At 63.7% G+C, this 41,729-nt stretch carries 38 protein-coding genes and 1 tRNA gene (1 of these 39 running past the window's edge); 23 read left to right on the top strand and 16 right to left on the bottom strand.

What is annotated here, in order from left to right; genetic code table 11:
• Positions 1-376 precede the first annotated feature (376 nt).
• The 3 genes from ABIE35_RS02795 (at position 377) to ABIE35_RS02785 (ending at position 3,595) form a co-directional block, all read left to right on the top strand.
• Positions 377-1,942 (top strand): NCS1 family nucleobase:cation symporter-1, encoded by a 1,566-nt coding sequence (locus tag ABIE35_RS02795; RefSeq protein WP_354512332.1) that lies wholly within the window; start codon positions 377-379, stop codon positions 1,940-1,942.
• Between the two features lie 84 nt (positions 1,943-2,026).
• Positions 2,027-2,794, top strand: coding sequence for an aspartate/glutamate racemase family protein (locus tag ABIE35_RS02790; RefSeq protein ID WP_354512331.1), 768 nt, complete (start codon positions 2,027-2,029; stop codon positions 2,792-2,794).
• A gap of 33 nt (positions 2,795-2,827) precedes the next feature.
• Positions 2,828-3,595 (top strand): SDR family oxidoreductase, encoded by a 768-nt coding sequence (locus ABIE35_RS02785; protein ID WP_354512330.1) that lies wholly within the window; start codon positions 2,828-2,830, stop codon positions 3,593-3,595.
• Between the two features lie 233 nt (positions 3,596-3,828).
• On the opposite strand, the gene ABIE35_RS02780 is transcribed toward ABIE35_RS02785, so the two are convergent.
• Positions 3,829-4,056 carry a hypothetical protein gene (locus ABIE35_RS02780; protein WP_354512329.1) on the bottom strand — a complete coding sequence of 76 codons (228 nt, stop codon included), beginning with the start codon at positions 4,054-4,056 and terminating at the stop codon, positions 3,829-3,831.
• Positions 4,057-4,233: 177 nt separating this feature from the next.
• On the opposite strand from ABIE35_RS02780, the gene ABIE35_RS02775 reads away from it, so the two are divergent.
• Both ABIE35_RS02775 and ABIE35_RS02770 read left to right on the top strand, forming a co-directional pair.
• A complete protein-coding gene (locus ABIE35_RS02775) occupies positions 4,234-4,734 on the top strand; it encodes an endonuclease domain-containing protein (protein WP_354512328.1) in 501 nt (166 codons plus the stop codon).
• Between the two features lie 180 nt (positions 4,735-4,914).
• Positions 4,915-6,402: a cation:dicarboxylate symporter family transporter gene (locus ABIE35_RS02770; protein WP_354512327.1), complete on the top strand. Its 1,488-nt coding sequence runs from the start codon at positions 4,915-4,917 to the stop codon at positions 6,400-6,402.
• A 79-nt stretch (positions 6,403-6,481) separates the two neighbouring features.
• On the opposite strand, the gene ABIE35_RS02765 is transcribed toward ABIE35_RS02770, so the two are convergent.
• Complete coding sequence (locus ABIE35_RS02765; RefSeq protein ID WP_354512326.1) at positions 6,482-6,886, bottom strand: sterol carrier family protein; 405 nt, start codon at positions 6,884-6,886, stop codon at positions 6,482-6,484.
• Between the two features lie 20 nt (positions 6,887-6,906).
• On the bottom strand, positions 6,907-7,923 hold the full coding sequence (locus ABIE35_RS02760; RefSeq protein WP_354512325.1) for an asparaginase: 1,017 nt from the start codon (positions 7,921-7,923) through the stop codon (positions 6,907-6,909).
• A 33-nt stretch (positions 7,924-7,956) separates the two neighbouring features.
• On the opposite strand from ABIE35_RS02760, the gene purD reads away from it, so the two are divergent.
• Both purD and ABIE35_RS02750 read left to right on the top strand, forming a co-directional pair.
• Complete coding sequence (gene purD / locus ABIE35_RS02755; RefSeq protein ID WP_354512324.1) at positions 7,957-9,315, top strand: phosphoribosylamine--glycine ligase; 1,359 nt, start codon at positions 7,957-7,959, stop codon at positions 9,313-9,315.
• Between the two features lie 2 nt (positions 9,316-9,317).
• Entirely contained in the window at positions 9,318-10,256 is a 939-nt protein-coding gene (locus ABIE35_RS02750; protein WP_354512323.1) for a phosphoribosylaminoimidazolesuccinocarboxamide synthase, read from the top strand.
• A 55-nt stretch (positions 10,257-10,311) separates the two neighbouring features.
• Here ABIE35_RS02750 and ABIE35_RS02745 read toward each other — a convergent pair whose 3' ends face one another.
• On the bottom strand, positions 10,312-11,577 hold the full coding sequence (locus ABIE35_RS02745) for a helix-turn-helix domain-containing protein (RefSeq protein WP_354512322.1): 1,266 nt from the start codon (positions 11,575-11,577) through the stop codon (positions 10,312-10,314).
• A gap of 127 nt (positions 11,578-11,704) precedes the next feature.
• On the opposite strand from ABIE35_RS02745, the gene ABIE35_RS02740 reads away from it, so the two are divergent.
• Complete coding sequence (locus tag ABIE35_RS02740) at positions 11,705-11,920, top strand: hypothetical protein (protein ID WP_354512321.1); 216 nt, start codon at positions 11,705-11,707, stop codon at positions 11,918-11,920.
• Positions 11,921-12,045: 125 nt separating this feature from the next.
• On the opposite strand, the gene ABIE35_RS02735 is transcribed toward ABIE35_RS02740, so the two are convergent.
• From ABIE35_RS02735 to ABIE35_RS02715, 5 genes are all read right to left on the bottom strand, one after another.
• Positions 12,046-12,122: transfer RNA gene (locus ABIE35_RS02735), tRNA-Pro, on the bottom strand.
• Positions 12,123-12,221: 99 nt separating this feature from the next.
• The gene (locus ABIE35_RS02730; RefSeq protein ID WP_354512320.1) at positions 12,222-14,054 is read right to left on the bottom strand and encodes an ABC transporter ATP-binding protein; all 1,833 of its coding nucleotides are present in this window, start codon (positions 14,052-14,054) and stop codon (positions 12,222-12,224) included.
• Complete coding sequence (locus ABIE35_RS02725) at positions 14,051-15,850, bottom strand: ABC transporter ATP-binding protein (protein WP_354512319.1); 1,800 nt, start codon at positions 15,848-15,850, stop codon at positions 14,051-14,053. Before ABIE35_RS02725 ends, ABIE35_RS02730 begins: the two co-directional genes overlap by 4 nt.
• 151 nt (positions 15,851-16,001) lie before the next feature.
• On the bottom strand, positions 16,002-16,949 hold the full coding sequence (locus tag ABIE35_RS02720; protein WP_354512318.1) for a metallophosphoesterase: 948 nt from the start codon (positions 16,947-16,949) through the stop codon (positions 16,002-16,004).
• A gap of 2 nt (positions 16,950-16,951) precedes the next feature.
• On the bottom strand, positions 16,952-19,255 hold the full coding sequence (locus ABIE35_RS02715; protein WP_354512317.1) for a transglycosylase domain-containing protein: 2,304 nt from the start codon (positions 19,253-19,255) through the stop codon (positions 16,952-16,954).
• A gap of 37 nt (positions 19,256-19,292) precedes the next feature.
• Here ABIE35_RS02715 and sp36 point away from each other — a divergent pair, with 37 nt between their 5' ends.
• Genes sp36 through ABIE35_RS02700 form a run of 3 tightly spaced genes read left to right on the top strand, consistent with a single transcriptional unit; the run spans position 19,293 to position 20,916 of the window.
• On the top strand, positions 19,293-19,448 hold the full coding sequence (sp36, locus tag ABIE35_RS02710) for a Sp36 family protein (protein WP_011775990.1): 156 nt from the start codon (positions 19,293-19,295) through the stop codon (positions 19,446-19,448).
• 2 nt (positions 19,449-19,450) lie between these two features.
• Complete coding sequence (locus ABIE35_RS02705; protein WP_354512316.1) at positions 19,451-19,987, top strand: RidA family protein; 537 nt, start codon at positions 19,451-19,453, stop codon at positions 19,985-19,987.
• A 17-nt stretch (positions 19,988-20,004) separates the two neighbouring features.
• Positions 20,005-20,916 (top strand): NUDIX hydrolase, encoded by a 912-nt coding sequence (locus ABIE35_RS02700; RefSeq protein WP_354512315.1) that lies wholly within the window; start codon positions 20,005-20,007, stop codon positions 20,914-20,916.
• Between the two features lie 176 nt (positions 20,917-21,092).
• Here the strand turns inward: ABIE35_RS02700 and ABIE35_RS02695 are convergent, their stop codons facing one another.
• Entirely contained in the window at positions 21,093-21,770 is a 678-nt protein-coding gene (locus ABIE35_RS02695; protein ID WP_011775987.1) for a Crp/Fnr family transcriptional regulator, read from the bottom strand.
• Positions 21,771-22,005: 235 nt separating this feature from the next.
• On the opposite strand from ABIE35_RS02695, the gene ABIE35_RS02690 reads away from it, so the two are divergent.
• From ABIE35_RS02690 to ABIE35_RS02675, 4 genes are all read left to right on the top strand, one after another.
• On the top strand, positions 22,006-23,190 hold the full coding sequence (locus ABIE35_RS02690) for a MarP family serine protease (RefSeq protein WP_354512314.1): 1,185 nt from the start codon (positions 22,006-22,008) through the stop codon (positions 23,188-23,190).
• Between the two features lie 95 nt (positions 23,191-23,285).
• On the top strand, positions 23,286-23,750 hold the full coding sequence (gene aroQ / locus ABIE35_RS02685; protein WP_091549676.1) for a type II 3-dehydroquinate dehydratase: 465 nt from the start codon (positions 23,286-23,288) through the stop codon (positions 23,748-23,750).
• A gap of 430 nt (positions 23,751-24,180) precedes the next feature.
• The gene (locus ABIE35_RS02680; RefSeq protein ID WP_354512313.1) at positions 24,181-25,380 is read left to right on the top strand and encodes a Gfo/Idh/MocA family protein; all 1,200 of its coding nucleotides are present in this window, start codon (positions 24,181-24,183) and stop codon (positions 25,378-25,380) included.
• A 13-nt stretch (positions 25,381-25,393) separates the two neighbouring features.
• Positions 25,394-26,413: a LacI family DNA-binding transcriptional regulator gene (locus tag ABIE35_RS02675; protein ID WP_354512312.1), complete on the top strand. Its 1,020-nt coding sequence runs from the start codon at positions 25,394-25,396 to the stop codon at positions 26,411-26,413.
• Positions 26,414-26,443: 30 nt separating this feature from the next.
• On the opposite strand, the gene ABIE35_RS02670 is transcribed toward ABIE35_RS02675, so the two are convergent.
• The 4 genes from ABIE35_RS02670 to acs all read right to left on the bottom strand — a co-directional run bounded on the left by ABIE35_RS02670 (position 26,444) and on the right by acs (position 31,642).
• Positions 26,444-27,814, bottom strand: a complete 1,371-nt coding sequence (locus ABIE35_RS02670; protein ID WP_354512311.1) for an FtsX-like permease family protein — start codon at positions 27,812-27,814, stop codon at positions 26,444-26,446.
• Positions 27,807-28,547, bottom strand: a complete 741-nt coding sequence (locus tag ABIE35_RS02665; RefSeq protein WP_354512310.1) for an ABC transporter ATP-binding protein — start codon at positions 28,545-28,547, stop codon at positions 27,807-27,809. The genes ABIE35_RS02670 and ABIE35_RS02665 overlap by 8 nt, the downstream gene beginning before the upstream one ends.
• A 99-nt stretch (positions 28,548-28,646) precedes the next feature.
• Entirely contained in the window at positions 28,647-29,435 is a 789-nt protein-coding gene (locus ABIE35_RS02660) for a DeoR/GlpR family DNA-binding transcription regulator (protein WP_354512309.1), read from the bottom strand.
• 167 nt (positions 29,436-29,602) lie between these two features.
• The gene (gene acs / locus ABIE35_RS02655) at positions 29,603-31,642 is read right to left on the bottom strand and encodes an acetate--CoA ligase (RefSeq protein WP_354512358.1); all 2,040 of its coding nucleotides are present in this window, start codon (positions 31,640-31,642) and stop codon (positions 29,603-29,605) included.
• Between the two features lie 496 nt (positions 31,643-32,138).
• Here acs and ABIE35_RS02650 point away from each other — a divergent pair, with 496 nt between their 5' ends.
• From ABIE35_RS02650 to ABIE35_RS02640, 3 genes are read left to right on the top strand one after another with little or no spacing between them, the layout of a single operon-like run.
• Complete coding sequence (locus tag ABIE35_RS02650) at positions 32,139-33,638, top strand: hypothetical protein (RefSeq protein ID WP_354512308.1); 1,500 nt, start codon at positions 32,139-32,141, stop codon at positions 33,636-33,638.
• 11 nt (positions 33,639-33,649) lie between these two features.
• The gene (gene nth, locus ABIE35_RS02645) at positions 33,650-34,444 is read left to right on the top strand and encodes an endonuclease III (protein ID WP_354512307.1); all 795 of its coding nucleotides are present in this window, start codon (positions 33,650-33,652) and stop codon (positions 34,442-34,444) included.
• Positions 34,441-35,118, top strand: a complete 678-nt coding sequence (locus ABIE35_RS02640) for an NUDIX hydrolase (RefSeq protein WP_354512306.1) — start codon at positions 34,441-34,443, stop codon at positions 35,116-35,118. Before nth ends, ABIE35_RS02640 begins: the two co-directional genes overlap by 4 nt.
• Before the next feature lie 50 nt (positions 35,119-35,168).
• Here the strand turns inward: ABIE35_RS02640 and ABIE35_RS02635 are convergent, their stop codons facing one another.
• Together ABIE35_RS02635 and ABIE35_RS02630 are read right to left on the bottom strand one after the other, a co-directional pair.
• Positions 35,169-35,369, bottom strand: a complete 201-nt coding sequence (locus tag ABIE35_RS02635) for a YegP family protein (RefSeq protein WP_354512305.1) — start codon at positions 35,367-35,369, stop codon at positions 35,169-35,171.
• A gap of 171 nt (positions 35,370-35,540) precedes the next feature.
• On the bottom strand, positions 35,541-37,232 hold the full coding sequence (locus ABIE35_RS02630) for a bifunctional 3'-5' exonuclease/DNA polymerase (RefSeq protein WP_354512304.1): 1,692 nt from the start codon (positions 37,230-37,232) through the stop codon (positions 35,541-35,543).
• Positions 37,233-37,374: 142 nt separating this feature from the next.
• On the opposite strand from ABIE35_RS02630, the gene ssd reads away from it, so the two are divergent.
• The 5 genes from ssd to ABIE35_RS02605 form a co-directional block, all read left to right on the top strand.
• Complete coding sequence (ssd, locus tag ABIE35_RS02625; protein WP_354512303.1) at positions 37,375-38,493, top strand: septum site-determining protein Ssd; 1,119 nt, start codon at positions 37,375-37,377, stop codon at positions 38,491-38,493.
• Positions 38,490-39,842, top strand: coding sequence for a TadA family conjugal transfer-associated ATPase (locus ABIE35_RS02620; RefSeq protein ID WP_354512302.1), 1,353 nt, complete (start codon positions 38,490-38,492; stop codon positions 39,840-39,842). The genes ssd and ABIE35_RS02620 overlap by 4 nt, the downstream gene beginning before the upstream one ends.
• A gap of 188 nt (positions 39,843-40,030) precedes the next feature.
• On the top strand, positions 40,031-40,639 hold the full coding sequence (locus ABIE35_RS02615; protein WP_354512357.1) for a type II secretion system F family protein: 609 nt from the start codon (positions 40,031-40,033) through the stop codon (positions 40,637-40,639).
• Positions 40,639-41,322 carry a type II secretion system F family protein gene (locus ABIE35_RS02610; RefSeq protein ID WP_354512301.1) on the top strand — a complete coding sequence of 228 codons (684 nt, stop codon included), beginning with the start codon at positions 40,639-40,641 and terminating at the stop codon, positions 41,320-41,322. The genes ABIE35_RS02615 and ABIE35_RS02610 overlap by 1 nt, the downstream gene beginning before the upstream one ends.
• Positions 41,323-41,605: 283 nt before the next feature.
• Positions 41,606-41,729: the start of a DUF4244 domain-containing protein gene (locus tag ABIE35_RS02605; protein WP_354512300.1), read on the top strand. 266 nt of this gene lie beyond the right edge of the window; the window shows 124 of its 390 coding nt (coding positions 1-124); the start codon lies at positions 41,606-41,608; its stop codon lies beyond the right edge, outside the window.

Genomic DNA, 41,729 nt, shown 5'->3' with positions numbered 1-41,729 from the left:
CACTCCGCGGTCTCTTCCGGATCACGATCAGGCAGCTGGGCAGTCAACCCGCTGAGGATGTGTGAGGTCTCTTCTCCTGCAGCCACGTCCAACCTCTCTTCATTGAATGTCTGGGCGCTTGCTCTGTGGGGGCGCTCAAGGAATTTCGTATTGTGAGAATAAAATTCTGCAATTCGAGATTACGTCTGCTGATGGGCAGCGTCAACACGGATTGCGTATCCGAATCAGTCAACTGGGAAACCTTTGCCCAAGCAACCGAATGTGACCCTGCATACACCCGCAACCCTTGACGTTACGTGACCTGAGTCATAGAGTGCTTTCACTATTCAATAACTAGATTCCGCATTGTGGAATCAGTACGAAGTGGAGATCCACGATGCAGACGACTTCATCAGTCGGCGTCACTGAGACTCCGGGAGACAAGGACGCAGGTGGCCCCAACCACCCGGTCGTGGGCAACACTGACCTCTGCGCCATTGCTTCCGAAGCATCAGGCCGTACCATCAGCCCCAGTCTTTACAACATCGACCTCGCTCCCACCAAGGCCAAGGGCCGCAAGTGGACCAGCTACAGCATCTTTACCCTCTGGGCCAATGACGTCCACAGCCTGGGTAACTACGCCTTCGCCATCGGCCTGTTCTCCCTTGGTTTGGGCGGTTGGCAGATTCTGGTGGCCCTCGGAATCGGTGCCATCCTCCTCTTCGCCCTCCTGAACTTCTCGGGGTTCATGGGCGAGAAGACCGGCGTTCCCTTCCCGGTCATGAGCCGCATCAGCTTCGGCATCCGCGGAGCACAGATTGCCAGCCTGGTCCGCGGCGCCGTTGCCGTGGCGTGGTTCGGCATCCAGACCTACCTGGCTTCGGTGGTCCTCCGCGTCATGCTGGTGGCCATGGCCCCCGGACTGAAGGACCTGGACAGCAACTCCATCCTCGGCCTCTCCACCCTGGGCTGGTTCTCCTTCGTGGCACTGTGGATTGTGCAGTTGGTCATCGTTAGCTTCGGCATGGAAATGATCCGTAAGTACGAGGCCTTTGCCGGACCCATCATCCTGGTGACCATGGCTGCGATCGCGGTGTGGGTGTTCATTGAAGCAGGCGGAGCCATCCAGTGGAGCGGCATCAAGGGCCTGGAAGGCACCGAAATGTGGCTCACCATTTTTGCCGGTGGTGCACTGTGGGTTTCCATCTACGGAACGTTCGTCCTGAACTTCTGCGACTTCACGCGTTCTTCGGCTTCCAAGAAGTCGATCGTCAAGGGCAACTTCTGGGGCATCCCGATCAACATGCTCCTCTTCGGCGCAATCGTTGTGGTGATGGCCGGCGGTCAGTACAAGATCAACGGCACTGTCATTGAGAGTCCCTCGGACATTGTGGAGAGCATCCCCAATACGCTTCTGTTGGTCCTGGCTTGCCTTGCCCTGCTGATCCTGACCATCGCGGTGAACCTGATGGCCAACTTCGTGGCTCCGGTCTACGCACTGACCAACCTCTTCCCGCGCCACCTGAACTTCCGCAAGGCGGCGTGGGTCAGCGGCACCATCGGCCTGGTCATCCTGCCGTGGAACCTCTATAACAACCCGATCGTGATCGTGTACTTCCTGGGTGGCCTTGGGGCCTTGCTCGGCCCGTTGTTCGGTGTGGTCATGGCCGATTACTGGCTGGTCCGCCGCGGGAAGGTCAACGTCCCTGAGCTTTACACCGAGGATCCCAAGGGTGCCTATTTCTACAAGCGCGGTGTGAATCCGAAAGCGATCATTGCCATGCTCCCGGCAGCCGGCCTCGCCATTGCGATCGCCTTCATTCCCGGGCTGGCAGCAGCTGCACCGTTCGCCTGGTTCATCGGAGCCGGCGTCGCCGCACTGACGTACTTCGCAGTCGCGGACAGGAAGCAGGTCCACGAGGACGTCTCCGGCGAGCCGATCGCCGTCGCCAGCACCCACTGACTCACCAAACGTCAAGGCCTCGCCCGTCCTCCCGGATCCAGATCAGCCGGCAGGGGACGGGCGTTGCCATTGAGAGGAAACCCCATGCGCATCCTTGTCGCAAACGTCAACACCACCCAGTCCATGACAGACTCCATCGCAGCCCAGGCCCGCGCGGCAGCCGCTCCCGGCACCGAGATCATCGGCATCACCCCACGTTTCGGCGCCGACTCCTGCGAGGGAAACTTTGAGAGCTATCTCGCCGCGATCGCCGTCATGGATGCCGTGGTCAACTACCCCGAGCCTTTCGACGCCGTGATCCAGGCCGGCTATGGCGAGCACGGCAGAGAAGGCCTTCAGGAACTCCTGGATGTCCCGGTGGTCGATATCACCGAGGCCGCAGCCAGCACCGCGATGTTCCTGGGCCACAAGTATTCGGTGGTCACCACGCTGGACCGCGCGGTTCCGCTCATCGAGGATCGCCTCAAGCTCGCCGGCCTGGATGCGCGCTGCGCTTCTGTGAGGGCCAGTGGCATGGCCGTGCTGGAACTCGAGGAATCCCCGGAGCGTGCTGTGGAGGCGATCGTTGGCCAGGCCGAGCAGGCAGTCCAGGCCGACAAAGCCGAGGTGATCGTCCTTGGCTGTGGCGGCATGGCCGGACTCGACGAGGAGATCCGCCAGCGCACCGGCGTCCCCGTAGTGGACGGTGTGGCGGCGGCGGTCACCATTGCCGAGTCCCTGGTCCGCCTTGGCCTGTCCACGTCCAAGGTCAGGACATATGCCACGCCGCGTCCGAAGACTGTCATAGGCTGGCCGATAACCTCAGCCCAACCGACCTCAACACAGCCGGCAGCAACCCAAGCCGCGCGCTGACGCTGCCACCCGCATTTCCCGAAAGGCAACCATATGACTGACTCCAGCCCGCCCACCAACCCGAGGGTCGCCGTCGTGACCGGGGCAGGTTCGGGTATCGGTCGGGCAGTTGCCCGGCAGATGCTCGCCGAGGGCTACCGCGTTGCGCTGGCCGGGCGTCGTGAGGCGCAACTGCTGGAGACCGCGGGCGACCATCCGGAGGCGCTTGCGGTTCCTTGCGACGTGACAGCACCCGACGACGTCGCGCGTCTTTTCGCGGAGGTCCGCCAGCGCTGGGGCCGGGTTGATGTGCTGTTTAACAACGCAGGGATCTTTGGGCCCGCCGGAGACGTTGGCGAGATCAGTGTGGATGACTGGAATGCGACCCTGCAGGTCAACGTGACCGGGTCCATGCTGTGTGCCGCCGAAGCCGTGCGGACCATGAAATCCCAGGAACCGCAGGGTGGCCGGATCATCAATAACGGCTCCATCTCAGCGCATTCACCGAGGCCCAGGTCCGTGGCCTATACCGTGACCAAGCACGCGATGACGGGCCTGACCAAGAGCATCGAGCTCGACGGCAGGGAGTTCGGCATCACCTGCGGGCAGATCGACATCGGCAATACCCGCACCGAAATCATGGACACCATCGGCGTTGGATCCGGGGCGCTGCAGGCCGACGGCAGCCGCAAGGTGGAGCCCATGTTCCCCGTGGACGACGCCGCCCGGGCCGTGCTGATGATGGCCAACATGCCGGCGTCGGCCAGTGTTGGTTCCGTGGTGGTGACGGCTGCCGGCATGCCGTTCGTGGGCCGCGGCTAGCGAGTTTTTGTACACATAACGCCCTCAAAACCGCCCTTTCCGGGCATTAGCTGTACAAAACATCCGGACTGGGGGAGCTGGCTTGTGGATAACTCTTTCTCGCCTCAGCCGTTGTGACTCAATGGGGCATGCGCCCGTTGTCCTCCCTCCCCCCGGCTCTTTCTGACCAATCCTTTACTCTGGCTGCGGCTGCGGAATTTGGAGTTGCCCCAAAGAGGCTGCGGGCATCGGACCTAATGGTGCCCAGCCGGGGACTCCGCGTGCCGCAGCGGACGCAGACGTTGCTGGAGGTTGCCCGGCCCCACCTTGATCTTCATCAGGGTGACTTCTTGAGCCACATCAGTGCCGCTGAGGTGCTGGGATTGCCGCTGCCCTCTTGGGCGCAGTTCAGTCCCGACGACGGCGGGCCGGTGACCGCCGTCGTCGAACCAATTCCCTGGGGACCAAAGAGCGGTCCTCATTTTCGGGAGCCGGGACGATTTATCCATCTCTCGCGGCCAAGGGATGGATCGTTGCCTCGGCGGAGGGGAGTGGCTGGCCATCGGTTGACCTTGAGGGACGGTGATCTCACAGAACTGGACGGGGTTGTCCTCACGTCTGTGGCACGAACCTGGGTGGATTTGGCCACGATGTTGCCGATGGACGACTTGATCGTGGTCGGGGACGCCATCATCAGCGAGCACAGCCGCACCTTCGGCCCTCCCAAGGTGGCGCTTGTTTCCCTTCAAGCCCTCAAGAGTTTCGTTGAGACAGCCAAAGGAGTTCATGGGGTTCGCAAGGCTCGCGTCGCGTTGGAGTCGCTTCGTGTGGGCGTTGATTCTCCGCCGGAAACCAAGCTCCGGCTCTGCCTTGAAGACGCCGGGCTTCCTGCATTCGTTCCAAACTGCCGGGTGGACGATGCGCTTGGAAAACCGGTGTGGACTGACTTGGGGTGTCCGGAGTATCGGATCTGCCTCGAGTACGAGGGCCCTCATCATCTATTGCCAGAGCAGCAGGCACTGGATGCCTATCGGGATCAGCGCGTGTCAGAGGCTGGCTGGCGGCAGATAAAAATCAACAAGATCGACATGAGGCATGGCAGGAAGTGGGTGGCGGCCCGGGTATCCCAAGGGCTCCGCAAACAGGGATGGACTGGCTGAGATTTTGTACAGCTGATGCCCCCATGGTTCGTCCTTAGGGTCATCACCTGTACAAGAAACCAAATGTGACTTCCACAATATGGAAACTCATTTCCCCCTTGCGGAATGATGTGAGCAGGATTACATTGAAAATATCCCCCCAAAATGTGGGGCTGTTCCCAAACTGATTGGTTCAGATCAATGAAGATCCCAGACCCCGCGGCGCTGAAGGCGAGTTCGGCCCCGCAGAAGAAAAAGCGGCTGTACCAGTCGCTCTTTTTTCAAATCCTGATCGCCGTCGTCGCAGGTGTACTCATCGGTCATTTTTGGCCGACCATTGGGTCCGCCCTTCGGCCACTGGGTGATGGATTCATTCAACTCATCAAAATGATCATTGCCCCGCTGATTTTCCTCGTGATCGTTACGGGCATCTCGGCAGTGGGCGACGTCAAGGCGGTCGGAAGGGTCGGGGTCAAAGCCCTCCTCTACTTCACTGGCGCCACACTCTTTGCCCTGGTCTTCGGACTCATTGTTGGCAACATCGTTCAGCCGGGTGCCGGACTGAACATCGATCCCGCCACGCTGTCCCAGGACGCCCTCAACGCCAAAACCGGGAACGCGCCGCCCAAGGATGCCGCGGCGTTCCTGCTGGACGTCATTCCGGTCAGCGTGATTGGTGCGTTCGCCAACAACAGCCTGCTTCAGGTCTTGTTCTTCTCGGTCTTCTTTGGCGCCGCAATTGTGGTCATCGGCCGTGAAAGGTGCATGCCGGTCATCAGCCTTATGGACACCGTCCTGGAACTGATTTTCAAGATCATGTCCTGGATCATGAAAGTGGCCCCCATTGGTGCCTTCGGTGCCATGGCATTCATCATCGGCCAGTACGGACTGGGCACGCTCAGCACCTACGGACTCCTGATAGCTGCGTGCTACGGCGCAGCCATCATCTTCATCGGCTTGCTGTTCCTGGTGGCGTGGGGCTTCGCCCGCGTACCGCTCTGGTCCTTCCTCAAGTACACCCGTGAAGAGTTCCTGCTGGCGCTCGGTACGGCTTCCACCGAAGCCGTGATGCCGCGCATCATGACCAAGCTGACCAATGCGGGTTGCTCGCGTGCCACTACCGGCCTGGTAGTTCCCACGGGCTACTCCTTCAACCTCGATGGCGCCGCGATCTACCTCTCCATATCGCTGCTGTTCCTGGCCCAGGCGTTCGGCCACAACCTTGACCTCGGCCAGCAGTTGGCTGCCCTCGGCGTGCTGCTCCTGACCTCCAAGGGCATGGCGGGCGTCCCGGGCTCATCCTTCCTGGCCCTCTCTGCAACAGCTGCGGCCCTCGGCATCTTCCCGGTAGCCGGCGTCGCACTCCTCCTCGGAGCCGACCGCCTCATGGACTCAATGCGTGTTGTGGTCAACCTGCTGGGCAACTGCGTGGCAACGTTCGTGGTAGCCAAGTGGGAAGGCCAGTTTGATCGCAGCGTCATGCTCCGCGCCTTCAATGGCGAAATCACCAACCATGATTCGGCCATCATGCTCGGCAAGGAAGAAGTGTTCGAGGAACAGGAACTGGAGCGCATCAGCGACGGCCGCGATCCCTCGCCCAAGTTCGGCGGCGGACCGACGGAGGACAAGATCCCTCAGTTCGAGATGAGCAAACCCGGCAAGACAACAACCCCGGTCTGCCCGGACTAACCTGAGTAAACCGGATAGTTTTTGTACAGCCAATGCCCCTAAGACACGGTCTTAGGGGCATTGGCTGTACAAAAACTCCCTAGAGGGGAAGCATCTCGGAGAGGTCCGCGCGCAAGCCGGACGCGGTCACCCGGTGGGTTGAAACAGCGTCCGCCCACGAAAGGCTGCCGGTCACCAACGAAAGCCAAGTGGCGGCGTCGCACTCGATCACGTTCGGGGGAGTGCCGCGCGTGTGCCGCGGACCCTCCACGCATTGGGTGACGCCGAACGGCGGCACCCGGACCTCCACCGAATTGCCGGGCGCGCGGGCGGTGACTTCCTCCAGGGAGTAGCGGACCGCCGTCGCAATTAACGAGCGCGACGGCGGTGCCCCGGCGGCGGCACCCGGCGAACCAGCGGTGCCGGAAGGTTCGACGGCGGCCCGCCAGGCTCCCAGCGCGGCGCGGCCTTCCTCAATGTTGACGCGGCGTCGTGCAACGGCCATGCGTTTTCTCCTCAGAAGTACTAGTCGAGCAGGGCCGAGACGGCGTGGCCCAGCCGGATTTTGCCCACGGTGCGTCCGCCTCCGAGGATGGGCTCCACTACTCGTTCAAGGACGTTGGAGACGGCCGGGATGTCCACGGCGCCGCTCACGGCCAGCAGGGTGAGCCCCACCAGGGACGTGGCGCGGAGGTTCCCGTCCAGCATCTTCACTGCCACCGTTGCGCCGGTGGACGTGGCCAGGACCAAAATGCCCTCGGCGCCGATTTTGGCCAGGACCTCAAGTTCTTCCATGACGATGGTGTTGGACTCGCCCGTTCCTTGGACGGCCCAGGGGTAGTCCAGCATGGAGGTGGCGATGGTGGCGGCCCGGGCGTTGGAGGAGGAATCGCCGGGCGATTTGGCCAAGCGGGAGTAGGCGCGGGCAAGGCCGGTCAGCGAGATGGCGGCGACGGGGGCGCCGCACCCGTCGATCCCCAGATGGGAGATGGTTTCGCCGCTGTATTCCTCAATGACGGACCGGACCCTCTGTTGGAGCGGGTGGTTCGGCTCAAGGTAGCTACGGAGGTCCCAGCCGTTTTCGGTGCAGGCCCACAGGAAAGCGGCGTGCTTGCCGGAGCAGTTGAAGGCCAGCTTGGACTGGCCCCGCTCCGACCGGACCAGCCAGTTTCGGGCAGTCTCGTCCTGCGGCCAGGCGGTGGGGCACTGGAGGTTCTCTTCTTTCACTCCCGCCGCTTTGAGCATTCCCTCCACAACGTCCATGTGATCCAGGGACCCGGTGTGGCTGCCGCAGGCAACAGCAACCTGTGCGCCACGCAGGGGCACGCCGGACTGCATGGAGGCCAGGGCCTGGAAGGGCTTGAGAGTGGAGCGGGCGAGGATGGGGGCATCGATGTCACCGAGACGGGTGACCACCGAGCCGTCGCCGGCGAGAACAACGGCCGCGCCGATGTGCCGGGACTCTATAAAGCCACTTCGTTCGATCACTGCCAGTTCCACCGCGGACTCAACGCTGAACGTTTCATGCGAACTCATGGGCATAAGCCAAGTCTAGGGCGCAGCAAGGTCCGGTGAATGACACAGCTTAGGCCGCGCGCCCTTCACAAAGTACCCTTGAGGACTGTGAAGGTACTCGTCATTGGCCCAGGCGGCCGCGAACACGCCATTGTCCGCTCTCTGCTTGAAGATCCCAACGTTTCCGAGGTCCACGCGGCCCCGGGCAACGCGGGCATCAGCAAACTCGTTCCCACTCATGCGATTGATGGGAACAACCCGGAAGCCGTGTCTGCCCTCGCCACCAAGCTGGGCGTGGACCTGGTTGTCGTAGGACCCGAGGCGCCGCTGGCTGCCGGTGTGTCCGACGCCGTCCGCGAAGCCGGCATTCCGGTGTTCGGTCCCAGCAAGGAAGCTGCCCAGTTGGAGGCTTCCAAGGCTTTCGCCAAGCAGATCATGGCCGAAGCCAACGTCCCCACGGCCATGGCCCGCGTGGCCACCAACGCCGAGGAAGCTGCTGACGCCTTGGACACGTTCGGCGCGCCGCACGTAGTTAAGGACGACGGCCTGGCCGCCGGCAAGGGCGTGGTGGTCACCAAGGACCGCGCCGAAGCCCTGGCACACGCCCAAGCGTGCTTCGACGCCGGTGGAACCGTGGTCATCGAGGAATTCCTTGACGGCCCCGAGGTTTCCCTGTTCGTCCTCTGCGACGGCCGCACCACCGTTCCGTTGTCCCCGGCGCAGGACTTCAAGCGCATCTTCGATAACGACGAAGGCCCCAACACGGGCGGCATGGGCGCGTACACCCCGCTTGAGTGGGCTCCCGCAGGGTTGGTCCAGGAAGTCATCGACCGCGTGGCGCAGCCCACCGTGGACGAGATGGCCCGCCGTGGCACCCCCTTCGTCGGCGTGCTGTACTGCGGACTCGCCCTGACCTCGCGCGGCACGCGCGTCATCGAGTTCAACGTCCGCTTCGGCGATCCCGAGACGCAGGCTGTCCTGGCCCGCCTCAAGACGCCGCTCGGTGCGCTGCTGCTGGCAGCTGCCAAGGGCGAACTGGACACCGCCGAGGAGCTGCGCTGGTCCAAGGACACGGCAGTCGCCGTCGTCGTGGCCGCCGAAAACTATCCTGACGCGCCCCGTACCGGCGACCGTATCCGCGGCCTGAAGAAGGTTGACGAGTTGGACGGCGTGCACGTGGTCCACGCCGGCACCAAGCTGGATGATGAAGGCAAGGTGGTCTCCGCAGGCGGCCGCGTCCTTGCGGTTGTCGCGCTTGGTTCCGATCTGGTGGAAGCGCGCGAAAAAGCGTACGACGGCGTGGAGCTGGTTCAGCTTGAAGGCTCACAGTTCCGCACGGACATCGGTGGCAAGGCCGCCCGCGGCGAAATCCGCGTGCCGCACACGGCCACTGGAACCATCCCGAAAGTGCAGGCCTGAGCATGACTGATTTTCTTCCGGAGGGCGGCTTCGAAACCGAAACGCTGGAACTTCCGGGCTGGACGCACGTCTACTCCGGCAAGGTGCGCGATCTTTATGTCCCGGCCGACGAAGCCATCACGGAAAAGATCGGCCAGGAATGCGTCCTGGTTGTGGCCAGCGACCGCATCAGCGCCTACGACCATGTCCTGAGCAGCGAGATCCCGGATAAGGGTCGCGTCCTGACGCAGCTGAGCCTGTGGTGGTTCGACCAGTTGGACGTTGAGCACCACGTGTTGGCGTCCACGGTTGAGGGTGGCGTTCCTGCCGCCGTCGAGGGCCGGGCCATGATCTGCAAGAAGCTGGATATGTTCCCGGTGGAGTGCATTGCCCGCGGCTACCTCACTGGCTCCGGCCTGGTGGAGTACAAGGAACACGGCACGGTCTGCGAGATCCCGTTGCCTGAAGGCTTGGTGGACGGTTCACGCCTGGACAAGGCACTGTTCACGCCGTCGGCCAAGGCCGAGGTGGGCGAACACGACGTCAACATCACCTACGACGACGTCGTGGCCATGGTGGGCGACGACATCGCAGCCCGCCTCAGTGAACTGACCCTGAAGATCTACACCCGCGCCGAGGAAATCGCCCGCGAACGTGGCATCATCCTGGCCGACACCAAGGTGGAGTTCGGCATTGATGCAGCTACTGGCATCATCACGCTGGGCGACGAAGTCCTCACCCCGGATTCTTCGCGGTTCTGGGACGCGTCCACCTACGCGCCGGGCAAGTCGCAGCCCTCCTATGACAAGCAGTACGTCCGCGACTGGCTGACGTCCGCCGAGTCAGGCTGGGACAAGTCCTCCGACACACCGCCACCGGCCCTGCCTGCCGAGGTCATAGAGCGCACCCGTGCCCGCTATGTGGAGGCTTACGAGAAGCTCACAGGCCGCACGTTCGCCTAGGTTAACGCAAACTGCCCCGGACCGTCTGGTGCGGGGCAGTTTTGCGTTGGGCTGGTTATGCTCCCGAGTGTTCCTTGGCGGCACGGCGCTCGGCCAGTCGGATCTCCAGAACTGCGTCCATGGCCTGTTGGACCCTGTCTGAGGCTCCGGCAGCGCTGAAGTCGTGCTGGGCCTCTTCCAGGAATAGGAGCGCCTCTGCGGCTTCGCCTGCTGCTTTCAGCGACTTGCCGAGCAACAGCGAGACTTCGCCGGCCGTGTGCCTGGCCAGGACCTTACGGTCTGCGTGGATTTCGCGGAGTTTGTCGACGGCGGCCGGAATGTCACCGGTCAAGTACAGCCAGCGGGCTCGGATGAAGGCGACCTCCAACTGATCGGTCTTGTTTCCGCCCACAATGGACAACGCGAGTTCCGCACGCTCGATGGCGGAGAGGGTTTCCGGTTCCACGATCCCCGATGACAGACGGACCGCTGCGGAGGCCTTGTTGAACCGGGCCCACAATTCAATGTCGTTGGCGGGGGAGAGGAGCTTGGCTGCGCGCTCGTGGTGCTTGATGCCCTCCACATAGTCATGGCGCATGAAGGCCACGTTGCCCACCACCCAGGCCACCTCGCCTGCGAGTTGGGACATGGAGTGCTCGTCCATGTGCTCGATCATGGCCAGGCAGTACTCCCAGGCCTCATCCAGCTTGCCGCTCTCGGCAAGGGCACCGATCAGCGCGCGGTGCGCGCCGATGATGAGCGTGGACCCTTTGGGCAGCTGCTCGCTGAGCTTGACTGCTTGCTTTGCATGCTCGACGGCGGTGGCCAGCTGGCCTTGCCCGTGACACACCGCGGCAAGCATCTGCCAGGCGCGGACTCCCAGGCCGGCGGATTCCGTGGCCATGGGGTGTTCCAGGAGGTGCTCAACGATTTGCTGGCATTCCTTCAGCTGGCCTTGTTTCATCACGCACTCGGCCTGCATGTACGTCATGTTCCACCAGGCGCTGTTGTTTTTGGCCTCGAGGGCGATTTGCGCGGCTGTGGCGGCGTGGCTGGCGGCGAGTTGGTAGTCGCGGAGGTCCCAGGCTTGGCGGGCATACAGACCGGCGAGGACGTATTCGGCGTCGCTGACGGAAACGGGTTGGCTCCACGCTTCCAGGGCTTTGGGCGCGAGCTCAAGCCGGCGTGCCAGTTCTTCGATGACCTCAGCCGTTGGTTCGCGGCGGCCGGTCTCGAGCAGCGAAATGTAGCTGGGTGAATACAGGTTTTTGCCGAGCTCAGCCTGCGTTAACCCACGTTCGAGCCGTTCGGCACGTAGCTTCTCGCCGAATCCGTTTCCCACGGGTCCCTCCTACAGGTGTCTTTTGACCAAAACCTTGACAGTCTCTGTGGAAAACATTTTACAATGTATGTCAACAGGGACCGTGCAATTTCCGTAACGAATCCGACTCGCATTGGGGTACTACATCATGTTCAAGAAAATCATTGCTTCAGTGGCCGTGGCGGGCGCACTGACGTTCGCAGTCGCGGCTCCCGGTGTGGTCTCTGCTGCTCCCGCAGTAGATTCCAGCACTGTCAGTGCTATCGGCAACTGGCCCGATCCTATGCGCGTAGCGGCGCCGACCAAGTCAACGGACACCACGTACACACCGATGTCCATCGGCAACTGGCCGGACCCGATGTAAATCAATTGTAGTAAAAGAAAACCCCGGAGCGTGACGAGCGATGCTCCGGGGTTTTCTTTTGCACCTTTCGCAGGGGCAGCGGGAACACAAAAGAGGGCCTTCCAACTGGAAGACCCTCTTTGTTTTGGTCGGGATGACAGGATTTGAACCTGCGACCTCTTCGTCCCGAACGAAGCGCGCTACCAAGCTGCGCTACATCCCGATCCGCTGCGAAAGCAACTGTTCAAGAATAGCCGAAACGTCCCGTGATGCGAAATCGAGGAACGGGTGTCGCTCCTCACAGCTGCCGTCCAAAAAGAAGCTACACCAGGGAGTCCCGCCAGGCCCCGTGCAGCTGGGCAAACCGGCCGCCTCCACTGATCAACTCGGCGGGCGTTCCGTCCTCCACGATGCGGCCATCGTGGACCACCAGAACTCTGTCGGCTGTCTCCACTGTGGAGAGGCGGTGGGCGATGATGATCGCTGTGCGGGCGGAGTTCCCGCCGGCTACGCCTTCCAGGAGCTGGGCGAGCCCCTGCTGGACCATCCGCTCGGATGGAATGTCCAGGGAGGACGTTGCTTCGTCAAGGATCAGTACGGCCGGTGCGGCCAGGAAGGCCCGGGCGAAACCAATGAGCTGGCGCTGGCCTGAGGACACACGCCCACCGCGCTTGTTGACGTCCGTGTCGTAGCCCTCGGGCAGGCTGGTGATGAACTCGTGGGCTCCCACAGCGGCCGCAGCGGCCTCGATCTCGGCCCGCGAAGCCTCAGGCCGGCCCAACGCGATGTTGTCCGCCACGGAGCCGCTGAAGAGGAACGCTTCCTGGGTCACCATCACCACGGCGCGTCGGAGGTCGGTGGTGGACAAGTCCCTGAGATCCACCCCATCCAGAGTGATCGAGCCGGACGTGACGTCGTAGAAACGTGCCACGAGCTTGGCCAACGTCGACTTGCCGGCGCCTGTCTGTCCCACCAGCGCGATTGTCTGTCCAGCCGGGATGTGCAGATCCATCGTGGGAACAACCAGCTTGCCGTCGCTGTAACCGAACTCCACGCCCTTGAAATCAATCTCACCCCGGGAACTCTTCAACGGCACCGGGTTCTTGGGCGGACGGACCGTGGGAACTTCCTCGAGGAGCCCGGATACCTTTTCCAGTGCTGCCTGGGCGCTCTGGAAGGAGTTGTAGAACATCGCCATCTGGTCCACCGGCTGGAAGAACCGCTTGGTGGACAGGATGAGGGCCAGCAGGACGCCGACGGCGAGGTCGCCACTCAGCACCCGGAATCCACCAAACAGCAGAACCACGGCCACGCAAACATTGCCGATCAGCACCAAGCCCGGCTGGAAGATGCCGTTCAGGTTGATGGAGCGGACGGTGTTCTTGCGGTAATCCTCGGCCAGCTCGCCGTAGCGGTCAGCGTTTTCGGGCTCCTTGCGGAAGGCCTTCACAGCGCGGATGCCGGTCATGGTCTCCACAAAGTGGACGATCAACCTGGCAGACACCACCCGGGATTCGCGGAACGCGATTTGCGAGTGCTTTTGGTACCACCGGGCCAGGAAGAACATGGGGACGCCCGCAGCCAGCATGATCAATCCGCTGCGCCAATCGAGCGCGAAGACAGTAACGGCCGTGAAGAGCATGAACAGCATGCCGGACGCCAGGGAACTGACACCGGAATCCAGGAGTTCGCGGAGCGCCTCCAGGTCAGAGGTCTGTCGGGCAATGATGCGCCCGGACGTGTACTTCTCGTGGAATTCCAGGCTCAGCCGCTGGGTGTGCCGGAAGACGCGCAGCCGGAGGTCCAAGAGCATGGCCTGGCTCAGCCGGGCAGTGGAGGTCACGTAGAGTGCCGTCATCCCTGCGGTGGCAATCGCGGCCGCCAAGTACAAAGAACCCGCCAGCACCAGGGGTCCGTTGTCCCCAGACTGCAGGGCAGGAAGGGCGTTGTCGATGCCAAAAGCGATCAGCGCCGGCCCGGCAACGCGAGTGAGTTGGGAGACCACCACCATCACAATGGTCAGCCAGAAACGCAACCGCACCGGGCGGATGAGCGAGGCAAGCAAGGTGAGCGACCGGCGTCGTACGGCTTTGCTGTCTGCTTTAGTGAGGAGCGTGTTGTCCTCGTTGGCGGTTCCAAACGTTGCGGCACTCACCGGCGGGCCTCCTCTGCTTCTTCGAGCTCGTCCAGCTCGGTGTCCAGGTCTTTGGGACCGGTGTCCAGGCTGGCGATGACGTAGCGGTAGTGGTGGTTGTCGGCCAGCAGTTCCGTATGGGTCCCGACGGCGGTGATGGTTCCGTTTTCGAGCAACGCCACCCGGTCCGCCAACGCCACAGTGGATGGGCGGTGCGCGACGATCAACGTGGTGGTCTCGCGCAGGACCTCCCGCAAACGGGCCTCCACTCGTTCCTCGGTGTTCACGTCCAAAGCGGACAGGGGATCATCAAGCACCAGGACCTTCGGCTTGGCGGCGATCGCCCGGGCCAAGGCAATGCGCTGGCGCTGGCCGCCGGACAGGCTCAAGCCTTCTTCGCCGATGAGCGTGTCCACGCCGTCGGGCAACGAGTAGGCAAACTGGGCCTGCGCTACGTCCAGGGCTTCATCCAGGGCGGCGTCGCTGGGATCCGGAGCGCCCAGGAGGACGTTGTCCCGCACAGAGCTGGAGAACAGCGTGGTGTCCTCGAAGGCCACGGCGACGATCCTGCGAAGCTCGTCAATGTCGTAGTCGCGGACATCCGCGCCGTCGATGGTCACGGCGCCCTCGGTCACGTCGTACAGGCGGGGGACCAGTTGGAGCATGGCACTCTTGCCGCTGCCGGTGATGCCCACCAGGGCCATCGTCTCGCCGGGACGGATATCCAGGGTGAGGTCGTGCAGGAGCGAACCGCCGTCGTCGAACCCGAAACCCGCGCGCTCAAAACGCAAGGCGCCCTTCACCGTTTCCGGCACCGCGGCCTGGTCCGGCGAGGTGATGGTGTTCTCGGTGTCCATAACCTCGAAGTGGCGGTCCAGGGCGGTCTTTGCGGTCAGTGCCATGGCAAGGAGCATGCCGGAAAATTCCACTGGTGTGGCCACTACTGCAGCCGTGGCGAAGAAAGCCACCAGCGAGCCTATGCTCAACTCCCCGCTGGCTGCGAGCATGATGCCCACCACCAACCCGACGCCCAGCGCCAATTCCGGGAGCAGCGTGACCACCAAGGTGAAGCCGGCTTGCTGCTTGGCCTTCGCGATCTCGGTCTGACGGAGTTCCTCGGCCTGGCCGTTGAAGTTCTCCAGTGCTTCGCGGCTCCGGCCGAAAGCCTTCAGGACGCGGATGCCATGGACGGATTCCTCCACGGTGGTGGCGAGGTCGCCGGCCTGGTCCTGGCTGAGGCGGGTTACCAGGCTGAAGCGGCGGCGGAAGCGGAAGGAATTGATCATGATCGGCACGGCCGCGCCCAGGAAAATAAGCGCCAGCTGCCAGCTCATGGAGAACATCACGCCGACGCCGATGATCACCGTCAGCGTGGTGACCACCAGCATGATCGCGCCAAACGCCATCCAGCGGCGCAGGAAGCTCAAGTCCGTCATGGCGCGCGAGAGCAGTTGGCCCGAACCCCAGCGGTCGTGGAACGCCACAGTGAGCTGCTGCAGGTGACCGTACAAGGTCACTCGCATCCTGGTTTCAACGGTGGTGGCCGGGTTGATGACGAACTGCCGACGCAAAGCCACCAGACCGGCTTCAGCCACACCCAACGCAAGAATCACGACGGCGGCGATCCAGACTGCGTCCGTGGAACCGCCCGGCTGCAAAGAGTTGTTGACGAGGACCCGCAGTACCTGCGGAATCGTCAGTGCAACAATGCTCGCGAGCAAGGCGCAGATCAGGCCCATGAACAGGCGGGGGAGGATGGGCCGCACATGAGGGTACAGGCGGCCGACGGAGGTGAAAAATGACGTTTGCTTGGACATGCCCGCTTCTCAACAGCTGGATCTTCAGATGGTGCGGAGGTAGTTTCCCGTAGCAACTACCCTATGTCATGGCGTGATTCGTTTCACAGGCCCACGCAACGTTGGTGAAATGTTTGACCCAGTTATTGGGGATCGTAATGATCCCGCGACGTTAGCTGCGTGCCGTGAGGGTGAGCAGTACAGCTTCCGGGCGGCAGGCGATCCGGACTGGCGCGAAGCGCGAGGTGCCGATGCCGCCGGAGACGTTCACCGGCGTCGTGAATTCCTTGCTTTCCCAATCGTGCAGGCCCTTGGCGCGCCAGGTCGGGAGATCGCAATTGGAGACGAGGGCGCCGTAGCCGGGGATGCAGATCTGGCCGCCGTGCGTGTGGCCGGCGAGGATGAGGTCTGCTCCAGCCTCGGTGAAGTGGTCCAGCACGCGCTGGTACGGAGCGTGAATGACGCCGACCTTCAGATGCGGTCGTGCATCCTGGTTTACGGTGCCGCGGGGCCAGCCGGCGTAGCGTTCCCTTTTGAGGTGCGGGTCGTCGACTCCGGAGAAATCGAAGCGGAGCCCGTTGAGCACCACGGACTGGGCACGGTTGGTGAGGTCGATCCAGCCACCCATGCCGAACGCTGAGCGGAGCTTTGGCCAATCGAGCTTAATGGGGTCTTTTTTGTGCCTCGACGGTCCACGAAAGTAGCCGGCCGGATTCTTGATCCGTGGAGCGTAGTAGTCGTTGGAGCCCGGAACGAAAACGCCGGGAAACTCCAGCAGCGGACGCAGGGCCTGGATCAGGGGATCGATGGCCTTCGCGTGGCTCAGGTTGTCGCCCGTATTGACCACGAGGTCGGGCTTCAGCTCAGCCAGGGACTCGAGCCACAGGGCCTTCTTGTCTTGACCGGGTATGAAGTGGATGTCACTCAGGTGCAGGACCCGGAACGGCGCTGAGCCCTCAGGGAGGATCGGCAGGGTTTCGTGCCGGACCTCAAACTGGTCCTTCTCCCACCAGCCATAGGCGGCTGCTGCTGCGCCTGCTGTTGCACCGAGAGCTGTAGTGACGGCGAAACCGCGCCCGACGGTGCGGACGCGGTTTGCCAGTGAATCACGGAAGGACACGCTTAGTCCTTGTCGTTGTTGCCGTTGCCGTTATTGCCATTGTTCCCGTTGCCGCTATCTCCGTTGTTGGACGGCGGGGCGGGGTTCGGATTGGACGGCGCCGGCGTGTTGTTGCGCTGCGGGGCAGCCGTGCCCAGCAGGTTTGACGGCGGGGCTGGGAAGGGGTTGGTGCCGTAGGCCGGGGCAACCGACAACATGTAGTTGGTGAACTGCGGACCGGCAATCATGTAACCGTCGATGGCGGGGTAGAACTTGCCGTTGACGGTCAGATTTCGGCCCGGACGGAGCTGGTTGTCCAGCGGATCACCGAACCAAGAGGCTGTGGCCAGGCCGGTGGTGTAACCCACCACCCAGGTGGAGCCGTTGGAGTCGTTGGTACCCGTCTTGGCCGCAACCGGGAAGTTGCCCTTCGTCGAAAGCGATGGGCGGATCAGTGAGCCCGAGCCGGCATTCAGGACTTCCTGCATTGCGTAGGCAACGCCACGGGCAACCTCGGGCTTCACCGCGTCCTTGCAGTTGGAGGACTGGGCAGGGAGTTCAGCGCCCGACTGGTCCTTCACTGACGTGATGGCGATCGGCTCACAGTATTTGCCGTCAGCGGCGAAAGTCGCGAATGCAGCCGCCATGGTCAAGGGTGCAGTCTGCGTGGCGCCGATCAGGTTGGACAGTGTGGTCATCGGGACCTTGGGGTTCGGGTCGGTGACCTTGCCTGTGTCATCGCGGCTTGGGAGTCCGCCGTGAATACCGGTGGCGTCCACAATTCCCTGGATGCCACACAGGTCAACCTGGGCTGCCGAGGCGAAGGTCGCCGTGTTGATGGAGTTCATGAGGCCGTACAGGACGGTCATGTTCCGGTAGTACCCCTCATCCGAGTTCTGGAGGTCGAAGCTACCGGCCACGTTCCTGTCGTAGAAACCATTCACGGGCGTTGAGCAGGTGTTCCGCCAAGGGAAGTTCACACCGTACCTGCGCACGCTCGCGTTGACGTTCTGGTTCATCGACTTGCCCTCGTTCAACCACTGGGCGAACGTGAAGGGTTTCATTGTCGAGCCGGGCTGGAAGCCACCAATGCCGTTGAGGTCGTTGCCGTTGGCGTCCAGTACGTCAACGTTGAAGTTCTGAGTCTGATCGAACTTGCCCTCTTGGGGCAGCCAGACGGTGTTCTGGGCCATGCTGACGATCTGGCCCGTACCCGGCTGGACCGAGGTGATGGACGCGCCCCACTTGTCCGGGTTCGCGCCGGCCGTGGCATCAACCTGCTGCTGGGCCACGGTCTGGGCAGTCGGATCAAGGGTGGTCTGGATGGTGAGGCCGCCACGCTGGACGCGCTTGACGCGCTCTTCGGTGGTGTCGCCATAGGCCGGGTTGTTGAAGAGCAGGTGAAGGACGTAATCACAGAAGTACGGCGCCATGGTGGCGTACGCGCAACCCTGGCGGGCCGGGGTGACCTTGGTGGTGACCGGCGTAGCAACGGCTTCGTCGTACTCGGCCTGGGTGATCTTGCCCTGGTTCACCATGGCAGCGAGCACCAGGTCGCGGCGCTTCTGCGCGCTGTCCGGGTTCGCGATGGGATCGAAGGCCGAGGGGCTGTTCACGAGGCCGGCCAGGAGCGCGGCCTGCGGAAGCGTCAGGTCCTTGGCGGTGGTGCTGAAGAAGAACTTGGAGGCAGCTTCGATTCCGTAAGCGTCACGGTTGAAGAAGACGATGTTGAGGTAGCCCTCAAGGATCTGCTCCTTGGAGAACTTCTTCTCCAGGGCGATGGCGAGCTTCATTTCGCGGAGCTTGTCGCCCACGCCCTTGCCGCCACCATTGAGCTTGACGTCTTCTTCGCGGTCGGACGCCACCAGGGACTCGTTGATGACGTTGTTCACGTACTGCTGCGTGATGGTGGACGCGCCCTGCTTGTTGCCGCGGGCGGTGCTGACGATGGCTCGCATTATGCCCGTGGTGTCGATACCGCCGTGCTCATAGAAACGGCTGTCCTCAATCGCGATGACAGCGTCCTTGATGAACGGGCTCATCGAATCCAGCGGAACCTTGGTCCGGTTCTCCGCGTAGATCGAGGCGATCGGCGTACCGTCCTTCGCCAGGATCGTGGTGTTCTGGCTGGGCGGATCCACCTGCAGCTCCGCCGGCAGAGTGTCAAAGAACTGTATTGAACCACTTGCGGCACTGCCCGAAACGGCGGCTGCGGGGACCAAAAGGCCCGCCACCAGGACGCCACAAATCGCGCTCACACCGAGGAAACCTAAAATCTTTCCGAGGGTGGTGGCAGTGTCGAATAGTGGGTTCTTGCGAGTCACCATGTTTTCCACTTTACCGGCAAGGGCTAGGCTTTCTGTCATGACCAAATGGGAGTACGCCACGATTCCGCTCATTATTCACGCCACGAAGCAGATCCTGGACCAGTGGGGCGAAGACGGCTGGGAGCTTGTCCAGGTCGTCGGTGGCCCCGATGGCAAAGGCCTTGTTGCATACCTGAAGAGGGAGAAGCAGTAACCATGACAACCCCCGCAGAAACCACGTCTCCCGCGGAATCCGGTGCCCCCACGTCCGCTGTGGAGCAGCGCCTGGCGGAGCTCGGATTGACCCTCCCCGAGGTCGCCGCACCCGTTGCCGACTACGTACCGGCCATCGTCTCCGGCAACTACGTTTACACGTCCGGACAGCTGCCGTTTATTAACGGCAAACTCGAAGCTACGGGCAAGGTCTCGCTCGGTGAGTTGGGCACGTCGGACGAACCTACCGTTGATCCCGACGACGCCAAGCGCTACGCCGCCGTCTGCGCCATCAACGCCCTGGCAGCGGTCAAGAGCGTCATCGGCGACCTCGACCGCATCACCCGCATCGTGAAGGTCGTCGGCTTCGTCTCTTCCGAACCGACGTTCACCGGCCAGCCCGGCGTCATCAACGGCGCGTCCGAACTCCTCGGCCAGGTCCTTGGCGACGCGGGCAAGCACGCCCGCTCCGCCGTCGGCGTTTCTGTCCTTCCGCTCGACTCTCCTGTTGAAGTCGAGCTCATTGCTGAATTCAGCTAAGGAACCGGTTCACCCAATTGCCGCAGCTTGCCCGCCGCCTGTTTGTACTGCCTCCCGAACTCGAAGGGGCAGCACGAAACTGGCTTGAGCTTGGCGAGCGGACCCCCAGGGCCGCCCGCTACGCATCGTCCGTTGTGCTCTTGCGCGACTCGCCCACCGGTTTGGAAACCTGGCTTGGCTACAGGCCCGGTTCCTCGCCGTTGGGCGTTGTCGCGTTCCCGGGCGGATCTTTGGACCCGTCCGACGACGATCCCGTCGGATGGGTAGGCCCCACGCCCCAGCAGTGGGCTGAGCACATGGGAACGGACGACGTCGGACTCGCCCGCCGTCACGTGGTGGGCGCCATCCGCGAACTCTTTGAAGAAACCGGTGTGCTGCTTGCCGGACCGGATGCTTCCTCCACCGTTGAGGCCAACTCAACGGTGGATTGGATGCGGGCCCGTGAAGCCGTGGCGGCCCAGGAAAAGTCCTTCACGGAGATGCTCTCCAAGCGCGGGCTCTCCCTCCGGACGGACTTGCTCAAGCCCTTGGTGAACTGGCTCAGTCCGGACTTCGCCCACACCCGCTTCAACACGCGTTACTTCGCGGCTACGGTCCCCGTGAACCAGCAGCCCAGCATCCTGGAAAGCAAGGGAGTTTGGGGTCGCTGGGTGACTGCGGCCGAAGCGATCGCCCTCAGGGAGACCCCGGCGCTCGGCGATGAGATTGGCCAGCCGAATACGGTGGGCCTCACCCTCGGCCAGCTCTTGGTCCCAGGCTCCGAGATCATGCTCGAGAAAATGGCCGCCTCCAATGGGTGCATCGCCTACCTGAGCTACAAACGCAAAGCGCATGTGTACCAGGCCAGGCTCGTGGACGAGGGCGGAATCCTGATGCTCGAGGTCGAGGCAGCACGAACTATCGCCGGAGAGCCCCAACGCGAGCGTTAGCCCCTTTTTTTCGACCCTCTCTCACATCCCTCGGGTTTGGGGCGGATCCTCTCTCATGTCCCTAGGGCTTGAGCCGGTCCGTCTCTCACGTCCCTAGGGCTTGAGCCGGTCCGTCTCTCACGTCGAACAAAAAAGCCGCCCCGGTCACGACCGGGGCGGCTTTTCTGATGTGATGCTTAGCGCGAACGCTGGCGAAGACGCTGCATGTCCAGAATCACGACGGCGCGGGCTTCCAGGCGGAGCCAACCGCGCTGGACGAACTCGGCCAGTGCCTTGTTGACGGTTTCGCGGGACGCGCCCACCAGCTGGGCCAGTTCTTCCTGCGTGAGCTCGTGGGCCACCAGAACGCCGTCAGTGGCCGGGCGGCCGAAGCGGTCGGCCAGGTCCAAGAGGGCCTTGGCAACGCGGCCGGGGACGTCCGAGAAGACGAGGTCGGACAGGGAGTCGTTGGTGCGGCGGAGGCGGCGGGCCAGGGCCTGCAGCAGCTGCGCGGAAACCTCGGGGCGCGTGCGAAGCAATGCGTTGAGGCTCTCGTTCTTGAGGCCGGCCAGGCGGGTCTCCGAAACGGCGGTAGCCGTGGCGGTACGCGGGCTGGGGTCGAACAACGCCATTTCGCCGAAAAGCTCGCCCGGGCCGAGGATGGCCAGCAGGGACTCGCGGCCATCGGGGGAGGTGCGGCCGAGCTTCACCTTGCCGGAAACGATGAAGTAGAGCTGGTCACCCTGGTCGCCTTCGCGGAACACCGAAGCCCCACGTGAAAGGTCCACCTCGGTGAGTTCGTCCGTCAGCAAGCGGAATGCGTCGTCGTCAAGGGTGGCGAAGAGGGGTGCGCGGCGCAATACCTCGATGTCCATGAAATCTCCTGAATATAAGTTTCGGTCGTGGCGCTCAGGCCATTGTTTCAGAATTTTTAGGCTTCTGTGACGTACTTGGCACGTGAAACGCTGAAACGACGCGGATTCCGGCCGCGGAACACCGCAAATGGCGGCACTTAATCGGCTTTTGGTGGCTGCTGCGGGTGATGTGACTAACGGTTGGTTGTCAGGGTCCGCAACTACAATTGGCGCTACCCGGCTATGAGGAGCATTGGTGTTTGGCTTGACGATATTGGATTTGGCATTGATCTTGATGCTGCTGTCCTACCTGATCTATGGCCTGCGCAACGGCTTTATGGTCACGCTGGGTGGAATTGCGGGATTCGTGGTTGGCGCCATCGCAGCGTTCGTTGCCGTGCCGCTCGTGAGTGGCTGGGTGACTGACAGCGGTTGGAGGCTGACCGCCACGGTGGGTGCCGCCGTCGTGCTTATTGCTTTGGGTCATGGGCTGGGAACCATGATCGGGCGCAGAATTCGCCACGCTGTGCGGATCAAGCCGCTGCACGCCGTTGACCGGTTGATCGGTGGCGTGGTGAGCGTGGTGGTGGCGGCGTTGGTCATGTCCATGCTGGCGTTCAGCATCAGTTCGCTGGGTGTGCCCTTTGTTTCGCAGCAGCTGGCCGGCTCCCGTGTGATCCGGTATATCGACACCATCACTCCCACGCCCGTCAAGAGCACCATGGCTCAGTTGCGGTCCACGGTGATCGGCGACGGCATTCCCAAGCTCATCGAGGGCATCGGTCCCGTGACTCCGGTGCCCGTCCCCAACGCCTCAACGGACACCCCTGCCCTGAACCAGGCTGCCGAGTCCGTCCTCAAGATCGCGGGAACGGCCTTTGAATGTGGCCAGAACCAGACCGGTTCCGGATTCGTCGTCTCGCCCGGGCGCGTCGTGACCAACGCGCACGTTGTGGCGGGCGTGTCGCAGCCGGTGGTGGAAATTCCCGACGGCGGTGCGTTGCCGGGTCGGGTGGTGTACTTCGACCCCCAGCGGGACATCGCGGTCCTGGCCGTGGACGGCCTGCAGTCCAGCCCACTGCCGATGAGTGCCGACCTGCCCGAAGGCAGCCCTGCGGCCTTTGCCGGGTACCCGCACGGCGGTCCTTTCCAATCAAAGCCGGCCACCGTCCAAGGAATTTCGACCATCATTGTCCCGGACATCTACGGCGACAATCCCTCTCCGGAGCTGGTCTACAAGCTGGCCGGTGACGTCCAGCCGGGCAACTCCGGCGGTCCGCTGCTGACCATGCAGGGCGAGGTGGCCGGGCTGATCTTCGCCAAGACCACCACCGATGCCGCCCTTGGCTTCGCCCTCACCATGGCAGACCTGTCGCCTGTGGCAGCGCAGGCCTCAGGACTCAACAGCCCCGTATCGCCAGGTCAATGCACCCGTAAGTAGGGGCCTCTCCCGCATCGTGGGTGTTTTCGGGCTGCCACCGCTCACGGAGCGGGCATAGTTCCCCTGAGTTCCCGGGCCGCTATAGATTGGGAGCCATGACTGAAGCCACTCCCGCCACCGAAGCCGGTCGCGGCACCATCCTTGTGATCAATGGACCCAACCTCAACCTTTTGGGCACCCGAGAGCCGGAGAAGTACGGAACGTCCACATTGGCCGACGTCGAGCAACTCGCCATGTCGGCGGCTGCGGCCCATGGCTTCACTGTTGACTGCGTGCAGTCGAACCACGAAGGCGATCTCCTGGACGCGATCCACGCTGCACGTGGGACGGCCGTCGGGATCGTCATCAACGCCGGGGCCTACACGCACACGTCCGTGGCACTTCGTGATGCCCTGGCCGCAGTGCAACTGCCCGCCGTCGAAGTCCACATCACCAACGTCCACCAGCGTGAAGAGTTCCGTCACCACTCGTACTTGTCGGGCGTCTGCACCGCGATCATCGTGGGTGCGGGGGTGCTCGGGTACAAGCTGGCCATCGACTACCTGGCGGACGCCGTCTAAAGCCCGCGGGATGTGAGCGAGCGTCCGGATCAAGCCCGCGGGATGTGAGCGAGCGTCCGGATCAAGCCCGCGGGATGTGAGCGAGCGTCCGGATCAAGCCCGCGGGATGTGAGCGAGCGTCAGAGAGCCCTGAACCGCAGCAGGATTGCGTGCTCCGGCTTCAAGACGGGCACGGGGAGTCCCACTTCGCCCAGGAAGAAAGCTACGAAGCCTGGTTAGCGTGGTCTTTCCTGACTGCGATTTGGGTGACAACAGGAGGCGAATTTACACGAGTAGATTCCGAAAGCACAAGACATTTCGGCGAATGTTGGTGATGAATGTTCGAACGTGTTCTGTCTGTTGACTCGTGTAGATCGCGGTGGAAGACTCATGAGGAACCCAAAAAGGGACGCTTCGCAAGCTGCGCCTGCAGCTTCAGGAAAGGCAAACAATGACGTTTTCGATCGGTGTTGTGGGTGCCGGGCAGTTCGGCAGCCAGTTCGCACACTTGTTCAAGCTCCACCCGGGCGTCAGCGCTGTCTACGCAGTGGATGAACTCCCCGAGCGTGCAGCTGCAGCCCAGGAACGCTGGGGCCTGGATGGTGTCAAGGGCAGCTTTGAGGAGTTGTTGGAGTCCGACGTCGATGCTGTCGCCATCTTCACGCAGCGGTGGACGCACGGGCCCTTGGTCGAGCGTGCCATGCGAGCTGGAAAACACGTCTATTCAGCGGTGCCGATGGCCATTTCCGAAGAAGAAATTGCCCGGATCATCGAAGCCGTACGCGAGACCAAGCTGGTGTACGCGATGGGGGAGACCAGCTACTACAACCCCGCCACCGTGTTCGCCCGCGAGCAGCACGCCGCCGGCAAGTTCGGCCGCATCTTCTACACCGAGGGTGACTACGTCCACGACATGGACCTGGGATTCTACGAGGCCTACCAGTACAGCGGCGGAGAGCGTTGGAAGGAAACTGCCAGCTACCCGCCCATGCTCTACCCCACCCACGCCATCGGCGGCGTCCTTGGCGCTGTGCCCGGTCACGCGGTCAGCGTCAGCTGCATCGGCGTGAAGGACCAACGCGGCGACGGTGTCTTCGACAAGGAAGTCAGCATGTTCGCCAACGACTTCTCCAACGCCACGGCGCTGTTCGAAATGAACGACGGCGGTGCGATGCGCACCAATGAGATGCGCCGCGTCGGCTACCCCTCGCACATCCGGGAATCACGCTTCCGCTTCTTCGGCACCGATGCCAGCTTTGAACAACTCGCCACCACCACCGTGTGGCAGGACAAGTCTTCCGTGCAGGACGTCTCCGAGCAGGTGGAAACCAAGCCCACCATGTCCGCCGATGATCCCTCGCTGGCAGATGTGGCACCGGAACTGCGGGACGCCTTCATCTCAGGCCTTGCACCGGTTCACGACCAGTCCCGTTTGCCCGACGAGTTCCTGGGCGCACCCAACGGGCACGAAGGCAGCCACCAATTCCTGGTGGACGACTTTGTGACGGCCGTGAATAACCGGACGCTTCCACCGGTCAATGCCTGGGTGGCGGCCCGATTCACCCTCCCCGGCATCGTCGCCCACGAATCCGCACTCCGTGGTGGGGAACGGCTCCCCATCCGCGACTTCGGTGATGCTCCCGTGGAGTAGCTAGCATTTACCCATGACGACAACGGCAGTACAAACCCCGCGCGGACCGGTTACACGCAAAGACGTGGCCCGGTACGCCGGGGTGAGTACCGCCGTCGTGAGTTATGTGGTGAACGGTGGGCCCAAGAACGTTGCCCCTGCCACGGAAGCCAAAGTGCGCGATGCCATCCGTGTTTTGGGGTACCGGCCCAACGCTGCGGCGCGGGCGCTGAAGCTGGGTTCCAGCGAGACAATAGGCGTTGTGGTGCCGGACAACACCAACCCGTTCTTCACGCATTTGGCCCACGCCGTGGAAGAGGCGGCATCCGAACTGGGCTACGGGATGGTGCTCACCAACTCGGACGGCAGCCTGACCCGCGAGCGGAAGAATATCCGGACCTTGGCCGCACGCCAGGTTGACGGCGTGTTCCTGGCCAGCTGTGTGTTCGACCCCGATGTCTCGGAGTTGGAGGCCTCGGAAATCCCGTCAGTCCTCTTGAACAACGCAGGATCCCCGCCGGGTTTCGCCAGCGTTGGCGTGGACCTGGAAGCCGGCGGCCGGGCCGCTGTCCAGCACCTGATAGGCCATGGACACACGAACATCGGCCTGGCCATCGGCACCAACACGGGGAACCAACTGGATGGACGCGAAGTTGGCTGGCTGGCCACGCTGCGTGAAGCGGGCCTGCCGGACGGCCCCATGCTGCACAGTCCGTTCACCCGGCCCGGCGGCTACGAAGTAGGTAAGCGATTCCTGTCCATGGCCAACCGGCCCACTGCGATCTTCGCCAGTAACGACATGCAGGCCATCGGCATCCTCCGCGCCTTCCACGAGGCCGGAGTCCGGGTGCCCGAGGACATGGCGCTGGTGTCCTTCGATGGGTCTTTGGACTCCGAATACAGTTGGCCCGCACTGACTACGGTGGCGCAGCCGGTCCAACTGATGGCCGAAGCCGCCGTTCGGGCGTTGGTGGGCAAGGGCCGCGCCGAGGAACCACAGCACCACATCCTGCCCACCGAGCTGATCATCCGGCAGTCCTGCGGCTGCAAATAGCCCGCCGGAGGTTACGACGGCGGCGGGCGGCTACGAGTCCATGCTCGCGTAGCGCTCCGGGCGGGCCAGCACCTGGCTTATCTGCGCTGTCCCGGCAGCGACGGCCAGACGGACCAGCAGGAAACCGGCGGCGAACACTCCGCCGATGGTCAGGAACACCACGGGTTGGGTCAGCAACACCATGCCCGTCAGCGGCAGGACCAGCGCGGCCGCGGCAGCCGCCGAAATGCCGGCCACCAGGAACAGTGGCGACATCACAGCTTTGACCCGCGACGCCACCATAAGCTTGCGCGGCATGCCCACACGATCCAAAGCCACCAGGGTCGAAGCCCGGTCGAGCACCGCAGCTGCCTGGTTCACACCCGCTGAGCACGCCACCATCAGGAACGAACCCAGCAGGGTGATCATCACGCCCGTGTTGATGTCCCGTACCAGCAAGGCCGTCTCATCCGTTGCGCTGCCGCCCATGGTGTCGGCCACAGCCATGCCGACGCCCACGAACACCCCCACAAAGCTGGTCATCGCGACGCCCCCAACTTGCCGCCACGATTCCTTGGGGCTTTCCAGCACAGTCCGCGCTGCCAGCAATTGCTCGGGTCGTTTGGCCCGCTTGAGCTGCGAAGACGCCCGCAACCTCAGGATCCACGGACCCATCAGGTTCAACGCCAGCAACGCCAGGCCAAAACAACCGCCCATAACGGCGATGATCACAATGAACGCGCCAAAGCTGCTGAGCATACCCATCGCCATCACGCCGACCACCACCACAACAGCCGCGATGAGCCCGCGAACCCAATGGACGCCGTCGGCCGTTTGCCTGGTCCTGACGCCCAGCGGGGTGACTACAACTTTGCGTAGTCCCAGGGCTGCGCTCGCCGCGGCCAGCACACAGACGCCCAGGATGCAGCCGAGGATGGAGGGCACGGACAGCCAGGCGTGGCCGGCGATGGCCTGGCCGCGGAACTGGATCAGCCCCAGGAATGGCGCAGCGCAGGCGTACAGCCCCGCCCCCGCGAGCGCTCCCACTGCCGCCAACACGGTGGACTCGATGACGGTCATCCAGACCACAGTGGCGCTGTCCGCGCCCAACAAGCGCAAGGACGCCAGGCGGTCATCACGACGGCGGGCGGCGAGTCGGGCGGCCGAGGCGCCGAGCGTCAGGAGCGGAATGATGAGCAAGACCATGGCAACGACGGCGAGCGCTTGGTAAGTGCCTGCGATGTCGTCCGACCAGGACCAGAAAACCTGCGAGCCGCCGGCCACGGTCAGGAGCAGGGCTGTGACTGTACCAAAGGCGAGCACCGGTAGTCCGGCGTCGCGGAGGCCTGTTTCGCGGAGACTGCTGCCGTTGCTTCGTGCCAGGTACGGGGTGAGCCGGAAGGCCATGGAGAGACTAGACATTGAAGGCACCCTTGAAGCTGTTGGTGGACGGTGCAGCGGGGGCAACAGACCCGCCGCTGTCCGCCACAATCCTGCCGTCGCGCAACTCCACAACCCGCTGGCATCGGGCTGCCACGTTGGGATCGTGGGTGACCACCAGCAACGTGCGCCCGTTGGCTGCCACAGAGCGAAGCAGGACGTCCAGGACTTCATTGGAGGTGGTCGAGTCCAAGGCGCCGGTGGGCTCATCAGCAAAGACAACCCGGGCGCCCGTGACCTGGGCCCGGGCGATGGCTACCCGCTGGACCTGTCCGCCGGACAGCTCGCCCAGCCGGCGCTGCTCCATGCCGGTAAGGCCCAACGCTCCAAGCCACTCGGCAGCCCGGGACTCCGAGGTTGCGCGGTCTGTGCCGTTGAGCATCAGCGCCAGTGCGACGTTCTCCACGGCGGTCAGTTCCGGCAGGAGCATGCCCTGCTGGAACACGAAGCCGAACTCTTCCCTGCGCAGGCGGGACAACGCTGCGTCGCCCAGAGTGTCCAGGCGCAAAGGCGCCGTTGGCGTGTTTAGAGTGATCGAGCCGGCGTCGGGCCTCAAAATCCCGGCTAGGCAGTGCAACAGGGTGGTCTTGCCCGAACCGGAGGGTCCGATGATCGCGATGGATTCCCCGGCGTTCGCGGTGAAGTCGACATGGTCCAGCGCGATGCTGCCGGGGTAATGCTTGGTGAGTTGCTGGGCGTGGAGGATGGCGTTCATAAATCCAGCTTCCCCGAAGGGCACCTCCGCCGGCGTCAGTCCCGCGGCTGAACTCTGCGGCCACGCCTCCACCCGGGGTATGAGACCCAGGTAGTTGGGCTAGTCTCCGGCGATCCTCAACTTGGCCACATTCTCGGCCAGCACGCGTCGGGCGTCCTCGCCCAGCAGCGAGTCGGTGATCAGCTCGTCGGCCTCTTCCAACTGGGCGATCGAGGCGATGCCCACCACGCCCCACTTGCTGTGATCAGCCAACACCACGGTGCTCCGGGCGGACGTCATGAAGGCCCGGTCAGTTTCTGCCTCCAGCAGGTTCGGCGTGGTGAAGCCGGCCTGGGCATCCATGCCGTGGACTCCCAGGAACAGGACATCCAGGTGAAGCTGCTTCAGGGAAGCCGTGGCAATCGGTCCCACCAAAGCATCAGAGGGCGTGCGCTCGCCGCCGATCAGGATCACCGTGGAGCCGAACCGGGCGGGCCCTGATGAGGACCCGTGATGAAAGAGGTCGGCGATCCGGACGGAGTTGGTGACCACTGTAATGCGGGGACCGTGGACCAGTTCCTGGGCAAGGGCCCACGTGGTGGTTCCGGCGCTGAGGCCTATCGCCATGCCTTCCTGGACCATCGAGGCAGCCTCGACGGCAATGGCATGCTTCTCCGCGGTGAGTTGCGTGGACTTCAGCTCAAAGCCCGGTTCATGGGTGCTTGCATCACCGGGCAGCTTGGCTCCACCGTGGATACGTTCCACGCGGCCGGTTTCCTCCAGTGCTTCAATGTCCCGCCGGACGGTCATGGGGGAGACCCCCAACAATTGCGCGAGGTCAGAGACCCGGACCACGCGCTCACGCTGGACGGCGTCGATGATGGCGGAGTGGCGTGCTGCCTGAAGCATCGGGGCCTTTCTGGAACTTCGTCAAACAGGGGGCTGAGTCTGGCTCCAGTCTAGGACGCGGCCCCTCCGCCCGGCGGCTTATCGGGTCGCGGTGTCGTTACGCAGCTGCTTTTAACGCACGACGGCGCCGCTCACCCCGGGAGGTGAGCGGCGCCGTCGAGCGTTACTTACTTGCGGAGCGAATCCGCAATCTGGGTCATGATGCCGGGGTCTGCCAGTGTGGTGGCGTCGCCAGTGTCACGGCCTTCTGCGATGTCCTTCAGAAGGCGGCGGACGATCTTTCCCGAGCGGGTCTTGGGAAGTTCCGGAACGATCAGCAGCTGCTTGGGCTTGGCGATTGGGCCGATTTCCTTGCCCACGTGGTTGCGCAGTTCCAGGACGGTTTCGTCACCGTTGTTCACGGCGTCACCGCGGAGGATGACGAAGGCGACGACGGCCTGGCCGGTGGTTTCGTCAGCGGCGCCGACAACGGCTGCTTCGGCAACGGACGGGTGTGAGACCAGTGCGGACTCGATCTCCGTGGTGGAGAGGCGGTGGCCGGAAACGTTCATGACATCGTCCACGCGGCCCAGGAGCCAGACGTCGCCGTCCACGTCCTTCTTGGCGCCGTCGCCGGCGAAGTACATAGCCTCGAAGCGGGACCAGTAGGTGTCCTTGAATCGCTCGGGGTCGCCCCAGATGCCACGCAGCATGGACGGCCACGGTTCTCGGACCACCAGGTAGCCGCCTTCACCGTTGGCCACTGGCTGGCCGGATTCGTCCACTACGTCCACGGCGATGCCGGGCAGTGGAACCTGCGCCGAGCCGGGCTTGGTGGCTGTGACGCCGGGAAGCGGGGCGATCATCTGCGCGCCGGTTTCTGTCTGCCACCAGGTGTCCACGATCGGTGCCGGGTGTTCCTTCTTTTCGCCGTTCTTACCGGCGTTGGCACCGATGACGTCCCGGTACCACATCCACGCTTCGGGGTTGATGGATTCGCCCACGGAGCCGAGGACGCGGATGGAGGAGAGATCGTACTTGTCCGGGATGTCCCGGCCCCACTTCATGAACGTCCGGATGGCGGTGGGCGCGGTGTACAGGATGGAGACCTTGTACTTCTCCACGATTTCCCACCAGCGGCCCTGGTGCGGGGAGTCAGGGGTGCCTTCGTACATGACCTGGGTGGCGCCGTTGATGAGCGGCGCGTAGGTGACGTAGGAGTGGCCGGTGACCCATCCGACGTCGGCGGTGCACCAGTACACATCCGTTTCCGGGTGCAGGTCGAATACGGCCTTGTGCGTGTAGGCGCCTTGGGTGAGGTAGCCGCCGGTGGTGTGCAGGATGCCCTTGGGCTTGCCAGTGGTGCCGGAGGTGTAAAGGATGAACAGCGGGTGTTCGGAGTCATGCCCGACGGCGGTGTGCTCGGTTGAGGCCTTATCAACCGTGTCGGACCACCAGAGGTCGCGGCCTTCGACCCAGTTGACGTCCTCGCCGTTGCGCTTGACCACAACGACGTTCTGGACCGTATGACCTTCTTTGGACAGGGCCTCGTCCACGGCCGGCTTCAGGGCGCTGGGCTTGCCGCGGCGGTAGGTGCCGTCGGCGGTGACCACGAGCTTGGCTTCGGCGTCCTCGATCCGGGAACGCAGCGCGTCCGCGGAGAAGCCGCCGAACACCACGGAGTGCACGGCGCCGATCCGGGCGCAGGCAAGGAGCGTGATGACGGCCTCGGGAATCATGGGCAGGTACACGGCCACGCGGTCGCCCTTGGCAACGCCGAGGGACTCAAATGCGTTGGCGGCCTTCTTGACCTCTTCGGTCAGTTGCGCGTAGGTGTAGCTACGGGTGTCGCCGGGTTCGCCTTCGAAGTAGATAGCGACGCGGTCGCCCAGACCGTTTTCGACGTGTCGGTCCAGGGCGTTGTAGGCAGCGTTGATCTCGCCGCCGACGAACCACTTGGCGAACGGCGGGTTGGACCAATCCAAGGCCTCGGTGAAGTCCTTGTCCCAGCTCAACAGCTCGCGGGCCTGCTTGGCCCAGAACGCGGGACGGTCCGCTTCGGCCTCTTTATAGGCGTCCACGCTAGTCACACTGTTTGCGGCGAAGTCTGCAGAAGGCGCGAACTTGCGGTTCGCGTGGAGGAGATTTTCAAGTGCCTCGACGTGTGCCCCGTTCTGAGCAGTTGAAGCTGCAGCGGTGGCCGTGGATCCGGTGGTGTCCTGGGACATGGTGAACCTCATCATTCATCGATCTTTGCTGCGCGGAACCTGCCGCGAGGTTCCCGCCCGGGCCGTCGTCGGCGTCGAACGTCTCCCCGAAAGGTCCGCAGAGTGCTGTCCGCCATCAACACTATCGCTTTGAAAGGTCCGACGTGTGCGTCGTCACAAACACGCCAGTGAGCGGCGCAGATTTAGCGACGAATGGCACCGATCGAGGTGGGGAACCGTTTACATGACGCACGACTCACCTGGGCGGCTTGGCTGAACGACGGCGGCGCGCGCCCGCCGCAGTATGCGCTGCCGTCCCCAGTCTCTTTCTGTAAGGGACCTTGGAGTTTGCTGTGGGCGAAGCCGGATGGCCGTTTTCAGCTAGAACCCTGTCAGTGGGGTGGCATAGGCTGAAGAAGTCTTGGGACGCACCTCGAGCGTGACCGGTTTTCCGCGGAATCCTGCGGGGGTCACCTGTCCGGACTGCCCAGGACGCCGCCGTACGAAGGAGAAATAGATGAACCAGCTGAGCCCAGGCCCGCACGACTCACCCCGGACGGGACCGGACACCACGGCTGGAACGGCCACCGCACCAGGTGGCAACGCTGCTGGGAATCCTGACGCTGCCAAGAACGACGCTGCCAAGAATGACGCCACCAAGTACGACGCCGTCGCGGGGCCGTTCACCATCCGTGACCTGACAGTCTTCGGATCCACGCTGTTGATGTTCGTCGCGTCCCTGCTGCCGATGTTCGGAGAGCGCTATAACCTCTGGAACCTCGGAAACCTGTTCTTCCTGCTGCTGGGCATCATTCTGCCGTTGGTTGTGGTGGCGCTCTTCATTGCCCGCAGATTGCAGCCGGGAACCATCGTTCGCGTAGGTTCGCTGTCTGTTGACCAGTTCGCGTCCGTCACGGCGTCCTTCGCTTTCCCTCTCTTCTTCCTGACCATCGCAAACTCCTTCAACGGCGGGGTCCTGCTGGGCCTGATCGGCTCTGTGGGCCTCCTGGCCGCAACCGTCCTTGCCCCGCACCTTCCGTGGCTGTCGGCCGATTTCAAGGGCCGCACCGAAACGCCGGCCCACGTTGTTGCCCGCGAAGCCGCAGTGCCCAGCCGCAAGCCCGCCGCCCCCAAAGCACCCAAGGAACCCGCAGCTCCCAAGACCGCCGCAGGAACATCCGCTGCTGCTCCGGCGCCCGGGTTCCAGGGATCGACGTCCGGACACCAGGCTCCGGGCGCGTCCGTTTACGGGGCTGGCGCTGCCGCAGCTGCTGCCAGCACTGGTGGTGTTGATGCAGGAGGCTCTGGTGCCGCAGGTTCTGGTGCCGCAGGTGCCAGCCCGTTCGCTCCGCCAGCCAGCTACGGAGCCGCACCGTCCGCCGCAACCGAGGCTCCCGCCGTCGTGCATTCAGCGGACGGCACCTCAACAGGCAGCACTCCGGTAGGCCAGAATTCCGCCGGCCGTCCTTCAACTGAAAGTAAGACAGACGTGGGCAGCCCCTCAGCAGCTGGTTCGGCGACGAGCCAAGCATCGGACGGGGCCGGCGCTCCGTCTTCCGCGCCCACTCCGGCGCAGGAGGTTGAGAAGGGTGCTGAGGCAGGGACGGAAGCCGGTAAGACCCCAGCGGCCGCTGAGCTCGCCACTACTCAGCACGCCACGCAACCAGCAGCGCAGCAGCCTGCCGCCCAGCAACCCGCCGCCCAACAGCCGTGGGCTGCCACCATGGCCACTCCCATCGTTTCCGGCGACACCCGGAGAGTCAGCGATTCGATCGGTGCCACAGTGGACCCTGCCAGCCGTCCGGAAGAATCCGATTCCCCGCACTATGAGGCCTTCTGGTTCGCCGTGGCCCAGCCCAGGACCGCGTACGACGAACACTCGGGAGCTCCTGCCTTCACCATCGAACCCGGTGGTTGGGTGCTCGCGCTCGAGGATCGAGGACATGAATTCCTGGTGCAGGACACCGACGGCAAGGTTGGGGTTCTTCGGGAGCTCAGCAACATCGAACGCGGCTAAGCAGGGATCCCGTGGCCATCGCTGAAGCTGGTTCGCTGCTCGCACTCAAACGCCGGGCCCGGAAAATCAACCGGGTCCTGGCCGAAAAGTATCCGTACGCGCATGCGGAGCTGGATTTCCGCAACCCGTTTGAGCTGGTGGTGGCCACGGTCCTGTCCGCACAGACCACCGATGTGCTGGTCAACCAGGTCACCAAGATCTTGTTTGCCCGGTACCCGGATGCGAGGGCCATGGCAGAGGCTGATCCCGTGGAGCTGGAGACCATCCTTCAGCCCACCGGCTTCTTCCGGGCCAAAGCGCGGAACGTCCTGGCACTGAGCAACCGGCTGGTGGATGAGTACGACGGCGAGGTCCCGGGCAGGCTGGAGGACCTCGTGACGTTGCCTGGCGTCGGGCGGAAAACGGCCAACGTGGTTCTTGGCAATGCCTTTGGCGTCCCCGGGATCACGGTGGACACGCACTTTGGACGATTGGCCCGACGCTTCGGGTGGACGGCCTCCGATGATCCTGTGAAGATCGAGTTCGACGTCGCCGACTTGTTCGAACCCAAGGATTGGACCATGTTGTCGCATCGGGTGGTCTTCCACGGACGCCGGGTGTGCCATGCCAGGAAGCCTGCGTGCGGTGCCTGTCCGGTGGCCAGTCTCTGTCCCAGTTACGGCGACGGCGAGACTGATCCGGTCAAAGCAGCCAAGCTCCTGAAGTACGAGCTCGCCCCGGGCAATGAGGCACTGCTGGATCAACTCTTGGCGGAGACCCACCGCGCCGCGGAAATCCGCATGGAATCGCAAAGGAGGCCTGGGTGACCGCGCTTGAGGAATTGTCGGCGCTGGTGACCCGGTTCGAGGCTGGCGAACAGCAGCACTCTGTCCTGTGGGAGAGGCTTCCCGTCATCCCGGAAACCAACCGGCCCGCTGCCGTACTCATGCTTTTTGGGGTGTTGGATGACGTGCCGGCTGAGTCCGGGCGCCCCATAGCCCCGGCCGACCTCGACGTCCTGCTCCTGGAGCGGGCGCACACCCTTGACGACCATCCGGGCCAGGTAGCTTTCCCCGGCGGCATGGTGGACCCGGAGGACGAGTCCGTGGTGGCTGCGGCGTTGCGGGAAGCCGTGGAAGAAACCGGGCTGGACGCCAGCGGCGTCCGCGTTCTCGGCACCATCCCAGAGCTTGGACTGATCCGCAGCAATTTCCGCGTGACACCCGTGCTGGGCTGGTGGGACGCGCCGTCGCCTGTCCGCGTAGTGGATTACGCCGAATCCGCGCAGGTGTTCAGGGTGCCGGTGCGCGACCTCCTGGATCCCGTCAACCGGGTCACTGCCACCATTTCCCGCTTCGGACGCACCTACACCAGTCCCGGCTTCACCGTGAACGGTGTGCTGGTCTGGGGGTTTACAGGGATGGTCCTGAGCGGGCTCTTTGACGAACTCGGCTGGACTGTTCCCTGGGACACGGACAAACTCCGCGACGTCGACCTCTAACAGCAGGTGTCTCCCGGCAGCGCCGAGGTTCTGAGCAGCGCTGGTCGCTGTCAGGCGGCCCTGCGTGCCGCCGTCGAACGATCCACTACCAGTCCGGTGGCAGCGTTTTCCCGGACGGCGTTGATGCCTGCAATGACACCCTCAAGGTGTCTGAACGTCGGTGATTCGGCCACGACGGTTCCGTCGGCCGCGGTCAGGCGGAACCGGTACGTTTCGTCGTTGTCCTTGAGAATTTCGAACCTGCCAGCCATTGATGCTCCCCCTTGATGCTTCCTTGCAAACATATGTGGACCAGCGATGTACCCACATAGTGAAAGTAGCCAGAACCGGGGGAGAACGAAAGTTACTTGGCGGTACTTGTCTTTCCGCCTCATATGGCGAGATATGACTGGATAGTCCACGAGGTTATGGGTACCGTGCGGCTACTTCGCCTTGTCGTAAGACTCGACGACGGCGACACTCACCGGGAACTCGACCGGAATACGACCGAACATGAGCTCCTTGGCCGCGGCGGCGGCTTCCTCGATGGCCCTGATGCAGGCTTCCACCGCGTCGTCCGGGGCGTGAACCATCACTTCGTCGTGCAGGAAGAAGACGAGCTCCCCGGAAGGTGAGCCTTCGGCGCGCATGGCCCGCAGCCGGCGTCGTAATTCAGCGAGCCAGCACGCCGCCCATTCAGCGGCCGATCCCTGGACCACGAAGTTGCGGGTGAACCGACCACGGGATCGCGCCAGGTTATCTGCGCGGCGCTGTTCTTCCGCAGTGGTGGATTGCTGGCTGCGCAACCAGCCGGTCGACGGCGGCGGGCTGCTTCGGCCGAGCCGCGTGGTGACCGTCTTGCCGGCCTCGCCTTGGCGGGCGGCTTGCTCCACGAACCCGACGGCGCGTGGATAGGTGCGCGTGAGCTGGGGCATGAGCCTGCCCGATTCTCCAGTAGTGGCGCCGTAAATAGCGCCCAGAAGTGCGATCTTCGCCTTGGCCCGGTCGCCGCCGAACCCCTGTGCTGCGATGCCTGCGTAGAGGTCTTTGTCGCGGGCGGCTTCGGCCATTTTCGTATCCTGGGCCAGTGCAACCAGCACACGGGGTTCCAGCTGGGAGGCATCGGCGACGATGAGCTTGTGGCCGGGATTGGCATGCACCGCAGCCCGGATGTTCCGGGGGATCTGCAGGGCGCCGCCGCCCCGGGATGCCCAGCGACCGGACACTACGCCGCCCACCACGTATTCCGGGTGGAACCGGCCGTCCTGCACCCACGCGTCCAGCCATGCCCAGCCGTTGGCCGTGTGGAGCCGGGAGAGTTTCTTGTAGGCGAGCAGGGGCTGGATGGCAGGGTGCTTTGATTCCTGCAGTTCCCATTGACGCGTGCTCTTCACCTCAATCCCGTTCCGGTGCAGCGCCCGCATGAGGTCCTGAGGGGAATCCGGGTTCAAACCGGGCGAGTTGAGGATGGTCCGGAGTTCGGCGCAGAGCGCTTCAAGGGCCGGAGGCCGGTGTCCCATCGGCGGCCGTGGCCCCAGGACGTCGGCGAGGATCTGCTGATGCAGCTCTTCGCGCCACGGGACACCGGCATGTTGCATTTCAACAGCGATGATGGCGCAGGCTGATTCGGCGGCGAGGAGCAGCTGAAGGCGCTGCTTTCGCTGCTCGTCAGTGGGTACTTGGGCGACTGCATGCTGTTGGGCTGCGAATTCTGCTGTGAGTTCGGCCAGCCCAGCTTTCGTACTCGACGGCGCAAGGTCCTCGAACAGGGCGCCTTGGTCTGCCGGCGGCGCCGGGGGTTGGAGGACGCGCGGCGGCGTAGAGTCGTCGTCCTGCGTGAGCTTGACCGCATGCCGGGCGTAGTCCGTGTCCGCCGTGAATTCCGAGTGCGCCAGGATGGCCCCGCACAGCGCCAGATCATGGCACCGCTCCAGCTCAACGCCGTGGGTCAGCAGTTCCGGATACCAGTCCGTGGCGCGATGCCACACCCAGCGGGGCCGCTGGGCTTCGAATTCACGCACGACGCCGGGCAGCTCACCGCGGGTGACGACGCGAGCGTCCGCCGTGGCTTTTCCGCTGGGAGAGATCCTTTGTATGGCTGCGCCTTCCGGGTGGGCGGCAAGCAGCAAATACATGGTCTCCATTCTGCCTTGTGCGCGGTGCTGTCGTGGCACTCTTCCTCCACAGTCGGCGTCAAGCCAGGGGGGCGGGTCCACGTTGTGCACATACGGGCTTCAGCCCCTTATGGTGATTCGCCGGGTCCACCATCGTGGATCCATGAGCAAGAGAGATCGCCGGCACAGGCAACCCATCAACAAGCCAATGGAAGCGGACATGGACGGAACCTGGGTCCCGCACGATACTGCCGGCATTTTGCTCGTCTCCGCAGACCCCTACCTGCAGGAAGAGGCCAAACGGATTGTTGCAGCCGCTGGTGGAAGCCTCGCGACAGCTATCGATGTGACCGAAGCGGTGCACGGTTGGGACAGTGCCGACGTTGTTTTGGTGGGCAGCGATGTCCGGGAGTTGCCCCCTCGGCGTCGCCCGCCCACAGTGCTGCTGGGCAGGGCTTCCGACGGGGACGAACTCTGGGAGCTGGCCGCTGCCCTGGGCGCTGAACGGGTCGCCGTTCTACCCGAAGCTGCGGCCTGGCTGGCCGAACACCTCAGCATGTCCGGGTCTCCCGATCCCGGGGGCATGGTCATGGGCATCATCGGTGGCAGCGGCGGCGCGGGGGCAACCACAACAGCCATCTGGCTGGCCCAAGCTGCCGCCGATTACGGCGTCAGCACTATGCTCATCGACGGCGATCCTTGGGGTGGCGGCCTTGAACTGGCTGTAACGGCTGAGGACATCCCGGGACTTAGGTGGCCCGACTTCTCCGAAACCCGTGGAAGCATAGATCCCGCCCAGTTTCGGGATTCCTTGCCCTTCGCAGGAGGCTTTGCTTACTTGTCCTGGCCCGGAACCCGGGACGCGGTCCACAGCCCGGACACGCGTGCAGTAGCGGCGGTCATGGACGCCGCACGTCGCAGCTTTGAGCTCATCCTGGTGGACATAGGGCGAAGTGGGGAAGGAGTGCGGAACCTCGCGTGGGACTGCGACAGGATGGTCCTCCTTGCCAAGGCCCACCTCAAATCCGCGGTAGCGGCAGGGCGCATCTTGAGCGAGCTTCCGCCCATCGACGCAGGACTGGTGGTCCGTGGCAGCAGCGCCTCATCCGTAGACGCCGGGCTCATTGCAGAGTCACTGGGACTGCCACTGCTGGGCGTCCTCCCCGAGGTGAGGGGCGTGGCAGCCGGTACCGAATTGGGACGCATCCTTGAATTCGGCCGACGCAGGCCGGTCAACCGGTTTGCCATGTCAGTCCTGGGATTCGACGGTGCCAACCAGTGAACCCGTTTGAGGGAACGCGACGCAGGCAGGGCAGGAAACTCGATTCCCTGCTCCTTGAAACCGTGCGGGAGTCGGTGCTCGCGGGCAACGGACCAGTCACGCCGTCCACAGTCGCAGCGGCGGTTCAGGCGAGCGGCAGGCTGCTGGGCACCGCCGGCGCCCTGGAAGCCGCCGAGTCCATCAACGCTGAGCTGAACGGGTTGGGCCCCCTGCAACAGTTGGCCCAGAATCCGGCTGTGACAGACATCTTCGTCAACGGCCCCAATTCCGTCTGGCTGGACCGCGGACAAGGGCTTGAAAGGTCATCGGTGCACTTCGACACCGAGCAACAGATCAGGTCCCTGGCCTCCCGACTGGTTTCAGCCGGTGGCCGTCGGTTGGATGATGGGTCGCCCTGTGTAGACGTGCGCCTCAACGGCGGCTACCGGGTGCACGCGGTCCTCTCGCCGATATCCACCACCGGGACCCTTCTGTCCATCCGTATCCGCCGCGAGAACGTGTTCACGCTGCCGGAGTTGAGGGAAAGCGGAATGTTCTCCGAACAATGCGAGTGGGTTCTGAGGGCCATCATGAGCCAAAGACTGAGCTTTCTGATCAGTGGCGCTACTGGATCGGGAAAGACCACGCTGCTGTCCACCCTGCTGGGCTTGTGCCACCCGACGGAGCGGTTGGTCCTGATCGAGGACGCCGCCGAACTCAACCCCGTCCACCCCCACGTAGTGACGCTTGAATCCCGGCACGGAAACCTTGAGGGCGGGGGTGCGCTGGATCTTGGAGAACTGGTCCGCCAGGCGCTGCGCATGCGGCCGGACCGGCTGATCGTCGGAGAATGCCGCGGGGCTGAAGTCCGTGAACTGCTGACGGCACTCAACACCGGGCATACAGGCGGCGGCGGGACCATCCACGCCAACGCGGCAGAAGCCGTGCCCGCGCGGCTGGTGGCCCTCGGAGCGTTGGCGGGGTTGAACGCCGAGGCCGTGCGGCTGCAGGTTTCCAGTGCCCTGGATGTCGTCATTCACGTCGACCGGACACCCACGGGACGGAAAGTGGCTTCGATAGGGGTGCTGACTGATACTTCCGAAGGCCAGAAGGTGGTCTCCGCCCTCCACTGGCATCCGACAGGAATGACCTGTGGGCCCGCCTGGCCTGCCCTCGCCCGCCGGCTTCGTCCGTCGTTGCCAACCGGTTTCGACGGGCCCGGCTTCGGCGGGGCACCGGGCAGGTCAGCTGAGACGTTGCCAGTGGACGGTATGTCAGCATCCACACTGCCGGGCACACTGCCAGACGCTCTGCCGGACGGGAGCTGGGCGACCCTGAATGGTTCGCCGAGTCCCTGGCCCATCCCATGATCGGCGCATTCGTCCTCGTTGCAGGGCTCTCGGCCTGGCAGCACTTCCGGGGACATCGTGTTAGTGGCCGACGTGTACGGAAAAGTTTGGGGGAGCCTGGAGGAGGGACTGGTGCCGCCCTCCGCGCCCGTTCGGGTGTGGGGTTTCGTCACGCCTGGCGGCGAAAGCGAACTGAGCCCTTGCCACTTGTGGTGCTGGTGCACCAGCTGGCGGCCTTGCTGCGTGGTGGGCGGGGAACGTCGAGATTGTGGGAGGAACTCTGGTTGGTCCACGGCCCCCGAGCGACCAAAGATGGCGGCCCGGACACAGTGGCAGAAGCGGTGACTGCCGCACTCAGCCAGGAGTCGCTGCTGGTTGTGGCCGCAGCCAGGGCCGCATCCAACCTGGGAAATTCTTCGGCTGAAGCAATCCGGGATACCGCAGCCCGGACATATCCCCGGCGCGGAAGCTCTGAGCGACGTGTGTGGATGGAGTTGGCGGCGTGCTTGGAGGTGGCAGAAACCAGCGGTTGCCCGCTTGCTGACCTCCTCACCCGTTTCGCCGCCCAGTTGGAAGCCGAAGAAGACGCAGAGGCCGCACGGCAAACGGCGCTCGCCGGACCAAAAGCCACAGTCAAGCTGTTGTCCTGGCTCCCGGTCTTCGGGCTGGTGCTGGGGATGGCGTTGGGCGTTGACCCGTTGGGAATCCTGCTGGACAACGTCCTGGGCGTTGCTACCTTCGCAGCCGGTCTCCTCCTGACGGTGGCCGGTCGCGTTTGGTCCTCACGGCTGGTGGCCTCCGCAGCCGGGAGTGCGTGATGCTTGGGCCCCTGATGCTGGTGATGATCGTCGTCCTGGGCTTGGCGGCTTTCGTGTGGTTCACCGCGCCGACTCGTGCCAGGGCCCGCGTGCTGATCCGGAATGCCGACGCCGCGTCACTGACGGGTTCACCCCGCCGTGTTGCGGCCAGTGCCATGGACATCTTCCAGGGGTCGGGCCTCCGAAGACGGCCAGATCCCGGGGAAGGGCTGGCCCTTAATGATCCGCCTGATCCAAAGGGTCCCTCCGACGGTCTCCGAGACACCGCGATGATGCTGGAACTGGTGGCGTCAATGCTCGACGCCGGAGCTGGAATCGGGCGGGCACTCGAACTCATCTCCGGGTGTGCATCACCACCCATCAGGCGATCGCTCAGGCCAGTGGTGGCCGCGCTGGCCATCGGCGCGGATTGGGAGACGGCGTGGCGGACTCCCACCCAGCACGTGCCTGAGGTGGTCCGTCTCAAGGAGGCACTGGCTTTCGCAGCTTTAACCGGCGCCCCCTCGGCTTCGATCCTCTACGCACAGGCCGCCAGGGAACGGCGCGAACAGTTCCGGACTGCCGAGAAGCGAGCCGCTGCGTTGGGCGTGAAACTGGTAGTGCCCTTGGGCCTTTGCTCACTGCCGGCATTCATCTGCCTGGGGATCGTCCCGGTCCTGATCGCCATGCTTCCTGCCGGATGACGCGTCCACGATGATCGGCACAGAGTGGGCTGCGAATGGCCCCCACTCTCCCTCCACATCCTGCTGATCGATTGGGGGTTATCCACTTGGAGGAATCCCCTTCTTTCAGGCAGCACCGAGCCACGGAAGAGTCGAATCAGTCGGCGGACCCGCTGGCTTTTCTTGAAAGGAACCCACAGTGAGAACACTCTTCAGGGCCGAATCCGGCCGCCGTCAGGGCCGCCGTGCTGCTGGCCAGGAGCGAGCCTCGATGGATCGAGCCGCCTTAACCGGGAAGCAAGGAATGAGGACCTTTGGAATCGAGCAATTTGAACTCGAGGAATTCACGGATTCCGGTTTCGGCGAAGCGGGCTTCCGGGCCACTGGAACGGACCTTCAACTCACTACGTCGCACGGTGCGCTGGCCA

Source organism: Paenarthrobacter sp. 4246, assembly GCF_040546855.1.
In the GTDB taxonomy this organism is placed as follows: Bacteria; Actinomycetota; Actinomycetes; order Actinomycetales; family Micrococcaceae; genus Arthrobacter.
The sequence above is the reverse complement of the archived record's forward strand: the minus strand, read 5'-3'. Positions and strand labels throughout refer to the sequence as shown.

What these genes read in the sequence shown, in the direction of transcription:
- ABIE35_RS02780 (WP_354512329.1), bottom strand. Translation starts at nt 4,056, where the DNA reads ATGAGGACCGCTCTTTGGTCCCCAGGGAATTGGTTCGACGACGGCGGT.
- ABIE35_RS02705 (WP_354512316.1), top strand. Translation starts at nt 19,451, where the DNA reads ATGACAACCCCCGCAGAAACCACGTCTCCCGCGGAATCCGGTGCCCCC.
- acs (WP_354512358.1), bottom strand. Translation starts at nt 31,642, where the DNA reads ATGTCCCAGGACACCACCGGATCCACGGCCACCGCTGCAGCTTCAACT.
- ABIE35_RS02775 (WP_354512328.1), top strand. Translation starts at nt 4,234, where the DNA reads ATGGACGACTTGATCGTGGTCGGGGACGCCATCATCAGCGAGCACAGC.
- sp36 (WP_011775990.1), top strand. Translation starts at nt 19,293, where the DNA reads ATGACCAAATGGGAGTACGCCACGATTCCGCTCATTATTCACGCCACG.
- ABIE35_RS02630 (WP_354512304.1), bottom strand. Translation starts at nt 37,232, where the DNA reads ATGTATTTGCTGCTTGCCGCCCACCCGGAAGGCGCAGCCATACAAAGG.
- ABIE35_RS02675 (WP_354512312.1), top strand. Translation starts at nt 25,394, where the DNA reads ATGACGACAACGGCAGTACAAACCCCGCGCGGACCGGTTACACGCAAA.
- ABIE35_RS02660 (WP_354512309.1), bottom strand. Translation starts at nt 29,435, where the DNA reads ATGCTTCAGGCAGCACGCCACTCCGCCATCATCGACGCCGTCCAGCGT.
- ABIE35_RS02740 (WP_354512321.1), top strand. Translation starts at nt 11,705, where the DNA reads ATGTTCAAGAAAATCATTGCTTCAGTGGCCGTGGCGGGCGCACTGACG.
- ABIE35_RS02725 (WP_354512319.1), bottom strand. Translation starts at nt 15,850, where the DNA reads ATGTCCAAGCAAACGTCATTTTTCACCTCCGTCGGCCGCCTGTACCCT.
- ssd (WP_354512303.1), top strand. Translation starts at nt 37,375, where the DNA reads ATGAGCAAGAGAGATCGCCGGCACAGGCAACCCATCAACAAGCCAATG.
- ABIE35_RS02765 (WP_354512326.1), bottom strand. Translation starts at nt 6,886, where the DNA reads ATGGCCGTTGCACGACGCCGCGTCAACATTGAGGAAGGCCGCGCCGCG.
- ABIE35_RS02790 (WP_354512331.1), top strand. Translation starts at nt 2,027, where the DNA reads ATGCGCATCCTTGTCGCAAACGTCAACACCACCCAGTCCATGACAGAC.
- ABIE35_RS02665 (WP_354512310.1), bottom strand. Translation starts at nt 28,547, where the DNA reads ATGAACGCCATCCTCCACGCCCAGCAACTCACCAAGCATTACCCCGGC.
- ABIE35_RS02795 (WP_354512332.1), top strand. Translation starts at nt 377, where the DNA reads ATGCAGACGACTTCATCAGTCGGCGTCACTGAGACTCCGGGAGACAAG.
- purD (WP_354512324.1), top strand. Translation starts at nt 7,957, where the DNA reads ATGACACAGCTTAGGCCGCGCGCCCTTCACAAAGTACCCTTGAGGACT.
- ABIE35_RS02715 (WP_354512317.1), bottom strand. Translation starts at nt 19,255, where the DNA reads ATGGTGACTCGCAAGAACCCACTATTCGACACTGCCACCACCCTCGGA.
- ABIE35_RS02635 (WP_354512305.1), bottom strand. Translation starts at nt 35,369, where the DNA reads ATGGCTGGCAGGTTCGAAATTCTCAAGGACAACGACGAAACGTACCGG.
- ABIE35_RS02785 (WP_354512330.1), top strand. Translation starts at nt 2,828, where the DNA reads ATGACTGACTCCAGCCCGCCCACCAACCCGAGGGTCGCCGTCGTGACC.
- ABIE35_RS02610 (WP_354512301.1), top strand. Translation starts at nt 40,639, where the DNA reads ATGCTTGGGCCCCTGATGCTGGTGATGATCGTCGTCCTGGGCTTGGCG.
- ABIE35_RS02695 (WP_011775987.1), bottom strand. Translation starts at nt 21,770, where the DNA reads ATGGACATCGAGGTATTGCGCCGCGCACCCCTCTTCGCCACCCTTGAC.
- ABIE35_RS02670 (WP_354512311.1), bottom strand. Translation starts at nt 27,814, where the DNA reads ATGTCTAGTCTCTCCATGGCCTTCCGGCTCACCCCGTACCTGGCACGA.
- ABIE35_RS02760 (WP_354512325.1), bottom strand. Translation starts at nt 7,923, where the DNA reads ATGCCCATGAGTTCGCATGAAACGTTCAGCGTTGAGTCCGCGGTGGAA.
- ABIE35_RS02770 (WP_354512327.1), top strand. Translation starts at nt 4,915, where the DNA reads ATGAAGATCCCAGACCCCGCGGCGCTGAAGGCGAGTTCGGCCCCGCAG.
- aroQ (WP_091549676.1), top strand. Translation starts at nt 23,286, where the DNA reads ATGACTGAAGCCACTCCCGCCACCGAAGCCGGTCGCGGCACCATCCTT.
- ABIE35_RS02750 (WP_354512323.1), top strand. Translation starts at nt 9,318, where the DNA reads ATGACTGATTTTCTTCCGGAGGGCGGCTTCGAAACCGAAACGCTGGAA.
- ABIE35_RS02680 (WP_354512313.1), top strand. Translation starts at nt 24,181, where the DNA reads ATGACGTTTTCGATCGGTGTTGTGGGTGCCGGGCAGTTCGGCAGCCAG.
- ABIE35_RS02650 (WP_354512308.1), top strand. Translation starts at nt 32,139, where the DNA reads ATGAACCAGCTGAGCCCAGGCCCGCACGACTCACCCCGGACGGGACCG.